Here is a 57,671-nt window from a genome sequence, read left to right as displayed (position 1 = left end):
GGGTCATTCCGGGAAACAGAACCATCCACCACATGCCCGCATAAATATAGTTCTTTCCGATGGAGATCATCATGCCCAGGGAGGGTTGGGTGATGGGCACCCCCACCCCCAGAAAGCTTAAGGTGGATTCCAGCATGATCACCACGGCCAGATCCACGGCCATGAGCACAAACACCGGGGGAAGCACATTGGGCAGAATGTGGCGGAAAAGGATTCTGAAATCCCCTGCCCCCGAGGCGCCTGCCGCCGTGACATAGGCATTTTCCTTGACCTCCAGCACCGAGCCCCGGATGGTCCGGGCGTATTTCACCCATCCGGCAATGCAGATGGCAAATACCACGGTCCAGATATTCCGGCTCTCAAACACCCCCAGCAGCAGGATGGCCAGCAGGGTGGTGGAAAATGAAAAAACCGTATCCGCGCACCGCATGATAAAGGCGTCCAGCACCCCGCCGTAGTATCCGCCCACCATGCCCAGAACAATCCCTGAAATGGAGGAGACGATGACCACGGTAAACCCGACCATAAGGGAGGTGCGCAGTCCGTAGAGGATGGTGGAAAGGATGCCGCGGCCCTGGTCATCGGTGCCCAGGGGAAAGGAGATGCTCCCCCCTTCCATCCAGCCCGGGGGCAGTAAAAAATTGCCAAGGTCAATGGACGTCAGGTCATAGGGGTCCATGGGAGACAGCCAGGGGGCAAAAACGGCACAAAAGGCGAATACCAGGATCAGGGCCGCCCCGAAGAGGGCCGACGGATCCCTTAAAAAGGAATAGATAAATGGATTTTCTTCTAATTGTTTCAGCATTGCCGGCTCTCCTTAATCATATTGAATCCTTGGGTTCAGCCACCCGTAGAGCAGGTCCACCAGGATATTGATGGAAAGAATGATAAAGGCGGCCAGCATGATATAGGTAACGATCACGGGGTGGTCGGTCTCGAAGATGGAAACCAGAAGCAGACTGCCCATGCCCGGCCACTGGAAAATGGATTCCGTGACAATGGAAAAGGCGATGAGTTCCCCGAAGGAGAGGCCGGCAATGGTCACCACGGGAATGAGCACGTTGCGCAGGGCATGCTTGACAATCACCTTAAAGGGGGACAGCCCCTTGGCCCAGGCGGTCTTGATGTATTCTTCGCTGAGGACCTCCCTCATACCGGCCCGGGTCAGTCTCAGCAGCACGGCAAGCTGGTATCCCGAGAGGGTCAGGGCCGGCATGATCAAATGTTTGATCCCGTCCCAGGTGAGGAACCCGGTGCGCCACGGCCCGATCTGCACCGTATCCCCCCGGCCGAAGGGGGGCAGCCATTCCAGATAGACCGCAAAGACCATCACCCAGATGATTCCCATCAAAAAGGTGGGCACGGAAATCCCGCCCAAGGAACCTGCCATGATAAACCGGGAGAGGGCCGAGCCCGGACGCAGTGATACCACCACCCCCAGGGCCACGCCGATGACAAAGGAAAGGGTAATGGCCGACAGGGCCAGTTCAAAGGTGGCGGGAAACCGCTCCAGGATGGTGTCCATGGCATCCACCTGGGAGACATAGGATTTGCCGAAATTCCCCTTAAGGGCATTGCCCAGGAAATTGGCGTACTGGACATAAAAGGGCTTGTCCAGGCCGTAGGCGACCCTGACCTGTTCCCGTTCCTGCTGGGTGGCGTATTTGCCTGCCAGCATAAGCACCGGGTCTCCGGTGAACCTGAAGATGAGAAAGCAGATAAAGGAGACCGCCAGCAGGACCACAACGCCCTGCACCAATCTTTGAAATATATATCTGGCCATGGGTTCATTGGAGGGGCCCCGGCGGTTGCCGGGGGCCCCTCCTATCTGTCCTTAATTATTTTTTAATTTCTTTTACCACAATCCACCGGTCCGGCCGGGGGGTGAACTTCACGCCCGAGGCCTTAAGGGTGGCGTATACATCCTGCTGGTAGTGCAGGGGGATCCAGGCCACATCCTCGACGGATTTTTTATTGACGGCCTGAAGTGCCTTTTCCCGTTCGGCCCGGTCCAGGATGCCGGCGGAAGAGATGATTCCCTGGTCCAGGGCGGCATCGGAGTACATGGCCCCGTTATAGGTGCCCATGCCCTTGTCTGCATCCACGGTATGGAGCAGCATCTGGGCGGAACGGCCGAAGTCGTAGGACCCGTCAAACCAGCCGATGAGATAAAAGCTGTGCTTGTTGGAAGCCAGTTCGTCAAAGAATATGGATTTGGGTTTTACATCCAGGGTGACCTTGAGACCGACCTTGGCCAGATACTTGGCAACGGCTTCGCAGATCTGCTTGTCGTTGATGTACCGGTCATTGGGGCCGGCGATGGTGATCTCAAACCCGTCGGGGTATCCGGCTTCGGCCAGCAGTTTTTTGGCCCCGGCAGGATCGTAGGGCAGACGGGTAAGGGAGGCGTCGTAGCCGATGGTGGCCACGTCGGGCACCTGGGCGGCCGGGGTGGCCTGGCCCCTCATGATGGTTTTGATGATTTCATCCTCATTGATGGCCATGGCAATGGCCTTGCGGACCCGGATGTCGGCATAGGGGGTGTTTTCCTTATTGCCCAAGTCCATGTAGATGCACCGGCGGGAAGGCCGGGAGACCAGGTCGATGGTGGGGGTCTTTTTGATCCGGTCGATCATGGGTACGGGCACCCCGGAGAGGATGTCGGCCTGGCGGGCGGCAATGGCGGCAAACCGGGTGGCGTCCTCGGTAATGGGTTTGATTTCAACGGTTTTGAAATAGGGGGCGCCTTCCCAGTAGTCGGCATTGGCCTCCATGCGGATATAGGAACCTTTCACCCATTCAACGAACTTGTAGGCGCCGGTGCCGATGGCCCGGGTATTGTAGTCGCCGGAGTCCCTTTTTTCCGAACTTTCCTTGTCCACGATAAAATTCTGGTGCATGGTTTCCGCAAACCAGGGGACGGGCTTGTTGGTCTTGAAAATGACGGTGTAGTCGTCGGGGGTCTCAATGGATGCAATTGAGTTGGCAATGTTCAGAAACTTGGAGAACTTTGGGTCCTTCATCCGTTCAAAGGTAAACTTGACGTCGGCGGCGTTGAAGTCGTTTCCGTTGTGGAACTTGACCCCTTTTCTCAGTTTAAACTTCCAGGTCAGGGCGTCCAGCCGGGCCCATTCCGTTGCCAGGGCCGGGGCCAGCTTGCCCGCCGGGGCCGGGCGCTGGAGCAGGCCGTCAAAAAAGTTGGACATATAGGACAGGTTGGCGTCCGAGTTGTAGCTGTGGGGGTTCATGCTCTTGGGCGGGTAATCCACCGCCACGGTGAGGTCGGCACGGGCCAGGGCGTAGGCCGGCAGGGCCAGGACGATGGCCAGCATGATACTGATCAGGGTGCTCCGTTTCATTTTCTCCTCCTTGAATTTTAAGGGGGCCTCTGCCAATGGTCTTTTGGCCCCCTTTTGTATAGTTGTAAATAGGGACATCAGGCATCCCCGTATAAATGACAGGCAGCGCGGTGGCCGGGCCCGAAGGCCTTCATTTCCGGCTCACGTTGTTCACAGATTTCCATGCAGTCGGGACAGCGGGTGTGAAACCGGCACCCCGAAGGCGGGTTGATGGGGCTGGGCACATCCCCCTGAAGGATGATCCTTTCCTTTTTCCGGAAAGGGTCGGGCACGGGGATGGCCGAGAGCAGGGTCCTGGTGTAGGGATGTTTGGGGTCGCTGTACAATGAGGCGAAATCCGCAGATTCCACGATCTTCCCCAGGTACATGACGATGATCCGGTCGCAGAGGTATTCCACCACGGCCAGGTCGTGGGAAATGATGACCAGGGAAAGGTCAAACTTTTTTTTCAGCCGCTTGAGCAGGTTGATGATCTGGGCCTGGATGGAAACGTCCAGGGCGGACACCGGCTCGTCGCCGATGATCAGGCTGGGATCCAGGGCCAGGGCACGGGCAATGCCGATGCGCTGGCGCTGGCCCCCTGAAAACTCATGGGGGTAGCGGTTGCCCTGCTCCGGGGACATGCCCACGGTTTCAAGCAGAAAGGCCAGGCGGTCCGCCCGTTTGCGGCCTGTATACAGGCCGTGGACATCCATGGGGTCGGACAGGATCTGGTTCACGGTCATCCTTGGGTTGAGGCAGGAATAAGGGTCCTGGAAGATGAGCTGCATCTCTTTTCTCAGGGCACGCAATTCCCCACGGCCCATTTCGCCCATATTCCGTCCCTGCCAGAAGACGTTTCCCCCGGTGGGCGGGGTCAGGTGCATGGCCGCCATGCCGGCGGTGGTTTTCCCACAGCCGGATTCCCCCACTATGCCTAAGGTTTCTCCCGTTGCCAGTTCAAAGCTGACCCCGTCCACGGCATGGACATGGCCCACGGTCCGGGCCAATAGCCCCTTTTTAATGGGGAAATGGACTTTCAGGTCCTCAACCTTGAGCAGGGGGGCTGTACTTCCTGTTATCGCGGCCTCAGTCATAGGACGTCCTCCTTTTTAGGGGAGGAGTGAAGCCAGCAGCGGACGTTATGCCCGTCCTCTGCATTGCCCTGCTCCGGCGCCTCAAGCTCCGGTTCCGCCGTCTCACAGATATCCGAGGCATGGGGGCAGCGGTTGGAAAATTTGCACCCTTTAGGCAAATCAAATAGGCTGGGGATCATGCCTTTGATTTCGTTCAATTGGGTATGGGTGCCGGCGGTCCGCCGTCCCAGCACGGGAATGGAATCGAGCAGCCCCAGGGTATAGGGATGGAGCGGGGTCTTAAATAAATCTTTTGTATCCCCGGCTTCCACCACACGGCCGGCATACATGACCACCACCCGGTCGGCCATTTCCGCGATCACGCCCAGATCGTGGGTAATCATCTGTATGGCGGTATCGTTTTCCTCCCTCAGTTCCATCATGAGATCCAGGATCTGGGCCTGGACGGTCACGTCCAGGGCGGTGGTGGGTTCATCGGCAATGAGGACCTCTGGATTGCAGGACAGGGCCATGGCGATCATGGCCCGCTGGCGCATGCCCCCTGATAGCTGGTGGGGATAATCGTGTACACGCTTGTGGGGAGAGGGGATCTGCACCTTTTCCAGCATATCTGCAGCCGCGGCCATGGCCTGTTTTTTCCCGTATCCCTTGTGCAGGACGAACATCTCAGAAATCTGGTCGCCGATGGTGTAGACAGGATTCAGGGAGGTCATGGGCTCCTGGAAAATCATGGAAATCCGGTTGCCCCGGATATGGCGCATTTCATCCCGGGACATGGGAACCAGGTCCTTAGGTGCCATATCTCTTCCATGGAAAACGATCTTTCCCCCCACGATCTTTCCGGGAGGGTCCGGCACCAGATGCATAATGGACTGTGCGGTGACGCTTTTCCCGCATCCGGATTCACCCACCACCCCCAGGACCTGGCCGGCCTCAAGATCGTAGGACACTCCGTTTACCGCCTTGGCAGTCCCCTTTCTGGAAAAAAACCAGGTATTCAAATCCTGAACGGAAAGAAGAGATGACACATTCACTCCCATACTCATGGTTTGGTTAACATCATTGGATATTCATGGACTACCATTGGGTTAACACAACTCTAACATCAATGGCAATTAATTTTTTACATGCGGTTTAAAATAATATTAAACCATCATATAAATTTTCCTAATGAAAGACCAGATCAGGCACATCCATCAGCGGCGAAAGGGCCCTGTCAAATAATTCTCCGACCCCGTGCAGTTCGAACTGGGACCGGATATAACCGGCAAATCCCTCAGGGGTGCTGACGGCCTGGGATTCGTCCATGCCGGCACGGCATTTCTCGACTTCTTTAAAAAAAAGGTCGGTAATTGAAGGGGCATTTGACAGAAAGCCTTCAAGATTCAGCTCCTCCCATTCCTTATGGTAGTAATGGCGGCGGCCTGAAGTAAAGGAAACCTTGGGCTGGCTGCTGTCTGCGTTCTGAATCTGGTACTGAAAATGGGTACACCGCCGCACCACCCGGTGAAGATGGTGATCCGGAAATTTCAAGGTGGCGGAAACGGCATTGGCAAAATACCGGGCATAGAGTCCCACCCGCCCCATATCCTCGGCCTGGGCCCGGGCCCCGATATTCCGGTCCAGGCTATCTTCAAGGCACCCCTTGCACATATAACTCTCATACCGGTATCCCTTGGCGCAGTTTTCAAGGAACAGGCGCTTTCGTTCCGCCACCACATCATGGGTGAAGGCCTTGAAGAACCGGGCCGCCTCGTCGTCGTGTTCCTGGGCGAATTCCTTTTTCAGATAGAGTTCCATGGGAATAAAAATGCCCGAGGGCCGGTTCTTGACGATGATCTTGGTACCGCCGATGTTTTCCAGGGCCGCCATGAGCAATTCAAAATAAATGTAATCGTAATGGGGGAAAATCCGTCCCTCGAATTTACGGCGCAGGTTATTCTTCAGAATGCCCGGGATATCGTGTTCGTTCAGTGGCATATAATCGTATTCAGCCAGTATTTTATTGATATCGAAGATCTTGTAGTTCATGGCCAGAAGTACCGAAGCGATCTTGTCCTTGCCCGGGTGGTTGATTTGTTTGCGGATCAGCTTGTTCAGATAGGTATTGGAAATCCCCGATATTTTGGAAATTTGATTGACGTTCATTTCACTGGATTCGATGATCTGTACAAGGGTGTCCGGGAATTTACGCATTGAGCCGACCTTTGGTTGAATATTTTTTTTAAATCAAAGTTTAAACTTAATCTAAATAAAATTCAACAAAAGGTTCAAAATCTAATCTCCATCCTGCCATGCCGGACAATTCAATACCCAATCTTGACAATCAATAGATTATAACATAGAAATCACCAATGATTCCCAACAAATGTCTTCAATACAGATGATGCACCCGCGGCCGGTTTTCGTGCGGCCCGATTAGAAAACCGGACTAGAGGAAAGGAGAGGAATGGACAGCACGCAGAACGGCAGGGAAAGGCGAAAGCTTCCAAGGGCAGTTTTTTCAGCAGAGGAAAATCTGACCGCCGTTGCCAGTCTGGCGGATGATGATGGCCGGCAAAAAAAATTCAAGGTGATGAATATCAGCCGGGGCGGCCTGGGCCTGGCCATAAACCGAGACGCCATTTATGGAATAGCTGCCGGCGGTAAACTGATTCTGGACCAGATTACCATCGGCATTGCCGGAAAAATAGCGCCCTGCGCCCTGCCCCTGGAGGTGGCCTGGGTGATGGACCATGAATTCCTTGAAAATGTGGGAATGGGCTGCAAGTTTATTGACACCCGCCAGGGCGCCATCGACGATCTCGTCGCCTTTATCAATCAGATCTTTCCAGGCAGGATTAAGTAACAGGCTGCGACCGGCCCCCCGTTGAAGGCGACACCTTTCTGGCCGATACCAGTATCCGGGTGCTCTTTTCCAGCACCGGCGGGGTTGACCTGGCTTCTTTGATCAGCGGCATGGCATGGGCTTGCCCCATTTCATCTATGAGCGCATCACTGTATTGGAGAATTCTTTTATATACCGACAGCTGCCGCTCCTTCCACCCCTTGGTTTCTTCGTATATTTCAATTTCGAATCCGGCATCTTCAAGGTCGGTGACATGGGTTTCAGGCAGAAATGGAATATTTCCGTCCCAGTTGGTAAAAACGAATTTGGCCCCAGGTTTCAGGATGCGGTTCAATTCCCTGAGGGCACGGCCCCTATCCGGTGCCAGCCACAGTGCATCCACGCAGATTGCCCCGTCGCAGCTTGAGGCCGGCAGGCCTGTATGGTAAAAACTGCCGCAGTTGAAAACGGCCCTGGATGCCAGGCCGAAACTCTGAATCCGTTTCCTGGCGGCGTCAACCGCTTCTTCCGAAACATCCACACCGGTCAGGCAGGTGCCTGTTTTACGTGCAATCCACATTCCCGGCCCTCCCCGGCCGCAGGCGATATCCGCCAGACAGGCCCCCGGTTTAAGCGCCAAAAGCCCGGCCATCCGCTTCAAATCGCTCAAGGTCACAAAGCTCATCGGTGCCGCATCTTCAGGCACCTCTTCCCCAAACACATCTTTGATGATTCTTTCAAGCAGGCGGCTATTGTTCTGCCCCCGGTAGATACAATCGTAGGCGGTCCTGTATTGCCATTTGCCATATGACATAAAACAGATCAAAGACATCATCATATTTTTCAATCCCTGGTGCATCGCGGCTCCTTTCATCATTTTGCATTCCTTTAAGGATTGCTCATCAATCATACAGCCCCATCCTAGAGCAATAGATGCCCCTTGTCTTTTCAAAACCTGCGAATCAATTGTCCATTCCTGCTATTTTGCCTTTACCGGGATACAGATATCCACATCAAACACCCTTTGGCCCTCCACCAGTTTTTCGCCCCGGTACCGCTCCAGCATCTCCCGGTTGTCCAGTTCATAGCCGCTCGAAGCAAGCCAGGATTCGAACATCCATTTCCATTCGTTTACAAACTGGCCTGCTTTCAATTGCAGCCGGCATATCCCGTACAGGCCTCCGGAAAGGGTAAACAGGCCAACGGCGTCTGAACGGAGAATGCTTCCGGGCACCGGGATGGCGGCCATGACCCGGAGCTTTCCGCCGGGTGTGATTTCGGGATTATCATGAAAAATATTAAAACGTTGCGGTGCCTCAGTTAAGAAGCCTTTGGGCAGGGCCCAGTGAAAGAGGCGTCTGTAAAGGCCGTCAAACAGTTCCTCATCTTCCTGGTACGGTCCGACATATCTAAGATAGGCGACTTTCAGGGATGGAATCTGCTCAAGGCATACCCTGCGCATCCCATCCTCAAGAGGGAAATTCCACACCGGGGCCCCCCGTGAAAAGTGGATCTGGCAGGATGGATCGTTTTTTTCCAGCCCTTCAGGGAACTGCTTGCTGCAGCGGTCCCGCCACTGGCCGGCGCTGACCTTAAAATGGGACTTAAAGCTTTTGGCAAAGGCGGCTGAAGAGCCAAACCCACACATGAACGCGACATCAGTCACTGACAGTCCCGGTCTTGCGGCCAGCAGTTCAGCGGCTTTCTCCAGCCTCAACCTGCGGATGAACCGGTAGACAGACTCCCCCATAAAGGCCTTGAAAATGCGGCTGAAATGGAACTCTGAAAAACAGGCAATCCGAGAGAGATCCTTTACGGTCAGCTTTGAATCCAGGTTGGCCTGGATGTGATCGACCACCCTGTCAATTTTGTTTTTATGTGCGGCATCCACCATAGAGGGGCACATTAGCATGAAATATCATCGGGGTGAAGGTGCGAAACGTGGTTTACCCCCTCTAGCAGACAGGGGGCTGATTCAAAAAATATTTCACCCGAAACACTTACTTTTTTTCCTTGCTTTTTTTCATGTCCGCATACCAGTCCAGGTCCCCGTATAATTTATCGGAGCACTCAGGGCACATCCCATGGCTGAAAGAGGCATCGGAATGTTTTTCAATATACGCTTCCAGCTGGTTCCAATAGCCTTTGTCATCACGTATTTTTTTGCAATAGGAACAGATGGGTATTAAGCCTTGAAGCTTTTGGATATTTTCAAGTGCATTTTGTAATTCTCCAATCAACTGCTCTCTTTTTTCTTCATCCTTTTTTCGCTCTGTGATATCCCTTACAACTGCTACAATAAGCGGGTTGTCCTTCTCATGGAATATGATTGAATTGATTTCCACCGGGAAGGTCTCACCGGATTTTTTAATGTGGGTGGTTTCAAAAACCAGGCGGCCGGCCCGGAGCAATTTGTTTCGATGCTCGGTTTTTCCATGGGCACTGATATCCGATTCCAATGTGATACTTTTTGCGGAAAGGCCTGAAAATTCTTCACGCGTATAGCCGTAACGCTCACATGCAATATCGTTCACCTCACTGAACCGGGCAAAGCCTTCTTCCACGAAAGGGTGAACAAATATGGCATCATCTATCGAATTGAAAAACTTTGAAATCCGTTCCTTCTGGGCGATTAACTCGTCTCTGACTTTTTTAACGTCCGTAATATCAATTAAAAAACCGACCACTTTCTCAACCTGCCCATCTTTCCAGACAGGTTTTGCAGCGGTCCTGATATGAATCCGTTCACCGGAAGACTGGGTAAATGGGAATTCAAGGTCATAGGCAATGCCACGCCGTGCACACCTCTCAAATGCCCCCATAATGACAGGCCGGTCTTCAGGCGCATAGCATTTAAGGCTGGCGCTAATATGGTCGGCGGAACCGGGTTCGAATTTGGAGGGATCAAATGCATGCAGGTGATAAAGCGCCTGGGTCCAGTACATCTTCTGTTGCCTGACATCCCATTCCCAGCCGCCGGTTTTGGACAACTCCTGTGCATCCGAAAGCAGGGCTTCACTCCTCTTTAGCCGTTCATCTGTCCGTTTGTGGTCGGTTATGTCCGTAACGATGTGAACGGCTTTGACAAAATTCCCATCTCCGTCAAGAATCGGATCCACCACCACTTCAAACCAGCGATTTCCAATGAAAAGTTCCATGGACTCCCGGCTCAGGCTCTTCCGAACCCTCAGCACCGGGCATTGGGGGATAGGGGCATCGGTCCCATGAACAATCTCCCAGCATCGCTTGCCGATTATCTCATCATTTTTCCTATTGAATAGCTTTTCTGTTGTTTTATTGGACCGCAAGATAAAATGATCTTTATCAATTATCCAGACCGCCGCATTCATGGCGTCGAATGTCAGCTGCCATTCGCCTTTGCTTTCAGAAGGGTCAATTGGATTGGAATTCAACAGGGACAGTCTTCGCGCCAGCGAGATAATTTTATGACTCAAAAAGGCAATCCACGATGTCAGCCGGTGTCTAACCATCACGCCACCCCAAAATAAGTCTTAGCTTTCTGGGCTCCTAAATATGTTATTGCGTTGTAAAAAGCAACAAAGGGCCAGGTATCATAACCCGCCAATATCTAAGAGCAAAGTAATTTTCATATAATATCACACTTCTTTAATTCCGCCAAAATTCTGCCCGGATAAAAACAAAAAAACCAGGCAATAAGCATGTGGAAATTTTGCATTATCCCATTTTTTATTGTATCGTGTTATGAATCACTCCCAATGGCAGACACCCAATAAGCAGGAGGCGGTAGGGGATGAATTTACGGATATCCTCAGCGACGATGATCTTGGTTTTACTTGCAGCCTCAATCCCGGCTTTTGCCGGAACGGCAAGGGTTGGCGCCATTTTTTCAAAAACCGGCAAATCGGTACTGGACAATGCCTCGACATTAAACGGCATCCGGCTCGCCATTGACGAGTTAAATCAGAACGGCGGGGTTTTAGGCCGGCAGATTGAATTAATTGAATTTGACAACCAGAGCACAGCCCTGGGATCAAAACGGGCTGCCCGGGAAGCCGTCAAGGCGGGGGTGGTAGCCGTGTTCGGCGCCATATACAGCACCCACTCCCTGGCCATGGCACCGGTTCTCCAGGCGGCGGCAATTCCCATGATTTCGCCCTATTCCACCCATACCGACCTGACCCGCGTCGGAGACTATATTTTCCGCGTCTGCTACACAGACCCCTTCCAGGGAAAAATAATGGCCAACTTCGCTTTCCAGGATATGAAAACAAGAACCGCCGGCATCCTTGTCAATGCCAACCGCAAGTACAGCGAAAGCCTGGCAAAATTCTTTGACCAATCCTACACCCAGCTGGGGGGGAAAATAGTATTCACCGGAAATTATCTGGGTACCACAGTGGATTTCACCCCTCTGCTGGAAAAAATCAAACAATTTATGCCGGAGGTCATCTTCATGCCCGGCTCCTCAAAGGAGGCCGGCCTGCTCATCAGCCAGGCACGGGCCCAGGGGATTCAAATCCCATTTCTCGGCGGTGACGGGTGGAACGATTCAATATATGAAATCATGGGAGATGTCATTGAAGGGAACTATTATTCAAACCACTGGCACCCTGAAAAACAAGGGGAAAAAAGCCGGAAACTGGTCATAAAATACCAGGCAGAATTTGGAAAAATTGATCCGGGGGTCGCCCTGGCCAATGACTGCGTCTATCTTTTTGCCGATGCCGTGCGCAGGGCAGGCAGTTTTGACCCCAAACGCATACGCGACGCCATAGCGGAAACCCGGGATTTCCAAGGGGTCACCGGGGTCATCAGTTTTGATAAAAACGGGGACCCCATAAAACCTGCCGTCATACTGAAATTTGAAAAAGGCACCTCAGTCTATGTTAAAACGGTACGGCCCTGACCATTAACGGGCACAAAGTTTCAGGCCGGATCCCCACGGGGGAAAGGTCCTAACTTTTTATGCGGGGAATACTATGAAATTAAGTCAGCGTATTATTATCATCATTTCTTTGATCATCACGGCCACCTTCAGTCAGGCCGCCGAAACCGTAAAAATCGCCTCCATATTTGCAAAAACCGGTAAAGCCGCGGCGGGCAATCTGAGTGCAATTACAGGGGTAAGATTTGCCGTTCGCCAACTGAACCAGCAGGGCGGGCTCCTGGGCAAAACGGTGGAAATCATCGAATATGACAATCACAGCACCTCGCTCCACTCAAAAAAGGCGGCCCAGAAAGCCGCAGAAGCAGGGGTTGCCGCCGTGTTCGGAGCCAATTGGAGTTCCCATTCAATGGCCATGGCACCGGTGCTACAGGCCGCCCGCATCCCCATGCTGGCCATTTACTCGACCAATCCGGCGGTCACCCGGGCAGGTGATTTTATATTCAGGGTCTGTTTCATCGACTCTTTCCAGGGAAGAATCATGTCCAATTTTGCCTTTCGGGACCTCAAGGCCCGGACCGCTGCGGTACTCATCAATGCCAGCCAGAAGTACAGCGAAGGCCTGGCAGATTTTTTTATCAGGGACTTTCAGGCAAAAGGCGGAAAAATACTATTCAAAGCCGATTATCTTCACGATGCAACGGATTATTCTCCCCCACTCGAAGCCATTGTCACCCTTAAACCGGATGTGGTTTTTGTTCCAGGCAACATTGTGGATTCTGCACTAATCATTAAACAGGCCAGGGATATGGGCCTGGAGATTCCTTTTCTCGGCGGAGACGGGTGGGGCACGTCCATGTATGATCATGCCGGGGCTGCACTTCATGGGGCATATTTTACCGTCCATTGGCATGAAGAAAACCAGGCGCCCCAAAGCCGGCATTTTGTAACAGAGTATTACCGGAATTTCAAAAAGCCGCCTGTGGATTCAGGTACAGCCCTGGCCTTTGATGCGGTTTTCCTTTTTGCCGATGCCGTCAAAAGGGCCGGTTCCATTGAACCGGAAAAGGTCCGCCCAGCCCTTGCAGCCACCCGGGACTTTAACGGGATTACGGGAAAAATCGCTTTTAATGAAGGCCGGGATCCGGTTAAGTCTGCCATAATACTAAAATTTGACGACGGAAAAACCCGTTACGTTAAAACGGTTCAGCCATAATTTCGGAGCGCCCAATGGCTTTTACTTTAAGGCATAAGGTCAACGGGGCAATTATCATCACCTTTGCCCTGATCGCCTTTGTATATACCTTTATTTTTCTGGCCCAGCAAAAACACCGGGGGGACGCCGCCCTCAGAGATGTAGAAACCCTGCTGGAGGCCCTGGTTGAAAGGGATACGGAAGAACTGGCCAATGAGATCTTTGACCACCGGTTTAAGGCCATTGCCATCCGGATCGACGAAATGCGGAAAGTCCGGGGCATTCAAGGCATCAGCATTTTTGATCATACAGGGAAACTGCTGGTATCCAACGGAAACGAACTGATCCGGCAGGATATCGGCCCCAAAGAAAAAACTGAGATTACCAGGGCCCACCTGATCCGGGAAGAGACCTGGCAACAACGGGGCGCACTGCTCTTTTTAAAGGAAATCCGCTTCCTGGGTGAACACTTGGGATATATACGGATCCACTACTCCCTGGAGGAAATGGAAAATGACCGCAGACTCTCCCATTTCCTTTACGCCGGCCTGCTGCTGACCATCTTTTTCCTCATGCTCATCGTACTGAACTGGATTCTTTCAAGGGCCATCCTCCACCCCATCACCTATCTGGAAGATGCCACCCGCAACATCGTCCAGGGGGATCTTGAAAAGACCATCGACATGAAGCGACGGGACGAACTGGGAAACCTGGCCCAGAGCTTTGAAACAATGAGGGATGCCGTCAAGGAAAAAATCTCAGACCTCAAACGGATCACCAGTATCATTGAATCCACCAGCGACCTGGTTTCCATTGCCACCCCGGATAAGGCCATTTTATATATGAACCGGGCGGGCAGGCAGATGATGGGATGGTATTTAAACGTTTCCCTTAAGGACAGGTATCTGATGGATCTTCATCCTGAAGACGCCTTTGGGGAAATTGAAACAAATGGACTGCCCACTGCCGTTGACAGGGGAACCTGGGAGGGGGAGTCCCTGCTGCTCAGGTCCGACGGAACAAAAATCCCGGTATCCCTGGTGCTCATTTCCCACACAGATAACCAGGGCCGCCTTGAATATATTTCCGCCATCATGCGGGATATTTCACAGACCAAGGCGGCGGAAAACGAACTCCGCTATCTTCGCAACTACCTGGGCCATATCATCGACTCCATGCCCTCGATCCTGGTAGGGGTTGACAGGGACGGCCGGGTAACCCAATGGAACCAGGCCGCCCAGAAGGCAACCGGCCTCAGTGCGGCCCAGAGTCTGGGGATGAAGCTGGACAAGGTTCTGCCCGATATGGGCAAGGAGATGGAAAAAGTCATGGAGGCCATTCAGTTCAGATCCCTTCAGTTCAGCGCCAAGGTTCCCAGAAAAACAGGCGACCAGATCCGGTACGAGGATGTAACCATATACCCCCTGGAAAGGGAGGGAATGGAAGGCGCGGTGATCCGCATAGACGATGTCACCGATAAAGTCCATTTTGAAGAGATGATGATCCAGGGGGAAAAGATGCTCTCCGTCGGCGGGCTGGCCGCCGGCATGGCCCATGAGATCAACAACCCCCTGGCAGGCATCATACAGACGGCCAGTGTCATGGGCAACCGCCTGGCCCTAAAAAAATCCATACCCGCCAATATAAAGGCTGCAGAAAATGCGGGGACAACCGTGGATGCCATATCCCGGTACATGGAAGCCAGACAGATCCCAAAATTCCTTGATGCCATTAATGAATCCGGCCTGCGGATTGCTTCCATTGTCGGAAACATGCTCAACTTCTCAAGAAAAAGCGATACCTCTTTCTCAACCCAAGATCCCGTTGATCTCATGGATAAGGTGCTTGAACTGGCCGCCACCGACTTTGACCTGAAAAAACACTTTGACTTTAAATCCATTGAGATTATCAGGCAATATGAAACCGATTTACCCGATGTGATGTGTGAAGGCAGCAAAATCCAGCAGGTGCTACTGAATCTTTTAAGCAACGGCGCCCACGCCATGTCCGCCACACCTGATCCGAAATTCACCATCAGGATCGGACTGGACGCATCAGGGATGCTGAAAATGGAAGTTGAGGATAACGGGCCCGGCATGGAAGAAAACATCCGTAAAAGAATCTTTGAACCCTTTTTCACCACAAAACCGGTGGGGATCGGCACCGGCCTCGGGCTTGCTGTTTCCTATTTTATCATCACCGAACATCATAATGGGAAAATGGAGGTGGTTTCAAAACCCGGAGAAGGGAGCAATTTCATCATACATCTCCCCCTGGAACAAGGATAGAAAAGCACCCAGGCCAGGACCGGCAGAACCTGGCAGAATGCCGGCGTTAGTCCCGGGAACCTGTCGCCAGGGCAGCCCTGCAAATCGAACGGACCCGGTCACAGGCCAGGGGGAAGTCCCACTTGGCCTTGTCCCTCTCCCCGACCCGGTTGGAGGCGGCCCGGATCTCCACCATGGGGACGCCGAAACAAAGGGCACAATGGGCGGCGGCGGCCCCTTCCATGGATTCCATCAAGGGCCGAAACCGGCCGTAAAGCGCTGCGGCACTTTCCCGTCCTTCTGTGATGGCTGAAACCGTCAGAAAAGCACCGGTATCAATCCTGGGGAGAGGAGCCGATTCAAATTCCAGGCTCTCCGCCATCCTTGCCTGCCAGCGCCCGACCCGTTCAGGGTCAAACCCGTAGATGCCCCGGCCCGTCTCCGGATAACCGGGAACCAGTTCAAAGGGAAGGGGGGAGCGTGACAGGGGCTCATTGCCCACACCGGTGTGGATATAGTGTTCCCTGGCGGCAAGGGCAATATCACCGTTTTTCAGGCCCGCCCCTTCAAAGGCCCCTGCGATGCCCGTGTCAAGGATGAGGGCCGGGGTATGATTCTCCAGGTAGCCCCCCAGGCCCAGGGCGGTGTTGAATACGCCGGGACCGGTAACCAGACAGTGCCATTGGGATGTCATGTAAAGGCATCCCCCGGATTTAACCCTTGTCTTTTGGGCGTGGGGAAATTCCTTTAAAAAGGCGGCCACCTCAAATTCAGTAGCGCATAGGATGAGAAGCCCGGGACTCAGCATATCAGGCCCGTGAACCGCCACGTCAATTGCTGAGACGGTGGTGAATGGCCCGCAAGGCCATATGGTAACCGAAATGGCCGAAACCGGTAAGCTGGCCTTCAGCAATATCTGCGATCAGGGATTTGTGGCGGAAGGGCTCCCGCTTGTGGATATTTGAAAGGTGGACCTCAATGATGGGACAGGAGAGTAACAGCAAGGCGTCCCTCAGGGCCACCGACGTATGGGTGAAGGCGCCGGGATTGATGATCACCCCGGCGGGGTCTTGTTCAAAGATTTTGTGGATATGGTCTAAGAGCCTTCCCTCGTGGTTGGATTGAAAGAAACAAAGTTCAATGCCCAGTTCACCGGCCAGTTCACCGAGATCCCGGTTGATATCACCCAGGCTCAGGCTGCCGTAGACCTCAGGTTCCCGTTTACCCAGCATGTTCAGGTTGGGACCGTTGATGACATGGACCAGGGGAAGATTTAGCGTTGTCATATCCGTACTCACCTAATTTTTAAACGTCCCGGCCGGCGAACCGGCCGGGCGACGGTTTATTTAAACGACACTGTTTGCAGCGGCCTCGAACCCCAGTTCAAACGCCTTGAGGTTCATGTCCAGGAAAGCGGGCTTGGTTCTCCGGCGTATGGCTTCGATGACGCTCTCCTTGGAAAAGCCCAGGGCATTGGTCTGGATCAGGGCACCCAAGAGCACGATGTTCACGCTCATGGGGCTGCCCGCTTCCTTGGCCAGTGCCATGGCGTCAATGGCCACCAGGCCGGCGGTCTTCTCTTTCAGGACCCGCTTGATCTCTTCCACCTCTGGATAGGCCCCCTTTCCGATGCCAACGGTAAAGGGCGGCAGGGTGGCCGTGTTGGTAACAACCTTTGTGTCGGCGGAGCATCTGCCGATGGCCCGAAGGGTTTCGGCCGGCTCAAATCCCAGCAGGATATCCGCCTCACCGTCGGAAATAATGGAGCTTGTGGCATTCCCGAATACAATGGCCGATTCCACGACCCCGCCCCGCTGGGCCATGCCGTGGATCTCACTCATCCTTACCTCCACGCCTTCGATGAGGGCGGCTTCGCCCAGGACCTTGGATGCCAGAAGATTGCCCTGTCCGCCCACTGCTACAATAATCAGTCTTGTTGTTTTCATTTAGCTTATCTCCTATTGTTTCAGGGGCCGGATGGCATTGTCGGGGCAGATCTGGGCACAGAGGGCACAGCCCACACAGGTGTTGGCGTCTATCTTCACCCGCCCCGCTTCAATGTAGAAGGAGGGACAGGCAATGCCGTTGATGCATTCCTTGTGGTCCGTACACTTGTCAGTGACTTCAAAAGGACGGACTTTTTTCAGCTTCATGCTCTTGGCCCAGAGGATGCAGGGCTCTTTGGAAATGATGACGGACACCCCGTCAAAGGCCAGGGCTTCTCGGATGGTTTCCATGCTCTTTTTGACCTTAAAGGGCTTGATCACGGAGACATGCTCCACCCCTAGTGCCCGAACCAGCTGTTCAATGTCCACACGGCCGTAGCCGGGCATGCCCATCTGCTCCATGTCCACGCCGGGATGGGGCTGGTGGCCGGTCATGGCCGTGATTCCGTTTTCCAGAATCACCAGGGTGAAATTATGTTTATTGAACACCGCATTGACCAGCCCGGTGATGCCGGAATGGAAGAACGTGGAGTCCCCGATAAAGGAAACCACCTTCTGGTCCGTGGCCCGGCCGAAGCCGCAGGAGGAACTCACCGAAGAGCCCATGCAGATGACAAAATCGCCGGTGGACAGGGGCGGCATGAATCCCAGGGTATAGCAACCGATGTCATTGGGACAGATGATATCCATGCCCTCAGCCGCCTTCTGTACCGCGTAGAAGGTTGCCCGATGGGAACAACCGGAGCAGAGATTCGGGGGGCGGTTGGCGATTTCAGGTATATCAGAGGTGTCAATTTTATTTACCGGGGTATAATCAAAACCGAAAAAGGCAGCGATTTTTTCCCGGACCATGGCCGGGTCATACTCATAAAGCCGGGAAAAAAGGTCCGCGGATTTTCCCTGGATGGGAATGGTGATGCCGGCTTCCTGGGCAAAGGCTTTGACCGCCTCTTCCATAAAGGGTTCCCCCTCTTCAACCACCAATACCTTTTCACAGTCTTTAAGGAAATCCTTGATCAGACCGGCGGGCATGGGATTGGTGAATCCCAGCCTCAGAATCCGGGTTTTATCTTCAATCCCCAGGTCCTTTACGGCATCTTCGGCATAGTGGAAACTCACCCCGTTGGCAATTATTCCTAAGGGCCCGTCGCCCTGGACAAAATTGAAATCCGATTTTTCAGCCAACCCGGTGGCAGAATCCAGCCGTTCAAGGAGCTTGACATGGAGCCCCCGGGAGACGGCGGGCACGGTGACGCAGCGCATGGGATCTTTTTCAAACCGCCCACGGGTCTTTCGTTCCTTCATCTCGCCGAAGGCCACAAAGGCATTGGAGTGGTTGATCCTTGTGGTGGTCCTCAGGATCACCGGCTGTTTCAGGCTTTCGGACAACTCAAAAGCCTCTTTGATCATCTCCTTGGCCTCGGCCACGGATGAGGGCTCCAGCATGGGGAACCCGCCGAATTTGGCATAGTAACGGTTGTCCTGTTCGTTCTGGCTGGAAAACATGGCCGGATCATCGGCGGTGAGGATGACCATGCCGGCGGTGACGCCCACGTAGGAAAGGGTCATCAAAGGATCCGCCGCCACGTTCAGGCCCACATGCTTCATCATGCAAAAGGTTCTCAGACCGGAATTGGCTGCGGCCGCCGCCACTTCAAGGGCCACCTTCTCGTTGGTGCTGTATTCGAAATAGAGATCCGACTCCTTTGACATCTGAAAAAGATTCAGGGAAATTTCAGAGGAAGGGGTGCCCGGATAGGTGGTGGCAAATGCCACGCCGGCTTCTACGGCCCCCCTTGCAATGGCTTCGTTGCCCAGAAGCATGATCTTCTCGCCCGGGCTGTCCTTTAACAATTTATGCATGTGCGCTCCTTATTGGCTGGTCTGCGTTGGGTGTCCCGCAGCTTAGGCGTATAATTTTTCTGCATGGGCCAGGGAAGAGGCATAGCCCCTGAATCCCTCAGTCTCTTCGCATGAATTGACGGAACTGGAAGCAAAAAACCCTTCCACCATGGTTTTGTCCCCCAGGCGGATCAGCCCCATGAACAGCACCGGCACGATGCTGATGCCGTTTTTACCTGCTTCCACGCTGAACTCCAGGGGCGTTTCGGTCTGGTACACGGCATAGAGGTTGTTCTGTACCGGCATGAGCTGGACAATTTCAGGGTGGTCGTGATGATGATGGTGATGTGAATGATCACTGCAATGGTTACACATGATCCTTGCCTTTCAATCTTAATAGTTAAATTTTCTTAATCTTTTAAATTCAAACTCTAAATCTAAAATAAAATCAAAGGGGATTGCAAGAAAAAAGCGGATTAGGCCAGCAAAGTTTCCAACTCGCCTTTGGAGAACCGGTAGACGGAGTTGCAGTGGTGGCACCGGGTTTCAAGGGGGAAGGGGCCGTTCTGACGGATATCTTTCCGGTCATCCTCGGCCAGTCCCTGCAGGTAGCCTTCCATACGCTCCTTATTGCACCGGCAGTAAAATTCCACCCGGTTGCTGTCCAGGAACCGGGGGCCAAGGTCCTTGAACGCCTTTTTTATTACGGATTCCGGTGTCTGTTCCTCGGCAAAGGCCTGGCCCAGTAAATCAACGGACTGAATCAACCGCTCGGCCTCGGCCACCTTGTCCGGATCCACCCCGGGCAGGGCCTGGAGAAAAATTCCCCCGGCGCCGATAACCTTTTCATTCTCATCAAAGGCGATGGAAAGCTTGAATCCCGTGGGGATCTGTTCGGACTGGAGGAAGTATTCTGCCAGGTCTTCGGCAATGGAGCCGTGGACCAGGGCGATCTGGCCCGAATAGGGGACACTGGCATCATCCAGATATTTGGTTACGGTGATAAAGCCCGCACCGTATAGGGATGAAAGACGTTTGACCTGCTCGGGTTTCTTAACTTCAATGGGATTTGCCTTTAGATAGCCACGGACCTCTCCAAAGGTATTGGCTTCAACGTCCAGGCCCTTGACGGGACCGGAGCATTGAATGTTCACAGACACCCGGGAATTGCCCTTCAGGCCGGAACACACCAATATGCCGGCAATATACGCCTGGCCCAGAATCAGGGTTTCAAGGGGGCCGAGTCCGTGGTTGGCCTGCATTTCCCTGACCATACGGGTGGCATGGACCACCGCCCCTTTTATCTGGTCATCGGCCATCATAAACCGGTGAAGCCGGTCCTTGGCGGAAGCTTTGAACTGGGCCTTTACATCATGATCGAATATATCTTTTTTTATCATTTTCTTTCTCAAATTTCGGTTTCTTAAATTTCAGGTGCCGATCTATTATAAGTGCTTAAATCCAAATGTAAACCTTGGGAAGGGCAAAGAATCGGTCCATGAAAATCATCCCGGCGCCTGAAATCATCTTAGTCTTTGCCAGCAGGCCAGAAACCCAAATTCAGATAATGCAGGTACTTGTAAAGCGATCCCTGTTTCACTTTTTTTAATTCTGCAGAGAATTTGTCAACCAAAGTTCGGTTTACACGCGCTTTATTGAAAATGATAAACAGACAATCCGTTTTTATAGGGGGGGATAGAAACGGTATGATTTTGTCATCCAGCCCCAGTGTCCGGGAAATGTAACGCCCGTTCCCCAATTCAGCCACAATAAAATCCACCCGCCCGGCATTTAATTTTCTAAAATTCATCTCATCATTCACGACTTCGTGATAAAGCCCATGCTTTTTGACAAAAGACCAGAATTCAGGGGTATAGCTATATCCCCTTACCACACCAATTCTTTTCCCCATAAAATCGTCAAAGGAGTTGAATTTTAAATGATCTTGCTTCCGGCCCCATACCACCCAGGAGGAACAGATGATGGGCTCCTTGGCATAGAAAGCGAAAGCGGTTCTCTCCATGGTGAAATTGGCTGAAAAAAGGGCATCGGCCCGACTTTTTTCCAGCATGACCATCGCCCGTTTCCAAGGATAGGCGGAAATCGTCCCAATATCGATTTTCATTTCGTCGAAAACCATTTTGACAACTTCTGTGCTGAACCCGGTGACGTGTCCGTTTTCAAGAATCTGATAAGGCGGCCATTCATCGCATATGACCTTTAGGGTTGCGCATTCTCCCATACTCAGAACCATCAGCAGGAAGCAGAGGCACAGGCCGATGCCCTTAAAATAGGCATTGGTGATTTTCTTTTCAGCCACTTGTAATAAAAATGAGGAATGATAGAGCGGCAATCGTCTTTGCTCCTATGGTTCTATTGCTTTAACGGTGTCAGGCTGTTTTTTAAATTGTAATCACCCGTTGCCCAAAAAAGCAACCGTAAAGATTATACCTTCCTGTAAAAGAGGTCACGGCATCCCATCTTTCCGCTCAAAATTCCGATATTGAACCGCTTCCAGAATATGGGCCCTCAGGATCCTGGCCTCGTGGGCCAGGTCTGCAATGGTCCGGGCAACTTTTAATATTGAGGCCCAGGCCCTGGCCGACAGGTTAAGTCGGTCTACGGCCCGGCGCAGGATGGTTTCTGAGTCCGGTTCAAGGCCGCAATATTCCCGTATCTGTTCCGGTCCCATCTGGGCGTTACTGTAACAGGGGGCTGTCCTGTTGAATCTTTTCTGCTGGAGTTCCCTTGCGGCCACCACCCGTTCCCTGATCGCGGCGGAGGATTCTTCAGGGTCCATCCGGGTCAATTCATCATAGGAAAGCCGGGGCACTTCCACCTGGATATCCATCCGGTCCAAAAGGGGGCCGGAGACTTTTGAGCGGTACCTCCGGATCTGGGCCGGGGTGCAGGTACAGGCGGCGGCCGGGTTGGTGAAATTGCCGCAGATACAGGGATTCATTGCGCCGACCAGCATAAACCGGCAGGGATAAGTGGCCTTGGCCTTGGCCCGGGCCAGGGTGATCCGTCCCTCTTCAAGGGGCTGCCGCAGCACCTCCAGGGCGTTGCGCCGGAATTCAGGCAGCTCATCCAGAAAAAGCACCCCGTTGTGGGCCAGGCTGATTTCCCCGGGGACCGGGCCTGTTCCGCCGCCCACAAGCCCCGCATCGGAAATGGAATGGTGGGGAGAGCGGAAAGGCCGCTCCATGAGGGCACGGCCCGGTTCCGCACCGGTGATGGAATAAATCCGGGCGGTTTCCATGGCTTCTTCAAAGGTGGGCAGGGGCAGGATGCCGGGCAGGCATTTGGCCATCATGCTCTTGCCCGATCCGGCAGGGCCGTCCATCAGGATGTGGTGATTGCCTGCGGCGCCCACTTCCAGGGCCCGCTTTACATGGGCCTGGCCCCGGACATGGGCGAAATCCGCTGCCGGACCCTCCCAATGCGCCGGAGATAGACCGCCCGGCTCCGGGACTGCCGGCACGATCGGTGTCCGGCCTGCAAGGAATTCCACCACCTGGGAAAGATGGGATACCCCCATCACCTCAATATCCTTGACCAGGGCGGCTTCAGCTCCGTTTTCCTCGGGCAGGATTATCCCTTTAAACCCGTTGTCCCTTGCCGCCAGTGCAAAGGGGAGGGCCGCCTTCACCGGCTTCAGGCGCCCGTCCAGGGACAGCTCTCCGGCCATGATCCAATTCTCTGAGGCCTGCTGGCTAAAAAGCCCCGAGGCGCAGAGGATGCCCAGGGCCACGGGCAGGTCCAGCCCGGTGCCTTCTTTTTTAACATCCGCGGGGGCCAGGTTGACCACCACACGGTCCATGGGAAAAGAGTATCCCGCATTCTGGACGGCGGATCTCACCCGTTCACGACTCTCCCGCACCGCCGTTTCAGCCAGGCCGACCATCTGGAACACAGGCATGCCAAAGGAGATATCCACCTCCACTTCCACCACAATGGCGTCGATGCCCCGGACGGCGGAGGAATACATTTTTGAGATCATGTTTCACCTAAAAAGGTAGAAGATAACTGCTTTAATCTAAACCGAAACTTATCAGAAATGACTCACTTTTTATCTACCAGAAATTCCTAGCAAACCAAAGATTTTTCTCATTTGTTTTGCGTTGTATATTAAAATCAGATATATATACCCCACTTTTTGAATACGCTTTTGTGGAACAAAAATAAATATAATGACTGAATTTTATAACCAGCGCACCATAGCAACCAATGTGGCCCTCTCCGGCACAGGAGTCCACTCCGGGAAAAAAAACAATCTCACCATTAAACCGGCCCGGGAAAACCACGGCATCAAATTCCGGCGGGTGGACCAGCCCGGTACCCAGGACATTCCGGCATTGTTCAAGCTGGTGGTGGACACCAGCCTGGCAACGGTGCTGGGGACCAGCGACGGTACCATTGTCTCCACCATTGAACACCTCATGGCAAGTTTTGCCGGCCTCGGCATCGACAATGCCCTGGTGGAAATGGACGACTATGAAATGCCCATCATGGACGGATCGGCCTGGGAGTTTACCCAGGCCCTGTCCGCCGCAGGCATTGTGGAGCAATCCCTTCCCAAACATTTCATCATTATAAAAAAGCCCATTGAGGTCACAGACGGCGATAAATTTGTCAAAATCCTTCCAGAGCCCTGTTTTAAGATTTCCTGTTCCATTGATTTCGACCACCCCCTCATCGGTTTTCAGGAGCTGGTATTCGACCGGGCCAAAAATAATTTTGAGGCGGAAATCAGCCGTGCGCGCACATTCGGCTTCATTAAAGACATCGAAATGCTCAAAAGATTCAGCCTGGGCAAGGGGGGAAGTCTTGACAACGCCATTATTATCGACAATGATAAAATTTTGAACGAAGGCGGACTACGGTACCGGGATGAATTTGTCCGGCACAAAATTCTGGACAGCCTGGGTGATTTTTCTCTGCTGGGAATGCCCATCCAGGGACATATCATCACACACAAATCCGGCCACACCCTGAACCACTTGTTCATAAAAAAATTCCTTGATGAAAAAGAGGCCTGGGAAACAGGCCCTGCAAAACGAAGCTGATTATATGACTATGCTAGTGAAGGGCGGGATCAAAAAATACTATATTCTCCTGGTTGCCGTTATCTGCTTCAACATGATGACTCCCGGGCGCATTTTTGCGGACATCAATCCGGTATTGTCCAATATCAAGCTGGCCAACACCCGGGACGATCTGCTGACCTATTTTGAAGTGGAAAACGCCTTCAAGGAAAAAACCGTTGAAGCCGTTAAAAACGGTATTCCCACCACTTTCAATTTCTATGTGAGCCTGTATAAAACAACAAGCTCCCTCTTTGATAAAAAAATTGCAGATGTTCAGATACAGTCCACCGTCAAGTACAACTCGCTGAAAGAGGAATACACCGTAACCCGGCCCTGGAAAAAAGAGGCTCCGCTGATCACCAAATCCTTTGAAGAAGCCAAAACCTGGATGACAGAGGTGGATAACCTCAAGGTCATCCCCCTGGCCCAAATTGTCAAAGGGGATAAATACCAGATCAGAATCAAGGCGGAACTTGAAAAGGTCACCCTGCCCCTCTCCCTTCACTACATTCTATTTTTCGTCTCTTTCTGGGATTTTGAAACCGACTGGTACGTGATCAACTTCACCTATTAACCTGGTTTACCCTATATTACACATATTGCCCAATAATTTCCGGGCCATAATTAGAGCACAACAACCCTAAGCATGATGACCGACCAGGCACAGCAAATAAGACAGGACAAGTCCAAGCGCAAAAAAGAAGGGATCCTTATCCTGGCAATCCTGCTGGTGGTCTGCGCCCTCACTGTGGTGGAGACCCGGATCACCCCCTTCGGGACGGATTTTCCGCTGTCCTCCACCGTGCTGATGTTCACCCTGATCAACATCAACCTGCTTCTGCTGCTGAGCCTGCTGCTTTTGGTCTTCCGGAACCTGGCCAAGCTTTACTATGAAAAGAAAAACAATATCCTGGGCTCCAAGATCAAGACCCGGCTGACCTTTGCCTTCATTGTCCTGGCCCTGCTGCCCACCACCGTGCTCTTTATCTTTTCCATCCAGTTTATTTCCACCTCCATTGCCTTCTGGTTCAATGCCCCGGTGGAAAAAACCCTGGACGCCTCCCTGGCTGTGGGGCAGAAACTCTATGAATATATTGAGGATAAAAACGCCTTCTTTGCCAAACGCGGCGCCTTTCAGATAGATTCCCGGGATCTTCTTGCCCCGGAGAATCAGGAAAAACTGACCCGGTACACCCAGGTAATCCAGCGGGCCTTCAACCGGAACGCCGTTGAGGTCTACACCCCGGACGCAAAACGGGTGAGCCTCTCCCTGGCCAATGAACTGGAGGCCATGTATTTCGGACTGCTCACCACCACGGACCTGACCCGGATTCCGGACGGTAAAACCAGCAGCACGGTATACCAGACCATTGAGGGCGGAGAATTTCTCCGGACGGTATCCGCCATTCCCTTTGGAGCGCCCCCCGCCGAAGCCAAGGGATTCATCGTGATCACCACCCTGGTCTCCCCGGACCTGTCGGAAAACCTCAAGTCCATCCTAAAGGGAGTGGAGGAGTACCAGCAGCTCAAGCTGACCAAGAAACCGGCTCAGATTTCCTACTATATCGCCCTGTCCATTGTGGCCCTCCTGGTGGTGTTCTGCGCCATCTGGTTCGGATTCCAGATTGCAAAATCCATTACCATTCCCATCATGAAATTTGCAGAAGGCACCCAGCGCATCACCGACGGCGACCTGGAATACCAGATTGATTTTAAAACCGATGACGAGATCGGCACCCTCATCCACTCCTTTAACTCCATGACCCGGCAGCTGGCCGCCGGACGTGAACAGATTGCCCTGTCCGGGGAAATGCTCAAGCAACAGAACACAGAGCTGGAAAAAAGCCGGCAATACATTGAAATTGTACTTAAAAATATCTCCGCCGGTGTTATCTCCATTGACAACCGCGGCGTGATCACCACCATCAACAAAGCCGCCGAATCCATGCTGGATGTGGACAGCGCGAACATTCTGAATAAAAATTTCAAGGAGGTTCTTTCCGACGACTACCTTAAGCTGGCGGACAAGATTTACGACCAGGCCTCCCAGGGGGCAAGGGTCATTGAGGTGCCGGTATCGGCCTCGGTATCCGGGGTGCCCAAACACTTTTCCCTCCACTACACCACCCTCATGGACGACGCGGGACACAACCTGGGGGCGGTGATGGTATTCGACGATGTCACCGAACTTGAAAAGGCCCAGCGCATGGTGGCCTGGCGGGAGGTGGCACGGCGCATCGCCCACGAGGTAAAGAACCCGCTGACCCCCATCAAGCTGTCGGCCCAGCGCCTCAAACGCAAATACGGCAAAGAGATCAACGATGAGATATTCACCGGCTGCGCCGATACCATTGTGGAGCATGTGGACCTGATCCGGAACCTGGTCAACCAGTTCTCCGCCTTTGCCAAATTTCCGGACACCAGCTTTGCCTCGGCCCGTATTGACAATATCATTCTGGAAACCATCGCCCTGTACCGGGAGGGGCTGCCCGACGTGGACATCCAGACCCGGTTCGGGGAAGATATCCCCACCCTGAAGCTGGACCACCAGCACATGAAGCAGGCCTTTATCAACCTCATTGACAATGCGGTCTACGCCATGAACAAAAAGGGCTGTATTGTCATAGACCTCTCCTTTGACGGGATCCTCAAAATCGTCCGCATTGAAATAGCCGATACGGGCAAGGGCATTTCGGACAAGGAAAAAACAAAACTATTCGAACCCTATTTTTCAACCAAGAAATCCGGCATGGGACTGGGCCTTGCCATTGTAAATTCCATCATCTCCGACCACAACGGGGTCATCAGGGTTCAGGACAACCAGCCCAGGGGAGCCAAGTTCATCATTGAGCTCCCGGTATAAGCATTATGAAAGGACAAAATTATGTACCCGGCAGTCTTAATCGTTGACGACGAAACCACCATCATCGACTCCCTGGAAGGAATTCTTTCCGATGACGGCTTCGAGGTCATGCATGCCTATAACGGATATGAGGCCCTGAAAAAAATAGAAACCCATTCCCCGGACATCGTGCTTCTGGATATCTGGATGCCGGGCATGGACGGCATCGACACCCTCAAAGAGATCAAAAAAAACTATCCCAACCTGCCCGTGGTCATGATCACCGGCCACGGTTCCATTGAATCCGCCGTGGACGCCACCAAATCCGGGGCATTTGATTTCCTTGAAAAACCCCTGTCCATCGACAAGGTCATGGTCACCATCAACAATGCCCTGAATTTCAGAAAACTGGAAGAAGAGAACACCTACCTGCGCAAAAAGGCCATCGAAAAGAATTCCATCACCGGCACCAGCCCTGCCGTACAGAAGCTTTACGGGGAAGTCATGGCGGCCGCCCCCACCGACGCCTCCATCCTGATTTCCGGGGAAAACGGCACGGGAAAGGAGATGGTGGCCCGGACCATCCACCAGTTCAGCGCCCGGCCCGAAGGGCCTTTTATCATCATCAACTGCGCCGCCATTCCCGAAGAACATCTGGAATCCGAACTTTTCGGCCATGAAAAAGGGGCCTTTGACCAGGCCACCTCAAAAAACAAGGGTAAATTTGAACTGGCCTCCGGCGGCACCCTCTTCCTGGACGAGATTGGGGACATGAACATCAACACCCAGGCAAAAATGCTCCGCGCCCTGGAATCAAAGACCTTCCAGCGCATCGGATCCAGCCGGACCATCAAGATGGATGTCCGGTTGATCACCTCCTCCAACAAAGACCTGGAAGAGGAAATCAAAAGGGGCAGTTTCCGGGAAGACCTCTTTTACCGCCTCAACGTGGTCCCCATCCAGGTGCCGGCCCTGAGGGACCGCAAGGAGGATATCCCCATGCTGGTGGATGTATTCTTAAAAAAGCTGGCAGATAAATCCTCATCCAAACCGAAAAAAATTTCCCAGGGAGCGCTGGAACTGCTGGACCAATACCATTGGCAGGGCAATGTCAGGGAGTTGAAAAACCTCATGGAACGCCTCCACATCATGGTGCAAACCGACACCATTAAAAAAGAGGACATTCCCCAGCCCTACAATCCGGAGGCCACCGGAGGAGGCCAGGCAGAGCGGCGCTGGATGTACACCATGGACAGCCTGGATGAGGCCCGCACCGCCTTTGAGCATGACTACATCCGCCATAAGGTAAAAGAAGAAAAAGGGGATGTGGCGGCAGCGGCCAAACGGATGGGTACCAGCGTGGCTTTCATCAATAAGCGGCTGGACAAATAATGAGAATCATCAGCGGCGACTGCCGGGGCAGAAAGCTGACCCAGATCCAGGGCCGGGACATTCGGCCCACCCCCGACCGGGTCCGGGAAGCCCTGTTCAACATCATCGGTCCCGCCATCCGGGGGCAGCGGGTATTGGACCTCTTTGCAGGCACCGGCGCCTTCGGACTTGAAGCCCTGAGCCGGGGCGCCGAAGCAGCGGTCTTCATAGACGGTGCCCAGTCCTCCTGCGAGGTCATCAAAAAAAATATCCAACTCTGCCGGATGGAAGAGCGGTCGACCCTTCTCTGCCACGACCTTTCGGCCCGCCCCCTGCCAGCCGGCCTGGACGCCTTTGACCTGATTTTCATGGATCCCCCATACAATAAGGGCCTGCCCGAACAGGTGCTGGCCAAGGAAGGCTTCATAAACCTGCTGGCCCCCAGCGGTATTGTCATCGTTGAACAGGATTTTAAGGAAAGCCTCGCCCTTCCCCTGAAGTCCCTTGACATTTACCGCCAAAAAAAATACTCAAAGACACTTGTTTCATTTTTGCGGGAATCCGACAACTAACCCAAGAGGATGCACATGGCTGAAAAAAAACAGAGAATTGCAATCTATCCCGGCTCCTTTGACCCCCTGACCAACGGCCATCTTGACGTGCTGAAACGCGCCCAGGACATCTTTGACCTTGTGATCATCGCCGTGCTCCACAACCCGGGGAAAAAATCACTATTTTCCAAAGAAGAGCGGGTAACTATGATACGGGAGAGCCTCAACGGAAATCCCCAGGTCCAGGTAGACACCTTTGACGGCCTGCTGGTGGAATACGCCAGGATGAAAAATGCCGTGGCCGTGATCCGTGGCATGCGGGCCATCTCCGATTTCGAAAGTGAATTCCAGATGGCCCTGATGAACCGGAAGCTGAACAAGGATGTCCAGTCGGTATTCCTCATGACAGGCTTGCGGTGGATATTTACCTCATCTTCCATCATCAAGGAAGCGGCCCAGTTCGGCGGAGACATTTCAGACATGGTGCCGGAACCGGTGAAGCTCAAACTCATGGAAAAATTCCCCAAGCTGAGACCGGACAATTAAGTCCCCGCACCTAATTCTATATTTATAAGGATCTTTGACCGCCCATGGATTTATGGCAGCTTCACATATTTGTATCCGTCGTTGAAAACAAAAGTTTTTCCAAGGCCTCCGAGGCCATCAACCTTTCCCAGCCAACGGTGTCCACCCACATCAAAGAACTGGAAGAACATTTCCAGTGCCGGCTGCTGGACCGGCTGGGAAAGGTGACAGAACCCACCCGGGCCGGACTGATCCTCTACGACTACGCCAAACGGCTGCTTGACCTGCGGGAAGAGACCCAGTCGGCCATGCTGGATTTTTTGGGGCAGACCAAGGGCAAACTCATCATGGGCGGCTCCACCATTCCGGCGGGATATATTTTCCCAAGGCTGATGGGGGCATTCAAACAGCTATATCCGGATGTATCCATTTCCCTGACGGCCGGAGACACCGGCCAGATCACCCGGGCCGTCAAACAGGGGGAACTGGAACTGGGCATTGTCGGTGCAAAGACCCAGGACCCTGGCCTGGAACAGGAAAAGCTGATTCAGGACGAGATGAAGCTCATTGTGCCGGCGGGCCATAAATGGGCCGGCAGGGAATCCGTGCCCTGTTCAGATCTCCTCAGCCAGCCTTTCATCGCCAGGGAAAGGGGCTCCGGCACCTGGAAATCCATTCTTAAAAGCCTTGGGGATGCCGGATTCGATGCCAAGGCACTGGTCCCCAATGTGACCATGGGCAATTCCGTTTCCGTAATCCAGGGAATCATCAGCGGGGTGGGGATTTCCATTCTTTCCACCATTGCCGTGGCAGAGGAGCTGCGGACCGGCCGCCTCTTTTCCCTCAGCGTTGAAGGCCTGGACCTGACCCGGTATTTTTACCTGACCCTGTCCAAAAAGCGGAGCCGCTCGCCCATCTGCCAGAAATTTATTGAATTCGCAAAGAAGACGATTTAGTCGGCAACAAATAAATTCAAGGTATCGATGAACTCGGGGTCTTCTTCATCGATAATCCGAATCAGTTCTTTGTGGATCCGCGTTTTTAATTCCCTGAAAATCCCCCTCTTTTTAGTAAAGCTGGCGGCATAGGCCAGGGCATCTGCCATCAGTTCTTCCTGATTCTCGCAGGCCTTGACAAGTACATTGGAGACCTCAAGGTCCGGTGCGGTCATGCGCTGGCCTGACAGCAGCATCTGGTTGAACCGGTATTCGGGAATGGCCTTGCGGACAAACCCGATCATCCCCGGCAGAAAGGGAATGCTCACATCCACTTCGGGAAAGCAAAAAAATCCGCGATCCTTTTTCATAAACCTGAAATCGCAGGCACAGGAGAGAATGGCGCCGTTGCCGAAGGCATGGCCGTTAATGGCGGCGATCACCGGCACAGGAAAAAGCAGAAGCCGCTTAAACACGCCGTTCATGCCGTACATGAAGCGCTTCACCGCCTCATTCTCCCCGGCGGCCAGCTTGCCGCCGATCCATTCCACATCAATGCCCTGGGAGAAGTTCTTTTCATCGGTTGAGGTCAGCACCGCCGCCTGGATGTCGGCGTCGCCTTCCACCTGGTCCAGGCAAAGGGTCATGGCCTCGGCAAAGGCCCGGTTCATGCGGTTGGCACCGTTGCACATCTCGATGACGGCGATATTGTCCTGCTTTCTCCATCTTACCACTGACATAATTCTCTCCTGATATTGGATTACAATTTATGCAAGTTAACAACGTTATCGAACGATAAATGAAATCCACCTCCATTTCAAGGGCTAAAACTTCATTGACAACAGGTTTGTTTTCTGACAAGCTCCCCCTTATTATAGATACCCTGGTATCACTTGATTTCAAATTTGCATTCAGACCGGATTGCAGACCCGGCGGACTCTCATGAGGGATGACTGGAGCCGGGTTCAATCATTATGCCAAGGAAGACGCCATGATTTTAGGATTAGATGTCGGCGGCACCCACACGGATGCTGTTCTCCTCAGCAGCTCAGGGATTCAAGAACGCGTAAAAGTACCCACTGATCCTGACGACCTCTTCAAAAGCGTCCTTTCAGGATTTTCTGCGCTTCTGAAGCACACGGACCCGGAACAGGTCCGGCGGGTGGTCATATCCACCACCCTGACCACCAATGCCATCGTCCAGAAAACCATGGCGCCGGTGGGCATGATCGTGTCCGCAGGTCCGGGTATTGACCCGGAACACTTCAGGACCGGGAGGCATTACTATGCCGTGGGCGGCTCCATCAATCACCGGGGGCGTGAAAAGGCACCGGTGAATGAAATGGAAATCCAGGATATCGCCAGGGTCATGCAAAAGGCCGGCATCGAATACGTGGGCGTGGTCAGCAAATTCTGTGTACGAAACCCCTCCCACGAAATCCTGATCAAACGGATTCTGAACAAATATTTTAAAAAAGTCTTCCTGGGCCATCATGTGTCGGGCAATCTCAACTTCCCCCGGCGCATTGCGACCACCCACCTGAATGCATCGGTTTTTTCCCTGCACAAGAATTTTTTCCAGGCCGTAGAAAAATCTTTGGAAGAAATGGGCATCACCGTGCCCATCCAGATCCTCAAGGCAGACGGGGGAACCATGACCCTGTCCGCCTCAATGATTTTCCCGGCCCAGACCGTTCTGTCGGGACCGGCCGCCTCCATCATGGGGGCCATTCCCCATGCCCCGGCCGGGCAGGACGCCATTGTCCTGGACATCGGCGGCACCACCACGGATATTGCCTTTCTTGTGGACAAAACCCCGCTGCTGGAGCCCGTGGGCATCCGGCGGGGGCAGTATAAAAGTTTGATCCGCTCCCTCAGGACCGATTCCAAGGGCATCGGCGGGGATTCAGCCCTGCGGGTAAATGACGGGAAGCTGACCATCGGCCCCGACCGCCTGGGACCGGCCATGGCCTTCGGCGGCCCCGGCCCCACCCCCACGGATGCCCTGGTGGTCCTGGGACTCATGGATGAGGGGGACAAGGACAAGGCCCGCGAAGGAATCCGTCAGATCGCTGCCCAATTGTCCATGGACGACAGGGAAGCAGCCGACCACATCTTTAGATCCTGCTGCAATATCATTTTGAAAAAAACCTTTGAAATGATCGACCGGCTCAATTCCAAACCCGTGTACACGGTCCACGACTTTTTGGAGGGTTACAAGCTGAGCCCGGCAAAAATACTGCTTCTGGGCGGACCGGCCCGTTTTTTTGCAGAAAAAATCGAAGATATGTACAAAATAGACACACTGGCCGTACCCGAATCCTCGGTGGCCAATGCCATTGGTGCGGCCCTGGCCCGGACCACCTGCGAAGTGTCACTCAACGCCGACACGGAACAGGGCATTGTCACGGCCCATGAAGAAGATTTTGCAGAGCCCATTTCCAAAACCTTTTCCGAGGACGAACTTGTGGAGACCGCCTATACCCTGCTCAAGGAAAAGGCGGAAAACGCCGGTGCCGACCCGGATAATATCGACGAGGTGGAAGTGGTGGAATTCCAGGAGTTCAACATTGTCCGGAATTTCTCCCCCAGAGGAAAGATATTCAGGACAAAAATGCAGTTGAAACCCGGCCTGATCAAGGGCTATGAATCGGTACTCAGCACAAACGGCTGATACAAGACAACGAGGCGACCATGCTAAAATCATCTCACAAAACCGGGCTTGTATTTTTTCCTGCATTTGACTGGGCCATCGACCCCACCCATCCGGAACGGGAGGAGCGCCTGCTGTATACCCAGGACCAGGTCACCGAAGAAGGGATTTTCGACATCCAGGGCATTGTGGAATACAAGCCCGATCTGGTGACCCCGGAGGACATCCAGCGCACCCATTTTTGTGTGCCCGACGAACGGACCGTGACCACGGAGTCCCACCTTATTTCAGCCGGTGGCGCCAAGGCCATTGCCAATGCCGTGATGAACAAGGAAGTTAAAAACGGATTTGCCCTGGTCCGCCCCCCCGGACACCACTCCATGCGGGTCTCCCATGGCGGACGGGGGTTCTGCCACATCAATATTGAGGCGGTGATGGTGGAGTACATCCGGTCCAAATTCGGACTCAAGCGCATCGCCGTAGTTGATACGGACTGCCACCACGGTGACGGCACCAATGATATTTTCTGGCATGACCCGGATGTGCTGTTCATCTCCCTGCACCAGGACGGCCGGACCATGTATCCGGGCACGGGTTTCCCGGGCGAACTGGGCGGCCCCAATGCCAAGGGCTCAAACCTGAACATCCCCCTGCCCCCGGGCACCTCCACCGAAGGCTACCTCTATGTGATTAAAAACTGTGTCCTTCCGGTGCTGGAGGAATTCAAGCCCGATATTATCGTCAATTCCGCCGGACAGGACAACCATTACACCGACCCTTTAACCAACATGAATTTTTCCGCCCAGGGCTATGCCCAGCTCACCTCCATGCTCAAGCCGGACATTGCCGTACTGGAAGGGGGCTATTCCATTGAAGGCGCCCTGCCCTACGTCAACCTTGGAATCATTCTGGCCATGGCCGGCCTGGACTATTCAGGCGTAATAGAACCCGATTACAACCCCGACCGCCTTAAGCAGTCCGTGAGCCTCACCGACAAGATCAAAAAAACCACGGACCAGATCATGGGCTACTGGAACCAGCGGGATCAGATGCGGGAAGCCGCCGGAACCCCGGGCGACATCCTCATCCGCCACCGGGAGGTATTCTACGACACCGACAACATCTTTGAACGGCAAAAGGAGAAAATCCGGATCTGCAGGGATTGCGGCGGCAGTTTTGAGGTGGATTCCAAGGCCACCCCGGGCCACCACATCCTGGGGGTCCATATCCCCATCAACGCCTGTGACGCCTGCAAGGAAAAGGCCTATGAGTTCTACGACAAGGCCGATAAAACCAAATACCACAAAATCTACCTCCAGGACCGGCCAAAGGATTATTATGAGGTGAAGCAATAGGGGCTATCGGTAAAACCAAATAAACACCGGGGCGGGCAGGCCGGAAGGCGGCTGTCACTTTTTTATAGAGGGCCGAATTCCGCTGCACGAAAATCCGTTAAACTCGTCCTTCGTCCTCAGACAAGACGGATTTTTTCGTTCCGCTCCATAAGGCCCCCTAAGAAAAAAGCAACCCAATGCCGCTTTCCGGCCTGTCCGCCCCTCAGTGCTGAATTTCTGCAATTGATATCAATATTTTTTTGCGAAACCCAAGGCGGTGGTGCCACCGCTCAGGCGGGACCGGGCTGTCCGAGCCATCAGATTGCAAATTTAGTTGCAAATTTAGAGCCGGTAAAAAATTGATTAATCAGGCCACCCGTCATATACATGGAAACCAAGCATTATATGAACCATATAGCAATAAAATTAAAAAATCTAAAAACACGCTCCCTTGTGCTTCATTATACAAGGGATTTTTTCATGTCCAACGGCTATCTGGAGGTGGAAACCCCTATCCGGTGTCCCTCGGTCATCCCCGAAGGCCATATTGATCCTTTGATGTCGGAAGGCTTTTTTCTCCAGGCATCGCCGGAGTTGTGCATGAAGCGCCTCCTGGCCGCCGGGGCCGATAAAATTTTCCAGATCTGCAAATGTTTCAGAAAAGGGGAACGGGGGGAACGCCACCTGCCGGAACTGACCATGCTGGAATGGTACGCGGCAGGGGACACCTATGAAGACCTTATGGACCAGTGCCAGGGGCTGATCCGGCATATTGCCCAGGCCTTAGACATGGGCAATAAACTTGATTACCAGGGCCGGCAGATCCGGCTGGATTGCCCCTTTGAGAAACTCTCCGTCCACCAGGCCTTTGAAACCCACGCCGGGATATCTGCGGACAAGGCCCTGGAAACCGGCCGCTTTGATGAAATCATCAGCTTTGACATCGAACCCCACCTGGGTAACGAGCGCCCCTGCATCCTATACGATTATCCCGCGCCCCTGGCCTCCCTGGCCCGGCTCCACCCGGGCAACCCCAATCTGGCCCAGCGGTTCGAGCTTTATGTGGCCGGCATTGAATTGGCCAACGGATTCACCGAACTGACAACCCCCGAGATACAAAGAAAGCGGTTTAAAGAAGAGAACCGTACCCGGACCCGGGCGGGGCACCCTGCCCTGCCCATGCCTGAAAAATTTTTGGCCGACCTGGACCGCATGCCCGATGCCGCCGGCATTGCCCTGGGGATGGACCGGCTGGCCATGTTATTCTGCAATGCCCACGCCATTGACGAGGTCACCGCCTTCACCCCTGAAAACCTGTAGAAAAGCATTGACCTTCCTCCTAGGGGAAAGGTTATGATCCTGCCTTGCTGATATTGACCCGTTGAAAGGAGTAAAAAGGGTGAGTGAAAAAGGCATGGCAGACCGGTTTCTCAGATATGTCATTCCGTCTATGATGTCCATGGTCCTGGTGGGCATGTACAGCATCGCAGACGGCTATTTTTTATGCCAGGCCATGGGGGACGACGGCCTCACCGCCATCAACCTGGCCTGGCCCCTGCTGGCGCTGATGACAGCCATCGGCACGGGCATCGGAACCGGGGGCGCCATCATCATGTCCATCAGAGACGGCGCCGGGGACGGCAAAGGGGCCCTTGGAGCAAAGTCAGCCACCCTTACGCTGCTGTTTCTGGCCTCCCTCATCCTCATGCCCCTCTACTATTTCCTCATTGACGATATACTCCCCTTGCTGGGGGCCCGGGGCAATATCTACGACTATTGCTACAACTACATGCGGGTCATCACCCTGGGGACATTTTTCCAGGTCCTTGGGGCCGGGGTCATCCCCCTGATCAAAAACATCGGCATGCCTGTATATTCCATGGTCATGATGACAACGGGCATGGTGCTCAATATCATTCTGGACGCCTGGTTCATGCTGGGGCTGGGCATGGGTCTTGAAGGCCTTGCCCTGGCCACCTGCATTGCCCAGACCCTGGTAGCGGCCATGGCCGTGGTCCCTCTGTACCGATCACGCATGGCCTGGCATGCCATGGACAGAAGAACCAGCCTGGAAATCACCAAAATCGGTCTTTCCCCCTTCGGGTTGACCATTGCCCCGGCCCTGGTTCAGATGTTCACCAACTTCCAATGCCTCCACTACGGTGGGAATTCGGCAGTGGCCGTCTATACGGTCATGGCATACGCCGCCTATTTTGTATACAGTATCATGCAGGGGCTTGCCGACGGGATCCAGCCCCTGGTGTCCCACTGCACCGGTGCAAAAGACAGGGCAAGTGTTGACATGGTTTTGAAAAAGGCTTTCGCCCTGGGCCTGGGCCTCAGCGCCCTTTTCGCCGCCGCCTTTTACCTGGCCCGTTATGAATTCCCCATTTTCTACGGCATGTCCCATGAAGGAGCGGAAAAATGCATCAACGCCATGGTGGCCGTGGCAATCTCCGCCCCTTTTGTGGTGGTGGCCCGGGTCATGTCGGCCTATTTCTACGCCATGGACGATGGAAAAAATGCATCCATTCTGGTATACGCCGATCCCTTTGTGTTCACCCCCCTCTTTCTGGTTGCCCTGCCCCTGGGCATGGGCATCGAGGGGATATGGGCCGCTTACCCCGCCACCCAGATGACCTTGTCCCTATTGGCACTGGGCCTTAAAAAAAGACGGGCCAACAAGTTGAAAATGGGCATCAGCCATGTGCCGGCTTAACCGGAAAAATACTGCCATGTCGCAATCCACACCGGCATGATAAGGATACAGGCCAAATATTGAAGCAGCATCATGGTGCTGACGGTCTGAACATCCCCTCCGTAATTTTTCACGATGAGGATAAGATTGGTGGCCGGCGGCGAAGCCCCCTGCACCATTAGCATGCTGCAGGCCAAGGGCATGGACAGGTCCAGGCCGGACCAGTAGAGTACGGCAAACACAACGCCGGGCACCAGGATAAATTTCACCAGAAATACAACCATAATATCACCGGCCGGCGGCCATTGTTTCATGGAAATGGCCCCCATGGTGGCTCCCAGGACAAAGACGGCCACCGGCACTGTGGCCTGGCCCAGAAGATCCACGGCCGAAATCACCGGGCCGGGAATATGGCCGGCCAGGCCGGAAAAAACCAGGGCCACTGAAATAAATATGGCCGCCAGGGGCGGTGAAAAGAAATCACCCATCCGGATCCGGCTCTCCCGGCCGCCGGAGAGCATCACCTTTCCCAGGCTCCACATCAGGGGATTCAACCCCAATACAAGCAAAAAACAATAGAGGGCAAACTGGTCAAACTGCTCCGGAAACAGAATCTGGCCGATGGGCAGGGGGATATAGATGCCGTTCTGCATGGAGGACAGCACCATCAGCGGCCGTTTTTGGGGTTTGAACCGAAAAAACCATCCGCTGAAAAAAAGGCCGGCCAGAATCATGCCCACCCCGGCCAGGGGCAGTATCCACCAGTTTTCAAATTGTTCAGGATGGAATCCGGCCACTGTCTTGGCTATAATCAGGCTAGGCAGAAACACGTTGACCGTCACACCGGAAAGGGCCTGGACCTGGAGCGGGGAGATCATCTGGCGCCGGATCATGATCCCTGCGGCCAGTGAAATCAAAAACAATTGAAATACGGCGCTGAACACCGTCATACCGGTTTGTATAAACATGCTTGCCCTGCCTTGGAATTTGAGGTATCTGCGTCGGCTCTTTTCTATACCATGCCCCCCGCCAAAGCGCATCAATTTATTCCCGGACAGACTAAATCAAAATTAATTAGCTAATTATTATTTTTCACTTGACAACCATTCAAACAAAACATATGTCTGTTTGACAGTTTGAAATGCCGTTTACAAGAAACCAGCAATTCTTCCCAGCGGAGCGGTGCAGCGGGAAAAAATAATGTCGGCAAATGGGCATAGGCCCGTGAATGTATCAGTGCAAGTTAATCTCAAACAGGAGGAGACATTGATGAGGACATGGTTTAGACACACGTTGTTGGTGGGACTGTTCCTGGGGCTGGCAGCCCCTGCCTTTGCGGGCGGTATTGATAACAAACAGAATTTCTCTGCGGCTTACGCCGGCAGCCTGAGCCGCAACGCCGCCACGGACGGTGCTGATGTGGCTGCATACAACCCGGCCGGCATGATGCTGCTTGAAAACGGCTTTCATGTCGAGGTGGACCTCCAACCGTTTGCCTTTGATTACGATCACACATATGGAGGCAGCGACCACTCAGCAGATTTTAAAAGCGTTGTTCCCACAGCATTTGGTATATATAAAAAAGATAGATGGGCAATCTGGGGTGCATTTACAATTAATGGCGGTGGCGGTGAAATTGAATATTCAAACGGGAACATCATTACCCAGGAGATCGGCGCCCTCGCTACGAGTGGCATTTTAGCAGGACTGTTCAACCCAGCCAGCCCTATTTATAACTCGGGCACTCCCAATCCTGGACAAATTCTTCTCCCAGGGGGAACCATGTCCAATGAATATGCCTATGCGGAAAGCTATGATTATACTTTCACAACGGGGCTGGCATACAAAATCAATTCCATGTTCTCAGTTGCCGCGGGTTTGAGATACATAATCACAGACAAAAACGTGGATATCCACGGGACATATAACAGCCAGCTTGTTATCGGTGCATATGAGCAGGAAGCAGACGGATTCGGAGGAATTTTCGGTCTGAACATCCACCCAAACGACAAACTGAATATCGGTATCCGTTATGAAACCAGAGTGAACCTTGATTGGGACACGACTGTGAAAGATGAAAGCCGCGGAACCGTGGGCGAAAATATTCTATTTATTAACGGCAGAGTACACGGGCAGAGTTCTGCCAGAGATCTACCGGCAGTTTTTGCTGTTGGTCTTGAATGGAAGTTCATGCCCAAATTAACCTTAAAGCCGTCGTTCACCTACTTTTTTGAAGATGATGCCGACTGGGGTACCCAGAACTATGCCGTGGACGGGGATTCCTATGAAATTGGCCTGGCCCTCCAGTACGATATAAATGACGCATGGAGTGTCAGTACCGGGTATCTGTATATTGATGTAGATATGAAACCTGAAAATTTCGGAATCATCGAAAAAATGAGCCCGGCACTGGATTGTCATGCCGTTTCTTTGGGCGCTAAATATAAAATGAGTGAACGGCTCGCACTCACCTTCGGCCTTGCCGGTTATTTTTACGTAGACGATACGGCCCCGGCAACCTATCTTCCTGCTTTAGTAGGTGGCGGAGAACGCACTCCGGAAGTCACCTATGACAAAGTTTTCTACCAGGCCGGAATCGGCATCCAGTACAGATTCTTCTAAATCACCCGTGCGGCCCGGTGCATGCGCCGGGCCTTTTTTTATTATTCCTTGACATCCACTGGCCCAGAAAATAATCTGGGCCGACGGAATATAACGATTGGGGAATATGGCGGATCCAGAAAAAAGAAAAGAGATTCTAAAGGCGGCTGCCCATTGTTTCGCCCATTTCGGGTTTGCAAAAACCACCATGGACGATATTGGCGCTATGGTGGGGCTGAACAAGGCCTCACTTTACTACTATTATAAAAACAAAGAAGCCATTTTCTGCGAAATCATTGAGGATGAAGGCCAAAGCGTTCTCCGGTCCCTGGAGGAAAAAATACAGCCTCTGCCCGGCTGGAGCGATAAAATCCAGGCGTATTTCATTGAACGCCAGCAATATTTAAAGCAGACGGCCAATCTCCACAGCCTTTCAGTCCACACCGCACACCAGTTGAAATTCCAGCCCATGTTCAACAAGCTGGCATCCCGGTTTTCAAACAGAGAAAAAAATCTTATCAAGGAAATTCTGGATAAGGGCATCTCGGCCGGGGAGGTCCGGCCGGTGGATACCCAAAAAACCGCTGCGGTTATTCTTTCCGTTGCCAATAATTTCAAACGGGAACGGATGGAAAATCAGAATATGGGACTGGAAATGGAGGATTCAGATTACACGGCCCTGATGGAAGATACCCGGTTCGCCCTGGATCTGATCCTGGGCGGCCTTAAAAAATCCGAACCCGCAGCCATCGACACAAAAAAGCACCTCTCTGACAAGGCTGAATGATTACTCCTGCCAGCCGTGCTCCCCAATCAGCTTGACAAACCGGCACCCCCCCAGATTAGTGGTTTTAATACCGGTCTTGGTTTTTTCCAGCCGGATCAGTTCCTGGGAATGAAGTCCGCCCACAGGCATAACCAGGCGGCCGCCCAGGGCAAGCTGATCCACCAGAGGTGCCGGGATCTGGTTGCCGCCGGCCGTGACCATAACGGCATCAAATGGGCTTTCCGCCTTCCACCCCTGGGTGCCGTCGGAATAGCGGGTAACGATATTATGATACCGCAGACGGTCAAAAAGGCGGCGGGTCTGAAGATAAAGGGTGTTATTCCGCTCAATGGTGTACACTTTATAGACGATTCTGGACAGGACCGCTGCCTGGTATCCTGAGCCGGTCCCAATTTCCAGCACCCGTTCGTTTCCGGTCAGCCCCAGGCTCTGGGTCATCTCTGCAATGATAAAGGGCTGTGAAATGGTCTGTCCCTCGCCGATGGGTAGGGGGAAATCCCCGTAGGCGCTGTCCACAAGCGCCTCACTCACAAACAGATGTCTGGGCACATGATTCATGGCCTTGAGTACCAGCGGGTCGGTAATCCCCCGAGCCATAATCTGGTTCTCAACCATATCCCGGCGCCACCGGGAAAATTTTTTAGGTTCGTCATTCATGCCCCCCTTAATACCAGCAACCACCAGGGCCGTCAAGCAGAACGGCTGGCACACCTTATTTTAGGGGATCAAGGGCGGCCGGCCTGGTTTATGGAATTAAAATCATCCCTTCCGGCGGGCCATCTTTGCCTTGCATTTTAACGGCAGGACAGCTAATTATACCTGTCATGAACAAAATTTTGAAAATGGAAATGGCAGTACTGACGGCGGCGTTCATTTTTGTGTTCGGCACCCTGGGATATATGTTTATTGAAAATTGGGATGTCCTGGACTCCGCCTATATGACCGCCATCACCCTGAGCACGGTGGGATTTATGGAAATCCATGAACAAAGCGCCGGCGGACGGGTGTTTACCATTTTCCTCATATTCACCGGGGTGGGCTACTTTCTCTACCTGGGCGGTGTTGTCATCGGCTCAGTGGTGGAAGGCGAGATAAAGACTTTGCTGGGGAGGCAGCGGTTGGACAAAAAAATCAGTAAGCTAAAAGACCATTATATCGTATGCGGCTACGGCAGGATAGGCCGGGTGCTCTGCAATTTCATCCGGGAAGATACCCAGGACATCGTGGTGGTGGAGCAAAATGAGAAATTAACAGCCACCCTGGATCGGGATAAGATTCACTACCTCATCGGAGATGCCTCGGATGAGGAAATTTTAGAAAAGGCCGGCATCGGAAGGGCAAAAGCCATGGTGGCGGCTCTTGCCACGGATACGGCCAATGTATTCCTGGTCCTCACCGCCCGGCAGCTCAATCCCGATATCTATATTCTGGCCAGGGCCTCCAGCCCGGAAGTCCAGAAAAAACTCATGGTGGCCGGCGCCAACCGTGTGGAGTCCCCCTACGACATCGGTGCCGTGTCCATGGGCCTGAAACTGCTGAGGCCCACGGTTTCCAATTTCCTGGACACCGCCGTCTCCAGAAAAAGCGATGCCATCCAGATTGAAGAAGCCTTTGTCCCGCCCACCTCAGATTACGCCGGCAAAGCCCTTAAAGATTCGGGCATCCGCCAGGATTTCAACCTCATTATTATCGCCATCAAGGATGCTGCCGAACACATGGATTTCGCCCCCCACTTTGAAACCCTGATCCAGGCCGGAGATACCTTGATTGTCATGGGCAAAACCGAAGACCTGAGCGCTTTCCGAAAAGCCCTCCTGTCCTAAAATAAAAAAACGGGATAATAAAAAACCGGATGTCCATGCCTGAACTGGCAGGTAGACATCCGGCTCTGTATTCCAGACATTCCGGACCATAACGCTGACGGGCAAATTCTAAATTTTATAAATCACCCGTGAATCCGTAATAATAATATCCACGGTAAATTTTCTGGATTCCATCTGGATCTGGTCCACAATCTGATCTTCATAGGACAGGGAAACCTTGCGACAGGTCTCAGGAAGCTTTGTGATCAGTTTGGAATAATAATTGTTGCCGAACCCCACACGGCCCCCCTTGTCGTCAAAGGCCAGGCCCGGGATGAAGGCAATATCAATATCTTCCAGGGCAATTTTCTTGCAGCGCTCGGGGTTGGGTTCAAGGACATCATCGGCGTTGCGCACAAGGTCCTTGTCATAATCACTGATTTTATACAATGAAAAGGTATTTTTTGAATCGGTGAATACCGGAAGGATTACGCTTTTTTCAATTTCCAGGGTCTTCCGGATAATGGCTTCAGTGGGGATTTCCGTGCTCACCGGGGTGTACATGAATACCTGCTGGGCCTCAAGAAAATTGGCAAATTCAAACAGCTTGCTTTCGATGGTCTGGTATTTTTCTTCCAGAGCCTCGGGGCTCATGGCATCCATCCGGGCTGCCACCTGGGCCAGAACACTGCTTTTTCCGTTTTTCATCTCATCCATAATTGTTATTCCTTTGGGTTAAACAAACTTGTCTATATATAAGTGTCAAAAAATATTATACACTGGAACCTGATTGTCAACCGGCAATAATCATTGACTGTTTACACCGGCCCATGTTATCTCAATACAATTGTGGAAAATCATAAACCCATCGATATTTCAACCCATTAATCAGGCAGGACAGAGACCAAAATGCTGGATATCAAATTGATTAAAAATGATTTGGACCTCGTTAAAAAAGGAATGGAAAAACGGGGCGCCAATATTGATTTTTCCGATTTCCTGGAAAATGAGAAAAAAAGAAAAGCCCTATTGCTTGAAATTGAAGAACTGCGGCATCAGCGCAACACCGTATCCGACGAAATTGCCAAGATGAAAAAATCCGGGCAGGACGCCCAGCCCAGCATTGACAAAATGAGGAGTGTCTCGGACCGGATTAAAACCCTGGACAAGGGGCTGGGAGAGGCTGAGTCTGCCATCCAGTCCTTTCTCATTGCCCTGCCCAACCTGCCCCATGATGACGTGCCCAAGGGAAAGGATGATACCGAAAACCGTCTGGAAAAAACCTGGGGCACCCCCAGGGAATTTGATTTCAAGATCAAGGACCATGCCGACATTGGTGAAGACCTGGGCATTCTGGATCTGGGACGGGCCACCAAGCTGGCCGGTTCTAGATTCCCCCTCTACCTCGGCGCCGGCGCCCGCCTGGAACGGGCCCTGATCAATTTCATGCTGGATATCCATACAGGGGAACACGGATACAAGGAGGCGCTTCCCCCCTTCATCGTCAACCGGACCACCATGACCGGCACGGGGCAGTTGCCCAAATTTGAAGAAGACCTCTTTAAATTGGACGGCTGGGACTACTACCTGATTCCCACCTCCGAGGTCCCCATCACCAATATTTATTCCAAAGAAATCCTGGACGAATCCCAACTGCCCCAGAAATTCACGGCCTACACCCCCTGCTTCAGATCCGAGGCCGGCTCCTACGGCCGGGATACCAAAGGACTCATCCGCCAGCACCAGTTCAACAAGGTTGAAATGGTCAAGATCACCTCTCCGGACACCTCCTTTGACGAGCTGGAATCCCTGCTGGCCAATGCAGAAACCATTCTCCAGCGCCTGGAGCTGCCCTACCAGGTGGTCACCCTGTGCACCGGAGACCTGGGTTTTTCCGCCACCAAGACCTATGACATTGAAGTATGGATGCCGGGCCAGGACAAATACCGGGAAATTTCATCCTGCTCCAACTGCCTGGATTTCCAGGCGCGCCGGGCCAATATCAAATTCAAGCGCAAAGGCGCCAAAAAACCTGAGTTCTGTCATACCCTGAACGGATCGGGCCTGGCCGTGGGCAGGACCTTCGCCGCCATTCTTGAAAACTACCAGCAGGCAGACGGCAGCGTAAAAGTGCCCGAAGCCCTTGTACCTTATATGGGAGGCCGGACGGTAATTGAAAATGAATCCTAACCTTTTTCCAGAGGATATCCGATCCCATATCATCCCCGAGCCCGGGGGGGAACTTTTTTACAAATGCCTGGGGTGCGGCGCTGAATACGGCATAGAAGAACTGCTCTATGTCTGTCCCGAGTGCAACCACGTGCTCCTCATCCATGACCGCCTTAAAGACCGGCTCAAGGAGATCGACGGTGCCACCTGGCAGCGGATATTCGACTACCGCAAAATGCTTAAGATCCCGGCCCTGAAAGGAATTTACAGATACCACGAATTCATCGGCCCCTCCATCCCCCTTGAATCTATTTTATACCTGGGCGAGGGCCATACCCCTGTGGTTGAGGCCAACATCCGGCTACAGGAAGCGGCCGGAGTAAAATTCTACTACAAAAACGACGGCCAGAATCCCAGCGCATCGTTCAAGGACCGGGGCATGGCCTCGGCCCTGTCCAGCATAAAATTCCTGCTGGACAAAGGGTTGGTATCCGATGTGATTTCCATCTGCGCCTCCACCGGGGACACCTCGGCGGCTGCCGCATTGTATGCCGCCTATCTGGGTCCGCTGGTTAAATCGGCAGTGCTCCTGCCCCATAAAAAGGTGACCTCGGCCCAGCTGGCCCAGCCCCTGGGCAGTGGCGCCAAAGTATTTGAGATCCCAGGGGTGTTTGACGACTGCATGAAAGTGGTGGAACACTTGTCAGGCAAATATCCGGTGGTATTGCTGAACTCTAAAAACGCCTGGCGGATTCTGGGCCAGGAATCATACTCCTATGAGATTGCCCAGGATTTTGACTGGGATATGAAAAATAAAGTGGTGGTGGTCCCCATCGGCAATGCCGGCAATATTTCGGCCGTAATGAACGGATTCCTCAAATTCTATGAGACCGGCATCATTGACTGCCTGCCAAAAATCATCGGGGTCCAGTCGGAACACGCGGACCCGGTGTACCGGTATTACCTGGAACCGGAAGACGCCAAACGGAAGTTCCAGCCAGTGGATACCCGGCCCAGCGTGGCCCAGGCCGCCATGATCGGGAATCCGGTCTCCATGCCCAGAGTGGTCAAAATCGCCCGGGAATACGACGCCGCAGCCGGCGCCAGAAAAGTATTTGTGGTCCAGGTCAAAGAACAGGAGATCATGGACTGGCAGCTCACCGCCAACAGAAACGGACATATCACCTGCACCCAGGGGGGTGAGTGCCTGGCAGGCATCGTCCGGGCCAAAGACATGGGTCTCATTGGCAGCAATGAGACCGCAGTCCTTGACGCCACGGCCCATGCCATCAAATTCTCCGGATTTCAGGATCTCTACTTTAAAAAAGAAATACCCGAGACATACGGGATAGAACCGGCAGACCGATTTATCAATTTGCCTGAACTGATCGCACCGGATGATCCCGAACTTATCCCATCCCAGGAAAAACGGCTGGATGCAGAAGCCTTCGACCGCTTTGTGGGGGCCGTGTCCGGAAAAATCGCAACGCAATTGGACCTGATTGCTAAATGAAACCCGTAACTGCAGTCATACTTGCCGGGCTAACCTGGGGGGCAATCTCTCTGGGGCAGCCCGGGCAAGCCCACTCAGAAGGGGTCAAAACCCATTTTAAACAATACACTATATTCACCTACGATCATAAGGACTATCTGTGCGAACCCTATAAGGTGAAAAAAAATGATTGGCTCTATAAGATTTTTCGTCAAAAAGGCGAAATTTCCGCTTCTGATTTCCCCAGATTCCTGAGAATATTCAGGAAGCTGAATCCCCAGCTATCCAATATAGATGCCATTGCCCCGGGCAACCGGATCATGATCCCTTTGAAGGAGGTTGACAAGGCCACATACGTTCAAAAAAAAGAAGGCATTGTTGAAGTGCCTGTACTAGAATTCTCCCTCAAGCTCACTAAAAAAGAAGTAGACGCATATATCCATTCCCATGTCGTTAAAAGCGGCGATACCGTATCCGCCCTTCTGGGAAAAGAATTCCTCAAAAAAGGAGGGGCCGTATCCGAGGTGGGTAAAAAAACCTTTACCAGCCTAAATCCGGAAATCAAGGACATCAACCGGATATATGCAGGTTCCCACGTATTGATACCCGAAGCGGACATCTTGTCGCAGCCCTGGCTTGAAACCCTTCTGGAAACCGGTTATCGAAATATCGATTCAGTCCGCCCATCGCCGCCTGCCAAACAGAAAAGGGTGACCAGCAGGGAGCAGGAGACGCCGCCCCGGGCCATCCTCAGCCCCGGAGATATCAGCCGCCTAAAACGATATGCCCAGCTGATCCAGGGAACCGTCATGAATAAGGGAAAGGTATTTTTCCCAGGCAAAGACGGGGAGCCGGCCCAAATTCTGGATCTGTCCAAAACTCCGGTGCTTGAAGCGCCGTCGGGTCAAAAAACCCTGATTCTTCCCAATGAGAGCAAGGCAGAAACCCTGGACAGAGATCTTGTAACGGCAATGAAGGACTATTGGAAAGGCATCCGGCTTAGGCAACTCAACCAGGCCATTTCCGGGCATCCGATTCAGGAAAAAAATCCCATGGAACTGCGGCCGGTATCCTTTGATAAATTGATTGAAGCCCTTTTGGGGGTAACACCTTACACATACGGAGGAAAGGCCCAGTTTCCCATCACCCTGAAGCACATTGAAATGAATGTCTCCCTGGGCCGTATCACCCATGATGCCAAACCCGATATCCTGGTGAACACAGGCAACGTTTACGGCAAAGCCCTTGATATCCTCATGGAACAGGGCTACGAGATATTGGATCTTTCCAATGCCGGTACCGTTAACCAGGCTGTTCTCCTGCTTTTTTCAAAGCTCGGCTATGAAACCTGGAAAAATCCGTCCTTCTACACCGGCGGCCGGGTGGAAGATATCCAGGGGGTCTATGTCAGCAAAGGCTCTGAAAGAACCTTTATCACTGCTACCACACCCCAGGATAATGCCAATACCTTTTTAAGGGAAGAAGGCATAAAACTGCTGAAACTCGACAGGAATGAGGGCCTATGAAAAAAGAACTCTGCTGTATAGTAACGTCATCCCTATTATGCGCCTGCGTCAGTGCAACGGATACAGGAACAAAAATAAAAGTGGCCCAGGCCTACAAAAAAGAGGGGGATGTTTTCCAGACCCAGGGAAATTACACCGCAGCCCTTGCCAAATTCCTTGAAGCCGAAAAAACAATCCCCAACGATCCCTATCTCCAGAACAGCCTCGGTTTGGCCTATATGGGCAAAAAGCGATATGACCTGGCTGTTGACTCCTTTACCAGGGCGCTGACCTATAAAAAAGATTATACCGATGCCCTGAACAATCTGGGGGTAGCCTATCTGCGCCAGGAAAAATGGGACAAAGCCATCATCCAATTCAACCGGGTGCTTGAGGATCTTATTTATCCGACCCCCCATTTTGCCCTGGCCAATATCGGATGGGCCTACATGGGCAAGGCCCACTACCCCAACGCACAGACCTATTTTTTAAAGGCCTTGGAGGAAAAGTCCGGCTTCATCACAGCCACCCACGGGCTGGTCCAGGTTTACCTTCGCACCGGGCAGACGGACCGGGCTGTCCGCTACCTGCACAGAACACTCAGGCGGACACCAGATGCCGCGATTCTCCATGCCGACCTGGCCGAAGCCTATGAAAAAGAAGGCCTGCAAAAGCAGGCCTTAAAAGAGTGGCGTCTAATCCTCAAGCTGGTGAACCAAGATACAGCCCTGGCCAAAAAGGCCGAGAGCCGTATCCTTATTTTAAGCAACTAATTTCACCAAAATTTTATCAATTGGCCGCCGAAGCCGGTGATGTATTGCGTCTTTGCTCCAACTGAACAATGGACGGGGTAAGGAATATCAGCAATTCATTCCTGTTATCCTCCTTCGACTGCTTTGAAAACAACAGCCCGAACACAGGAATTCCGGTCAGGAAAGGCAGTCCGTCATCATCCTTTCGAACGGTGCTTTTTACCACCCCGCCGATGACAATGGTATCCTGGTTGTTCACCAGAAGCTCGGTTTCCGCCTCATTGGTATTGAGGATGGGCACCCCGGTGGAGGTCAGGCTGGCCACGTCGTTCTTGGTCAGCCTCACGGTCATGGAGATCCTTTTATCCGGCGTCACATGGGGGGTCACTTCAAGCAGCAGATCGATATCCTTGAATTTAACCGAGGAGCCGCCGGCGTCGTCCCGCTCCAGGTAAGCGTATTCCTGGCCCTGCTTGATCATGGCCTTTTTGTTGTCCAGTGTCATGATCCGGGGGGAGGACACAATTTTCACGTCGCCCAGTTCCTCGGATGCTTCCAGCTTGGCATTCAATGCGTTCATTGAAGAGCCGAACAGCCTGAAAAATGAAAAATCTCCGGAAAGCCCGATGGTCGTTCCCACATTGACCGCGGCATTGAAATCATCCACAAAACCGCTAGTGACAGCGGAGGCATTGGACATGTTCCAACTCATGCCCAGGCTTCTGGAAAACTCTTTGGTTACCTCGACCACCTTGGCCTCGATCATGATCTGGGGGGTCACCTTATCCAGCCTATAAATCAAATCATTTGCCTGGTCAATCTTTTTCTGGGTGTCGGTGATGATGATCATATTGGTCCGCTGGTCCACGGAGATACTTCCCCGCTCCGGGGTCAGAATCTTGGTGACGTGGGGCTCTATATCCGCCTTGGCATCGGAGTAGTTGATGGGGATATACTCAGTGAACAGGGGCTCCAGGGCTTTTTTCTGTTCAATGGATTTTTTCCGTGCGGCAATGGCATCCTGTAACATTTTTTCTTCATTCTGGAGGGTCTCAGCAGTGGCGATGCGGACCACATTCCCTTCCATTTTCTTGCCCAAACCGTTCATTTTCAATACCAGATCCAGCACCTGATCCCAGGGCACGGCTTCGCCCAGGCTCAGGGTTACCTTACCCTGGACATCCTGGTCTATGGCAAAATTAAGTCCGCTGACACTTCTCAGTATCCTGAATACATTCTTGATATCCGTATCGAAAAAATCCAGCTTGATTTTTTCACCGGAATAGGGGCCGTTACCGATCCCCAGCACCGGATCGGACTGGGAGGCCAGGATCTGTGCTTCAGGCGCCCGGGTTGTATCTGCTTTACCTGCGGGGTTGGATAGCAGAACATCCTGAGATTTGATGGTTTGGGTGCCGGATGCAAGATCCGTTCTGGCTTTGGTGAATTCAGGAGGCACGACATCGGAAGACTCAAATGTGACATAAATTCCCCCTTTATTCTGAACCACCCTGAACGGCACCTGTTCCCTGACCTTGATATCAATGCAGGTGTCACCCTTTTTCCCGGGGTAGGGCCTGGGGTCCACTCTCTCCACGGCGGAGTTGAAATACCGGGTCAGCAGGGGCCGCTGGTGGTGTACCGGTATTTTGGTATTGTAGAGAATAAGATGGATGGTATCGGCACCAGCCTGCCGGGTATCATAGCGGACCGGATGGCTGGTTTGGATACGGATGTCTGATTGCCCCGACGCATTGGTGTCAAATTCAATGTTCGTAAGTTGAGCAGAGGTTTCCGGAATAACAAGGTCTTCAGCCTGATGCATCTGGGGCGGAGCCGGCGTTTCCGTGTCTACCGCGATATCATTTCCGTCCGGCGTGTCATTGCCCTGGAGGATAATTCCAAGGCGCCCCTCTTCTTCAACCACGGTATAGGGCATATCACGGGTCAACAGTATATCGACTTTTGTTGTTGTCTGTTCTTCATCGGCATATCCGGCTTTAATCCCGCCGACCCGGCTGTCTGTGAACGATTGCTGTTGAAAGCCGCCGGCAAGTGAGGTATCGGGAAGATATACGCTGACGGCAAATGGGAATGACTGCTTGATGGAGGTGTACTCAAGGGCCCTGTTTGCCTGAATCCAGACCTTTACCTTATCGGCCTCACCGCGGACGGTAATGCCTTCCACCACCCGCGATGAATCCATTGCTGCGGCGGTCTGCTGGGCAGGCGGCGTTTCCTGCAGCGCGTTGTCCTTGGGCGCCTGTTTTTCTGCTTGCCTGGCAACACACCCTGTCACCAGGAAAAGGGCCAGAATCCCGGAGATCAATGTCATCCCATATTGCTTAACAGCAGACTGATAATACTCCATTTTATTCTCCACCTTCATCTTTATGAAATTTGATTTCCTGAATCCGCTCCCTGCGGTTTCCTTTAAAATCTTTGACATACTCTTTGACCGAAATGCCGTCCCTGGTAATGGCCGATACCCGGCCCTCGTTCCGTCCCATATACGTTCCAATCTCAACTTCATACCCTTTTCCGCTGGCCTCTTCCACCATGGCCACGGTGCGGCCTTTCATTTCAACCACAGCCACCAGCTTAATCTGGCTTAATTCCATCTTTTCCAGAGGGGTTAAAATACGTTTAGGCTTTTTTTCCTCAGATTTGCCCGCTGCCGGCTCTTCCTTTTTCTCACTGAGTAAAGGAATGAAAGGATCCACACGGCCCTTGGTATCATACTTTTTGATGACAAGCGAATTTATCATTGATGATGAAACCGCAGCCAGTTCTGTTTTCATCTGGGGTTCGGTCACCGCGCCAGGCTGAACGGACGCCGGTGAAGCGATCTTTGCTGCTGAGGTGGTTTCCAGCCCGGATTTTTCCAATTCAGGCTTGGACGATACCGGCGCTTTAGCTCCTGTGACCTCAACCTGGGGCGCTTTAATTTTTACAGGTTTGCCGGCGTCGGCTGAAACCTGTTTTTTAACGGGCTGGACGCTTGTTTTTTGGTGGGAGGCAGTCTTTTGGGACATCCCCTCCCTTTTTGTCATGTCAATTGATTTTTTTACGACATTCACCTGTGGTTTCGGTTTCACGGGTTCCTGTTTCTGCTCACAGGAAAACAGACAAAGCATCAGTATTCCCAGCCCTGTCATACAAAATATGTTAATGAATTTTGCCATAACAGATGCCCATTACCCTCTTTTTTTCTTTCTTTTACTTTTTTTGCCCGAGTCCGCCTTGGGTTCTGTAAACATATAGGTGACGGCCGAGCATTTCATCTGGACCGCGCCCGTTTCCTTGCCATCCTTTTTCATGGAAATATTCTGCACATTGACGATGCGGTTCAAATTAGCCACCTGGAAAAAGAAATCCGCTATCTGGTGGTATGCCCCGCTGACATCCATGGAGATGGGGATTTCCTTATAAAATTCCTTGTTCACAACCGTTGCCGGCTCAAAGAGGCGGAACTCTAGCCCAGCCCGCATTCCTGCCTCGGAAATACTGGTTAGCAGGGCGGGTAGTTCCTTTTTGTCCGGGAGCGCTTTCATGGCGACATTGAACCGCTCACGGGCTTCGGCCATCTGCTTCTCGAATTTAGGCAGGACCCTGGCTTTTGCCTTGAAGGTGGCCAACCGGTCTTCCTGGCGTGTCAATTCCTCCCTGGCGGCATTCAAATTCTCCCACCGGGGCGCAAAAATAAAATAATAATATCCACCGCCGATCAGCAAAATCGCACCGACGCAGATCAGCAGGCGCTGAATTTTAGTCAGTTTCCCAATCCCGGCAAAAATCCGGTCCATCTGGCCGCGTAATTTACCCGCAGAGGATTCTTTTTTATCAGCCATTATTTTTTACCCTTTTCTTCGGGCGGCTCCTCGGGGGCTGCCTGTTTTTTATAGCACACAAGCTCAAAGGCTTTGAGCTGGACCCCGCCCTGGAAATCCCGAAGCCTTGACCGCCTGAGATCCACGTTTTGGAATAAAGGTGATTTCTCAAGGTGCCTCATAAAATCTGCAATGGTGGGATTGTCGTATGCCACTCCGGTTACCACGACACTCTTTCCATCGGCGTTCATACTTTCGATCCACATCCTGTCCTTGACGATGCGGTCAGCCATCTCCTCCAGAAGCACCTGCTGTTCATCCCTTTTACTTTTAAGGGAAGAGACAACCTTGAGTTTTTCGTTGAGTATCTTGAGTTTCTTCTTAATCTCTGTGACCCGTTTGGCTTTTGCCTGATATTTCTTGGTTTCCGCCTGGACCGCTGCAATCCTGTTCTGAATCGTATTAATCTGTGTATCAACGGTCCGGGTCAGCCAAAAAAGAGCAACCCCTATCAGCAAAAGTGAAAGCAGAAAAATTGACACCTGGCGCCGGATATTTTCTTTTTTCCGGGCGAGCCTGAACGGCAGAAGGTTGATTCGTATCATTTGTCATCCACCCGTCTCATGGCAAGTCCCAAAGCGATGGGGGCCTGGAGTTTATATCCATCCAGATTGCCGAATTGTTTGGAATTGATCGTTAGCCCCCCGAAGGGGTCGATGTTGGATACCTGGACATTAAGCTCTGCCCTCAGCCGCTGAGCCAGATTATCCATAAATCCGCCGCCGCCGCTGAGTACCACCTGTTCCAGCCGAAGTTCATTGGTCCCCGATTCAAAGGTGTGGACCACCTCGCAGATTTCCGCACACCATCCATTGGTGATGGAGGCGCATATTTCCTCTACAACCGCTGGATCACCGGGCGGTTCTGCTTCCCCCTGAACCACAGCGGCAGCTGTCGCATAATCGATTTCCAGACTGTCCCTCACGGCTTCGACAATCTGACTGCCTCCGGTCATCATGTCCCGCATCATCATTGAGCTATTGTCCTTGACAATATTCAGGGAGGTTTTCGAAGCCCCGACATCGGCCAGCAGAGTGACGAGGGAACTGTCCTGATCCGGCAGGGTTTCAAAAATATTCTGAAGGGCGAAAGTATCCACATCAATGATACTGGGCACCAGCCCTGCCATGCGGGTGAGTTCCATATACTCGGCCACCAGGTCCTTTTTTACCGCCACCAGGAGGACATTCATCTGGTCGGGAGAATACTCACTTTCCCCCAGAATCTGGTAATCGATATTCACATCATCAATATCGTAAGGGATATACTGCTCCGCTTCGGCCCTGATGGTCTGGCCCAATTGTTTCTCCGTGGCTGTGGGGGTGCTGATCGTTTTAATCACCACAGAATGACCGCCGGTGGAAATCGCGACTTTCTTTTCTTTGATTTTCTGGGACTTAAATAATGTCCGGATGATCTCGGCCAGAACATCCATATTTGATATTCTGCCTTCGGTGATAACCCCTTCCGGCACCGGGGCCATGCCGAATTTTTTGAGAGAATTGCCTTTTTTAGATATTTTTAGCTCAGCCACTTTAACAAAGGCAGATCCAATATCCAGACCCACAAGGTGATCTTTTTTTCCCAATACCATACGCCTTCATCCTCAATTACAGGCTGTCATGCTTTAAATTTAAACAGATTATGCAATTGTATTTTGTATTGCTATGTCGTATTAATACCACTATATTTGATACGATATTTGTTGAAAGTCAAGTATAATCCTCATTTTGAGGAATTAAACAGTAAATTTTTAAGGAATTTGTCAGGCTAAAATCCGTCAGACGACATAGAAAGACCCGTTTATAATCTGAAAATTAAAGTGAAAAAAACACCTCCCAAACCCAACACCACACCCGGCACCCGCCCCTTTATCCTTGTAAAGGCATTTACCGTATCAAGCCTGATCGTCATGCTCACGGCCACCATCGTCATCGCGGCCCTCAATGCCCACTGGGTGAGGGCCATCCTTCTGGAAAAAAGCAAAGAGTACAACCGGCTTCTGGTGGAAAATCTCAACCATCAGATATTCCTACGGTTTGTCGCACCGGTGGTATATAAACACGGAGAAGTCAAATTAAGGGAAAAAAAACAACACAGCCTCCTAGATGCCGTCGTAAAATCCACCCTCCACAGTTTCCACGTTGAGATGGTGAATATCTATGGAACGGACAATATCATCGGCTACAGTTTCGACGACAGCGATATCGGAAAAGAAAACGCAGGCGGTGTCTATTATGAAAAAGCCATGAAGGGGGAAGCCACCTCCAAACTTGTTCAAAAGGGAAGCTTCCTGGAATTAATGTTCTGGTTTCCCAAGGAGACAAAAATAGTCACCTTTGCCCCGCTGGTTCAGGAAGTGCAGCTGGCACGCACCAGGGACCGGATGATCATCGGCGTCATTGAAATCGTCAGGGATGTTTCCGATGAGTACCAGCAGGTATTCAAACTCCAGGGCCTCATCGTGACAAGCTGCGCCGGCATCATGGGCATCCTTTTTTTAGTCCTGCGCTTTGTTGTCAAACACGGAGAACGAATTATTGAGCACCGGGCGGAAGAACGCCTGAAACTTGAGGAAAAACTGAGAAGGGCGGAACACCTCTCAGCCATAGGGGAGATGACCGCCGGCGTATCCCATGAGATACGAAATCCCCTGGGCATTATTAAAAGCAGTGCCCAGCTCATGAAAAAGAAAATGGCGCGCCTGGATCCCACCAGCCAAATCCCGGATATCATAGTTGAGGAATCCTCCCGGCTGGATCATATTATTAAGGATTTTCTAGACTTTGCAAAGCCCAAAGTGGCGGATCTGCGCCCCTGCGCCGTGGAGGAGGTGATAGAAAAGAACCTGGCATTTCTCGCCCAAAAAGCCAAGGAAGAAAACATCAGAATCATCAAGGATTTCCAGAACAGCCTCCCCGGCATCGCCGCCGACCCGGCCATGCTCTACCAGGCCTTCCTCAATATTTTTCTCAACGCCTTCCAGGCCATGGACGATTGCGGCGAACTCACCATTTCAACCCGTCATGAAAACGGGCTGGTCCGCATCAGTTTCACCGATACCGGCGAGGGCATTGATGAGGAAATTCTAAAAAAAATATGGACGCCTTTTTTCACCACCAAGGAAACAGGCACCGGGCTTGGCCTCGGTATCATTAAAAACATCATAGAGGCCCACCTGGGCACCATCGAAATCGTTAATGTATCCCCCAACGGCACCCGTGTGGAAATTGTACTGCCCGCCCATGAAGTTCCCCCCAAGGAGTTGAGATAATGGAAAATATACTCATCGTGGATGATGAAAAGCACTACCCTATGATTATCGGTGAAGTGCTCGCGGAAGAAGGATACCGCGCCTTTACGGCCTCCAGCGGTATGGAGGCGCTGGATATACTGAATACCCAATTCATTGACCTGGTGCTCTCCGATGTAAAAATGCCGGGCATGTCCGGCATTGAACTGCTGGAAAAAATAAAGGCTCTGAAACCGGACCTGCCGGTGATCATCATGACGGCCTTCGGCAGCGTGGAAAAGGCCGTGGAAGCCATGCACAAGGGCGCCTATACTTTTATCCTGAAGCCCTTTGAAAATGAGGCACTGATCGCACATATCGCCAAAGCCCTTTCCGTTTATAAAATCGTCCAGGAAAACACCCTGCTCAAGGACGCCATCCGGTCCAGGTATCAGTTTAACAATATCATCGGAAAGAGCAAACCCATGCAGGAACTCTATGAAGTTATCCAGAAGGTGGCGCCAACCAACGCCTCAATCCTTATTGAAGGGGAAAGCGGTACCGGTAAAGAACTGGTGTCCAAGGCCATCCATTACAACAGCCTTCGAAAGGATGAGAACCTTGTGGCGGTGAACTGCTCGGCCTTTGCAGAGTCCCTTCTGGAGAGCGAACTTTTCGGCCATGAAAAAGGGGCATTTACAGGGGCCGCCAATATGAAAAAAGGACGGTTCGAACTGGCGGACAAGGGCACCTTGTTCCTTGACGAAATCGGTGAGCTGCCCATGCCGCTGCAGGTCAAACTGCTCAGGGTCCTCCAGGAACGGACAGTGGAACGGGTGGGGGGAACGGCTCCCATCCCCGTGGATTTCAGGCTCATCGCAGCAACCAACAAGACCCTTGAAGAAGAGGTTCAGAAAGGAAATTTCAGGGAAGATCTCTATTACCGCCTCAATGTGGTCAAGGCGGTGATACCGCCCTTGAGGGACCGCCGGGAGGATATTCCCCTGCTTATCAAGCACTTTATTGAAAAATATACCCAGGGACCTGAATCCCCGGATACAGTGACGGGCATTGATAAAGATGCGGCCCAGGTACTCTGCGACTATGGGTGGAAGGGGAATGTGCGGGAGCTTGAAAACGTCATTGAACGGGCTGCCATCCTCTGCAGTACAAGCAATATATCTGTCTCGGATCTGCCGCCCCATATCCGCAGTCCCAGAACCAACACCCTCCAGCTGGATGGCATTCCCGAAGGCGTAGGGCTGTCCGAAACCCTTGCCGCCGTTGAAAAACGTATGATCCAGCGGGCCATGGAGATGTCCGGCAACGTCCAGACCAAGGCCGCCAAAATCCTTGGCATCGGAAAAAGCGGATTAAACCAGAAATTGAAAAAATTCAACCTGGATAAAGAATTAAAACTTGGCAGGTAAAAAAGTTCAAAATTTTGAACCCGTCCCAACGCCTTAAAATTAAGGGGTTGGGACGGGTTTATTTTTTACACCTATTTTTAGAGTTCAAAATTTTGAACTCAGAATATGGTTTCGCCGTATTTTTTTGAGTACTATTCAGGTCCCGCCAAATAAAAAATAGTTTATTATTAAGCGGTTACAAGATTTTTTGTTTTTTGGGAAAAATTCTGAGAGGCAGGCACAGGCTTTGCAGTTTGTATTTACCACTAACCAACGGTTAGTTTTTTCATCTTTTTTTCCTTTTCTAAAAAAGGCTGCCCAAAGGCAGCCTTTTTTAGTTTAAAAGCCTTTTTCCCGACATGAAGACAATGAAAACGATCCTACCCCTTCTCCCCGTTTATCCGGGACTGGGCAATGGCTTTGTAAATGGAATTTTCGTTTTCCTTCACGATCTTTTCATACATCTTAAGGCTGGCGGCCATATCATTCTCCGCCTCATAGATCAGTGCCAGGGCAAACCGGGCCTCATCCTTCAGCAGGTTTGATGCCCCATTTTCGATACGAAGGTAATAGGATTTTGCCTTTTCCCTATCCTTCTTCAACTGGGACAGGTTCCCCAGTGCTGAAAGGAAAAAATTTTCCATACCGGCATCG

51 protein-coding genes (2 of these 51 running past the window's edge) are annotated in these 57,671 nt (G+C 52.4%); 24 read left to right on the top strand and 27 right to left on the bottom strand.

What is annotated here, in order from left to right:
* The 6 genes from HUN04_21550 to HUN04_21525 form a co-directional block, all read right to left on the bottom strand.
* On the bottom strand, positions 1–805 hold the 5' portion of the coding sequence (locus tag HUN04_21550; protein ID WDP92162.1) for an ABC transporter permease. 83 nt of this gene lie to the left of the window's left edge; the window shows 805 of its 888 coding nt (coding positions 1–805); its start codon is at positions 803–805; its stop codon lies beyond the left edge, outside the window.
* Positions 806–817: 12 nt separating this feature from the next.
* The gene (locus HUN04_21545) at positions 818–1,783 is read right to left on the bottom strand and encodes an ABC transporter permease (protein ID WDP92161.1); all 966 of its coding nucleotides are present in this window, start codon (positions 1,781–1,783) and stop codon (positions 818–820) included.
* 55 nt (positions 1,784–1,838) lie between these two features.
* Positions 1,839–3,359 carry an ABC transporter substrate-binding protein gene (locus HUN04_21540; GenBank protein ID WDP92160.1) on the bottom strand — a complete coding sequence of 507 codons (1,521 nt, stop codon included), beginning with the start codon at positions 3,357–3,359 and terminating at the stop codon, positions 1,839–1,841.
* 77 nt (positions 3,360–3,436) lie between these two features.
* Complete coding sequence (locus HUN04_21535) at positions 3,437–4,435, bottom strand: ATP-binding cassette domain-containing protein (GenBank protein WDP92159.1); 999 nt, start codon at positions 4,433–4,435, stop codon at positions 3,437–3,439.
* Positions 4,432–5,481: an ABC transporter ATP-binding protein gene (locus HUN04_21530; GenBank protein ID WDP92158.1), complete on the bottom strand. Its 1,050-nt coding sequence runs from the start codon at positions 5,479–5,481 to the stop codon at positions 4,432–4,434. Before HUN04_21530 ends, HUN04_21535 begins: the two co-directional genes overlap by 4 nt.
* Before the next feature lie 121 nt (positions 5,482–5,602).
* Complete coding sequence (locus tag HUN04_21525; GenBank protein WDP92157.1) at positions 5,603–6,631, bottom strand: hypothetical protein; 1,029 nt, start codon at positions 6,629–6,631, stop codon at positions 5,603–5,605.
* Between the two features lie 253 nt (positions 6,632–6,884).
* Here HUN04_21525 and HUN04_21520 point away from each other — a divergent pair, with 253 nt between their 5' ends.
* Positions 6,885–7,283: a PilZ domain-containing protein gene (locus HUN04_21520; GenBank protein WDP92156.1), complete on the top strand. Its 399-nt coding sequence runs from the start codon at positions 6,885–6,887 to the stop codon at positions 7,281–7,283.
* Here HUN04_21520 and HUN04_21515 read toward each other — a convergent pair.
* The 3 genes from HUN04_21515 to HUN04_21505 form a co-directional block, all read right to left on the bottom strand.
* Positions 7,276–8,139, bottom strand: coding sequence for a methyltransferase domain-containing protein (locus HUN04_21515; GenBank protein ID WDP92155.1), 864 nt, complete (start codon positions 8,137–8,139; stop codon positions 7,276–7,278). The two genes, HUN04_21520 and HUN04_21515, sit on opposite strands and share 8 nt — an antisense overlap.
* 102 nt (positions 8,140–8,241) lie before the next feature.
* Positions 8,242–9,168, bottom strand: a complete 927-nt coding sequence (locus HUN04_21510; protein ID WDP92154.1) for an AraC family transcriptional regulator — start codon at positions 9,166–9,168, stop codon at positions 8,242–8,244.
* Between the two features lie 94 nt (positions 9,169–9,262).
* Positions 9,263–10,717, bottom strand: a complete 1,455-nt coding sequence (locus tag HUN04_21505) for a PAS domain S-box protein (GenBank protein WDP92153.1) — start codon at positions 10,715–10,717, stop codon at positions 9,263–9,265.
* Positions 10,718–11,034: 317 nt separating this feature from the next.
* On the opposite strand from HUN04_21505, the gene HUN04_21500 reads away from it, so the two are divergent.
* The 3 genes from HUN04_21500 (at position 11,035) to HUN04_21490 (ending at position 15,612) form a co-directional block, all read left to right on the top strand.
* Complete coding sequence (locus HUN04_21500; protein WDP92152.1) at positions 11,035–12,150, top strand: ABC transporter substrate-binding protein; 1,116 nt, start codon at positions 11,035–11,037, stop codon at positions 12,148–12,150.
* Positions 12,151–12,223: 73 nt separating this feature from the next.
* Positions 12,224–13,345 (top strand): ABC transporter substrate-binding protein, encoded by a 1,122-nt coding sequence (locus tag HUN04_21495; protein WDP92151.1) that lies wholly within the window; start codon positions 12,224–12,226, stop codon positions 13,343–13,345.
* A 14-nt stretch (positions 13,346–13,359) separates the two neighbouring features.
* Positions 13,360–15,612, top strand: a complete 2,253-nt coding sequence (locus HUN04_21490; GenBank protein WDP92150.1) for a PAS domain S-box protein — start codon at positions 13,360–13,362, stop codon at positions 15,610–15,612.
* Between the two features lie 46 nt (positions 15,613–15,658).
* On the opposite strand, the gene mqnB is transcribed toward HUN04_21490, so the two are convergent.
* The 8 genes from mqnB to HUN04_21450 all read right to left on the bottom strand — a co-directional run bounded on the left by mqnB (position 15,659) and on the right by HUN04_21450 (position 23,382).
* Entirely contained in the window at positions 15,659–16,399 is a 741-nt protein-coding gene (gene mqnB / locus HUN04_21485) for a futalosine hydrolase (GenBank protein ID WDP92149.1), read from the bottom strand.
* A gap of 22 nt (positions 16,400–16,421) precedes the next feature.
* The gene (gene aroQ, locus HUN04_21480; GenBank protein ID WDP92148.1) at positions 16,422–16,877 is read right to left on the bottom strand and encodes a type II 3-dehydroquinate dehydratase; all 456 of its coding nucleotides are present in this window, start codon (positions 16,875–16,877) and stop codon (positions 16,422–16,424) included.
* A 60-nt stretch (positions 16,878–16,937) separates the two neighbouring features.
* On the bottom strand, positions 16,938–17,537 hold the full coding sequence (locus HUN04_21475) for an indolepyruvate oxidoreductase subunit beta (GenBank protein ID WDP92147.1): 600 nt from the start codon (positions 17,535–17,537) through the stop codon (positions 16,938–16,940).
* A gap of 12 nt (positions 17,538–17,549) precedes the next feature.
* Positions 17,550–19,400, bottom strand: coding sequence for an indolepyruvate ferredoxin oxidoreductase subunit alpha (iorA, locus tag HUN04_21470; protein WDP92146.1), 1,851 nt, complete (start codon positions 19,398–19,400; stop codon positions 17,550–17,552).
* A 42-nt stretch (positions 19,401–19,442) separates the two neighbouring features.
* Complete coding sequence (locus HUN04_21465) at positions 19,443–19,754, bottom strand: hypothetical protein (protein ID WDP92145.1); 312 nt, start codon at positions 19,752–19,754, stop codon at positions 19,443–19,445.
* Positions 19,755–19,855: 101 nt separating this feature from the next.
* Positions 19,856–20,779 (bottom strand): Hsp33 family molecular chaperone HslO, encoded by a 924-nt coding sequence (locus HUN04_21460; protein WDP92144.1) that lies wholly within the window; start codon positions 20,777–20,779, stop codon positions 19,856–19,858.
* Positions 20,780–20,907: 128 nt separating this feature from the next.
* Positions 20,908–21,732, bottom strand: a complete 825-nt coding sequence (locus HUN04_21455) for a transporter substrate-binding domain-containing protein (GenBank protein ID WDP92143.1) — start codon at positions 21,730–21,732, stop codon at positions 20,908–20,910.
* A gap of 114 nt (positions 21,733–21,846) precedes the next feature.
* Positions 21,847–23,382, bottom strand: coding sequence for a YifB family Mg chelatase-like AAA ATPase (locus tag HUN04_21450; protein ID WDP92142.1), 1,536 nt, complete (start codon positions 23,380–23,382; stop codon positions 21,847–21,849).
* Between the two features lie 190 nt (positions 23,383–23,572).
* Here HUN04_21450 and HUN04_21445 point away from each other — a divergent pair, with 190 nt between their 5' ends.
* From HUN04_21445 to HUN04_21415, 7 genes are all read left to right on the top strand, one after another.
* Positions 23,573–24,448, top strand: coding sequence for a UDP-3-O-acyl-N-acetylglucosamine deacetylase (locus HUN04_21445; GenBank protein ID WDP92141.1), 876 nt, complete (start codon positions 23,573–23,575; stop codon positions 24,446–24,448).
* Complete coding sequence (locus tag HUN04_21440) at positions 24,405–25,043, top strand: DUF4390 domain-containing protein (protein WDP92140.1); 639 nt, start codon at positions 24,405–24,407, stop codon at positions 25,041–25,043. Before HUN04_21445 ends, HUN04_21440 begins: the two co-directional genes overlap by 44 nt.
* A 75-nt stretch (positions 25,044–25,118) precedes the next feature.
* Complete coding sequence (locus HUN04_21435) at positions 25,119–27,332, top strand: HAMP domain-containing protein (GenBank protein ID WDP93366.1); 2,214 nt, start codon at positions 25,119–25,121, stop codon at positions 27,330–27,332.
* A 21-nt stretch (positions 27,333–27,353) separates the two neighbouring features.
* A complete protein-coding gene (locus HUN04_21430) occupies positions 27,354–28,703 on the top strand; it encodes a sigma-54-dependent Fis family transcriptional regulator (GenBank protein WDP92139.1) in 1,350 nt (449 codons plus the stop codon).
* On the top strand, positions 28,703–29,254 hold the full coding sequence (rsmD, locus tag HUN04_21425) for a 16S rRNA (guanine(966)-N(2))-methyltransferase RsmD (protein WDP92138.1): 552 nt from the start codon (positions 28,703–28,705) through the stop codon (positions 29,252–29,254). Before HUN04_21430 ends, rsmD begins: the two co-directional genes overlap by 1 nt.
* Positions 29,255–29,269: 15 nt before the next feature.
* Positions 29,270–29,779 (top strand): pantetheine-phosphate adenylyltransferase, encoded by a 510-nt coding sequence (gene coaD, locus HUN04_21420; protein ID WDP92137.1) that lies wholly within the window; start codon positions 29,270–29,272, stop codon positions 29,777–29,779.
* Positions 29,780–29,823: 44 nt separating this feature from the next.
* Positions 29,824–30,714 carry a LysR family transcriptional regulator gene (locus HUN04_21415; protein WDP92136.1) on the top strand — a complete coding sequence of 297 codons (891 nt, stop codon included), beginning with the start codon at positions 29,824–29,826 and terminating at the stop codon, positions 30,712–30,714.
* Here the strand turns inward: HUN04_21415 and HUN04_21410 are convergent.
* Positions 30,711–31,433 carry an enoyl-CoA hydratase/isomerase family protein gene (locus tag HUN04_21410; protein WDP92135.1) on the bottom strand — a complete coding sequence of 241 codons (723 nt, stop codon included), beginning with the start codon at positions 31,431–31,433 and terminating at the stop codon, positions 30,711–30,713. The two genes, HUN04_21415 and HUN04_21410, sit on opposite strands and share 4 nt — an antisense overlap.
* Positions 31,434–31,684: 251 nt before the next feature.
* Between HUN04_21410 and HUN04_21405 the strand changes: the two genes are divergently transcribed.
* From HUN04_21405 to HUN04_21390, 4 genes are all read left to right on the top strand, one after another.
* Positions 31,685–33,367, top strand: coding sequence for a hydantoinase/oxoprolinase family protein (locus tag HUN04_21405; GenBank protein ID WDP92134.1), 1,683 nt, complete (start codon positions 31,685–31,687; stop codon positions 33,365–33,367).
* A 20-nt stretch (positions 33,368–33,387) separates the two neighbouring features.
* Positions 33,388–34,701 (top strand): histone deacetylase, encoded by a 1,314-nt coding sequence (locus HUN04_21400; protein WDP92133.1) that lies wholly within the window; start codon positions 33,388–33,390, stop codon positions 34,699–34,701.
* A gap of 384 nt (positions 34,702–35,085) precedes the next feature.
* The gene (gene genX, locus HUN04_21395; protein ID WDP92132.1) at positions 35,086–36,000 is read left to right on the top strand and encodes an EF-P lysine aminoacylase GenX; all 915 of its coding nucleotides are present in this window, start codon (positions 35,086–35,088) and stop codon (positions 35,998–36,000) included.
* A 79-nt stretch (positions 36,001–36,079) separates the two neighbouring features.
* Positions 36,080–37,399 (top strand): hypothetical protein, encoded by a 1,320-nt coding sequence (locus HUN04_21390; GenBank protein ID WDP92131.1) that lies wholly within the window; start codon positions 36,080–36,082, stop codon positions 37,397–37,399.
* Here HUN04_21390 and HUN04_21385 read toward each other — a convergent pair.
* Positions 37,396–38,346: an AEC family transporter gene (locus HUN04_21385; GenBank protein WDP92130.1), complete on the bottom strand. Its 951-nt coding sequence runs from the start codon at positions 38,344–38,346 to the stop codon at positions 37,396–37,398. The genes HUN04_21390 and HUN04_21385 overlap by 4 nt on opposite strands.
* A 301-nt stretch (positions 38,347–38,647) precedes the next feature.
* Here HUN04_21385 and HUN04_21380 point away from each other — a divergent pair, with 301 nt between their 5' ends.
* Entirely contained in the window at positions 38,648–40,000 is a 1,353-nt protein-coding gene (locus HUN04_21380) for an outer membrane protein transport protein (GenBank protein ID WDP92129.1), read from the top strand.
* Between the two features lie 106 nt (positions 40,001–40,106).
* Entirely contained in the window at positions 40,107–40,766 is a 660-nt protein-coding gene (locus tag HUN04_21375; protein WDP92128.1) for a TetR/AcrR family transcriptional regulator, read from the top strand.
* Here HUN04_21375 and HUN04_21370 read toward each other — a convergent pair whose 3' ends face one another.
* A complete protein-coding gene (locus HUN04_21370) occupies positions 40,767–41,423 on the bottom strand; it encodes a protein-L-isoaspartate(D-aspartate) O-methyltransferase (protein WDP92127.1) in 657 nt (218 codons plus the stop codon). It lies immediately after the preceding gene.
* Between the two features lie 167 nt (positions 41,424–41,590).
* On the opposite strand from HUN04_21370, the gene HUN04_21365 reads away from it, so the two are divergent.
* Positions 41,591–42,589, top strand: a complete 999-nt coding sequence (locus HUN04_21365) for a potassium channel protein (protein WDP92126.1) — start codon at positions 41,591–41,593, stop codon at positions 42,587–42,589.
* A 108-nt stretch (positions 42,590–42,697) separates the two neighbouring features.
* Here HUN04_21365 and HUN04_21360 read toward each other — a convergent pair whose 3' ends face one another.
* A complete protein-coding gene (locus tag HUN04_21360; protein ID WDP92125.1) occupies positions 42,698–43,285 on the bottom strand; it encodes a 5-formyltetrahydrofolate cyclo-ligase in 588 nt (195 codons plus the stop codon).
* 192 nt (positions 43,286–43,477) lie between these two features.
* On the opposite strand from HUN04_21360, the gene serS reads away from it, so the two are divergent.
* The 4 genes from serS to HUN04_21340 are packed head-to-tail and all read left to right on the top strand — an operon-like array spanning position 43,478 to position 48,507.
* Positions 43,478–44,758, top strand: coding sequence for a serine--tRNA ligase (gene serS / locus HUN04_21355; protein ID WDP92124.1), 1,281 nt, complete (start codon positions 43,478–43,480; stop codon positions 44,756–44,758).
* Positions 44,748–46,250: a threonine synthase gene (gene thrC, locus HUN04_21350; protein ID WDP92123.1), complete on the top strand. Its 1,503-nt coding sequence runs from the start codon at positions 44,748–44,750 to the stop codon at positions 46,248–46,250. Before serS ends, thrC begins: the two co-directional genes overlap by 11 nt.
* Positions 46,247–47,755 (top strand): LysM peptidoglycan-binding domain-containing protein, encoded by a 1,509-nt coding sequence (locus HUN04_21345; GenBank protein WDP92122.1) that lies wholly within the window; start codon positions 46,247–46,249, stop codon positions 47,753–47,755. The genes thrC and HUN04_21345 overlap by 4 nt, the downstream gene beginning before the upstream one ends.
* The gene (locus HUN04_21340) at positions 47,752–48,507 is read left to right on the top strand and encodes a tetratricopeptide repeat protein (GenBank protein ID WDP92121.1); all 756 of its coding nucleotides are present in this window, start codon (positions 47,752–47,754) and stop codon (positions 48,505–48,507) included. Before HUN04_21345 ends, HUN04_21340 begins: the two co-directional genes overlap by 4 nt.
* Before the next feature lie 16 nt (positions 48,508–48,523).
* Here HUN04_21340 and pilQ read toward each other — a convergent pair whose 3' ends face one another.
* The 5 genes from pilQ to pilM all read right to left on the bottom strand — a co-directional run bounded on the left by pilQ (position 48,524) and on the right by pilM (position 53,970).
* Positions 48,524–50,869 carry a type IV pilus secretin PilQ gene (pilQ, locus tag HUN04_21335; GenBank protein ID WDP93365.1) on the bottom strand — a complete coding sequence of 782 codons (2,346 nt, stop codon included), beginning with the start codon at positions 50,867–50,869 and terminating at the stop codon, positions 48,524–48,526.
* Positions 50,859–51,521, bottom strand: a complete 663-nt coding sequence (locus HUN04_21330) for a pilus assembly protein PilP (GenBank protein ID WDP92120.1) — start codon at positions 51,519–51,521, stop codon at positions 50,859–50,861. Before HUN04_21330 ends, pilQ begins: the two co-directional genes overlap by 11 nt.
* A gap of 162 nt (positions 51,522–51,683) precedes the next feature.
* Positions 51,684–52,337, bottom strand: coding sequence for a type 4a pilus biogenesis protein PilO (locus HUN04_21325; GenBank protein ID WDP92119.1), 654 nt, complete (start codon positions 52,335–52,337; stop codon positions 51,684–51,686).
* The gene (locus HUN04_21320) at positions 52,337–52,921 is read right to left on the bottom strand and encodes a PilN domain-containing protein (GenBank protein WDP92118.1); all 585 of its coding nucleotides are present in this window, start codon (positions 52,919–52,921) and stop codon (positions 52,337–52,339) included. Before HUN04_21320 ends, HUN04_21325 begins: the two co-directional genes overlap by 1 nt.
* Entirely contained in the window at positions 52,918–53,970 is a 1,053-nt protein-coding gene (pilM, locus tag HUN04_21315) for a type IV pilus assembly protein PilM (protein ID WDP92117.1), read from the bottom strand. Before pilM ends, HUN04_21320 begins: the two co-directional genes overlap by 4 nt.
* Before the next feature lie 318 nt (positions 53,971–54,288).
* Here pilM and HUN04_21310 point away from each other — a divergent pair, with 318 nt between their 5' ends.
* Complete coding sequence (locus tag HUN04_21310) at positions 54,289–55,650, top strand: two-component sensor histidine kinase (protein ID WDP93364.1); 1,362 nt, start codon at positions 54,289–54,291, stop codon at positions 55,648–55,650.
* Positions 55,650–57,038 (top strand): sigma-54-dependent Fis family transcriptional regulator, encoded by a 1,389-nt coding sequence (locus HUN04_21305; protein ID WDP92116.1) that lies wholly within the window; start codon positions 55,650–55,652, stop codon positions 57,036–57,038. The genes HUN04_21310 and HUN04_21305 overlap by 1 nt, the downstream gene beginning before the upstream one ends.
* Before the next feature lie 359 nt (positions 57,039–57,397).
* Here HUN04_21305 and HUN04_21300 read toward each other — a convergent pair whose 3' ends face one another.
* On the bottom strand, positions 57,398–57,671 hold the final stretch of the coding sequence (locus tag HUN04_21300) for a tetratricopeptide repeat protein (protein ID WDP92115.1). Its footprint extends 431 nt past the window's final position; only the last 274 of its 705 coding nucleotides appear in the window; the start codon falls outside the window, past its right edge; its stop codon occupies positions 57,398–57,400.

This window comes from Desulfobacter sp. (genome assembly GCA_028768525.1).
Classification (GTDB): domain Bacteria; phylum Desulfobacterota; class Desulfobacteria; order Desulfobacterales; family Desulfobacteraceae; genus Desulfobacter.
This window is presented reverse-complemented; position numbering and strand designations above follow the sequence as displayed.

Excerpts from the sequence above, each read along its gene's own strand:
- HUN04_21405 (WDP92134.1), top strand. The coding sequence starts at position 31,685 with ATGATTTTAGGATTAGATGTCGGCGGCACCCACACGGATGCTGTTCTC.
- HUN04_21400 (WDP92133.1), top strand. The coding sequence starts at position 33,388 with ATGCTAAAATCATCTCACAAAACCGGGCTTGTATTTTTTCCTGCATTT.
- HUN04_21465 (WDP92145.1), bottom strand. The coding sequence starts at position 19,754 with ATGTGTAACCATTGCAGTGATCATTCACATCACCATCATCATCACGAC.
- HUN04_21525 (WDP92157.1), bottom strand. The coding sequence starts at position 6,631 with ATGCGTAAATTCCCGGACACCCTTGTACAGATCATCGAATCCAGTGAA.
- HUN04_21430 (WDP92139.1), top strand. The coding sequence starts at position 27,354 with ATGTACCCGGCAGTCTTAATCGTTGACGACGAAACCACCATCATCGAC.
- HUN04_21410 (WDP92135.1), bottom strand. The coding sequence starts at position 31,433 with ATGTCAGTGGTAAGATGGAGAAAGCAGGACAATATCGCCGTCATCGAG.
- HUN04_21490 (WDP92150.1), top strand. The coding sequence starts at position 13,360 with ATGGCTTTTACTTTAAGGCATAAGGTCAACGGGGCAATTATCATCACC.
- HUN04_21535 (WDP92159.1), bottom strand. The coding sequence starts at position 4,435 with ATGACTGAGGCCGCGATAACAGGAAGTACAGCCCCCCTGCTCAAGGTT.
- HUN04_21415 (WDP92136.1), top strand. The coding sequence starts at position 29,824 with ATGGATTTATGGCAGCTTCACATATTTGTATCCGTCGTTGAAAACAAA.
- HUN04_21500 (WDP92152.1), top strand. The coding sequence starts at position 11,035 with ATGAATTTACGGATATCCTCAGCGACGATGATCTTGGTTTTACTTGCA.
- HUN04_21475 (WDP92147.1), bottom strand. The coding sequence starts at position 17,537 with ATGAAAACAACAAGACTGATTATTGTAGCAGTGGGCGGACAGGGCAAT.
- HUN04_21330 (WDP92120.1), bottom strand. The coding sequence starts at position 51,521 with ATGTCCCAAAAGACTGCCTCCCACCAAAAAACAAGCGTCCAGCCCGTT.
- HUN04_21370 (WDP92127.1), bottom strand. The coding sequence starts at position 41,423 with ATGAATGACGAACCTAAAAAATTTTCCCGGTGGCGCCGGGATATGGTT.
- HUN04_21305 (WDP92116.1), top strand. The coding sequence starts at position 55,650 with ATGGAAAATATACTCATCGTGGATGATGAAAAGCACTACCCTATGATT.
- HUN04_21375 (WDP92128.1), top strand. The coding sequence starts at position 40,107 with ATGGCGGATCCAGAAAAAAGAAAAGAGATTCTAAAGGCGGCTGCCCAT.
- HUN04_21445 (WDP92141.1), top strand. The coding sequence starts at position 23,573 with ATGACTGAATTTTATAACCAGCGCACCATAGCAACCAATGTGGCCCTC.
- aroQ (WDP92148.1), bottom strand. The coding sequence starts at position 16,877 with ATGACAACGCTAAATCTTCCCCTGGTCCATGTCATCAACGGTCCCAAC.
- HUN04_21365 (WDP92126.1), top strand. The coding sequence starts at position 41,591 with ATGAACAAAATTTTGAAAATGGAAATGGCAGTACTGACGGCGGCGTTC.
- HUN04_21360 (WDP92125.1), bottom strand. The coding sequence starts at position 43,285 with ATGGATGAGATGAAAAACGGAAAAAGCAGTGTTCTGGCCCAGGTGGCA.
- HUN04_21440 (WDP92140.1), top strand. The coding sequence starts at position 24,405 with ATGAAAAAGAGGCCTGGGAAACAGGCCCTGCAAAACGAAGCTGATTAT.
- mqnB (WDP92149.1), bottom strand. The coding sequence starts at position 16,399 with ATGCTGAGTCCCGGGCTTCTCATCCTATGCGCTACTGAATTTGAGGTG.
- HUN04_21380 (WDP92129.1), top strand. The coding sequence starts at position 38,648 with ATGAGGACATGGTTTAGACACACGTTGTTGGTGGGACTGTTCCTGGGG.
- HUN04_21545 (WDP92161.1), bottom strand. The coding sequence starts at position 1,783 with ATGGCCAGATATATATTTCAAAGATTGGTGCAGGGCGTTGTGGTCCTG.
- HUN04_21515 (WDP92155.1), bottom strand. The coding sequence starts at position 8,139 with ATGATGAAAGGAGCCGCGATGCACCAGGGATTGAAAAATATGATGATG.
- HUN04_21310 (WDP93364.1), top strand. The coding sequence starts at position 54,289 with ATGCTCACGGCCACCATCGTCATCGCGGCCCTCAATGCCCACTGGGTG.
- HUN04_21460 (WDP92144.1), bottom strand. The coding sequence starts at position 20,779 with ATGATAAAAAAAGATATATTCGATCATGATGTAAAGGCCCAGTTCAAA.
- HUN04_21325 (WDP92119.1), bottom strand. The coding sequence starts at position 52,337 with ATGGCTGATAAAAAAGAATCCTCTGCGGGTAAATTACGCGGCCAGATG.
- HUN04_21530 (WDP92158.1), bottom strand. The coding sequence starts at position 5,481 with ATGAGTATGGGAGTGAATGTGTCATCTCTTCTTTCCGTTCAGGATTTG.
- serS (WDP92124.1), top strand. The coding sequence starts at position 43,478 with ATGCTGGATATCAAATTGATTAAAAATGATTTGGACCTCGTTAAAAAA.
- iorA (WDP92146.1), bottom strand. The coding sequence starts at position 19,400 with ATGCATAAATTGTTAAAGGACAGCCCGGGCGAGAAGATCATGCTTCTG.
- thrC (WDP92123.1), top strand. The coding sequence starts at position 44,748 with ATGAATCCTAACCTTTTTCCAGAGGATATCCGATCCCATATCATCCCC.
- HUN04_21340 (WDP92121.1), top strand. The coding sequence starts at position 47,752 with ATGAAAAAAGAACTCTGCTGTATAGTAACGTCATCCCTATTATGCGCC.
- HUN04_21345 (WDP92122.1), top strand. The coding sequence starts at position 46,247 with ATGAAACCCGTAACTGCAGTCATACTTGCCGGGCTAACCTGGGGGGCA.
- HUN04_21435 (WDP93366.1), top strand. The coding sequence starts at position 25,119 with ATGACCGACCAGGCACAGCAAATAAGACAGGACAAGTCCAAGCGCAAA.
- pilM (WDP92117.1), bottom strand. The coding sequence starts at position 53,970 with ATGGTATTGGGAAAAAAAGATCACCTTGTGGGTCTGGATATTGGATCT.
- HUN04_21510 (WDP92154.1), bottom strand. The coding sequence starts at position 9,168 with ATGTGCCCCTCTATGGTGGATGCCGCACATAAAAACAAAATTGACAGG.
- coaD (WDP92137.1), top strand. The coding sequence starts at position 29,270 with ATGGCTGAAAAAAAACAGAGAATTGCAATCTATCCCGGCTCCTTTGAC.
- HUN04_21540 (WDP92160.1), bottom strand. The coding sequence starts at position 3,359 with ATGAAACGGAGCACCCTGATCAGTATCATGCTGGCCATCGTCCTGGCC.
- rsmD (WDP92138.1), top strand. The coding sequence starts at position 28,703 with ATGAGAATCATCAGCGGCGACTGCCGGGGCAGAAAGCTGACCCAGATC.
- HUN04_21385 (WDP92130.1), bottom strand. The coding sequence starts at position 38,346 with ATGTTTATACAAACCGGTATGACGGTGTTCAGCGCCGTATTTCAATTG.
- HUN04_21520 (WDP92156.1), top strand. The coding sequence starts at position 6,885 with ATGGACAGCACGCAGAACGGCAGGGAAAGGCGAAAGCTTCCAAGGGCA.
- HUN04_21450 (WDP92142.1), bottom strand. The coding sequence starts at position 23,382 with ATGATCTCAAAAATGTATTCCTCCGCCGTCCGGGGCATCGACGCCATT.
- HUN04_21495 (WDP92151.1), top strand. The coding sequence starts at position 12,224 with ATGAAATTAAGTCAGCGTATTATTATCATCATTTCTTTGATCATCACG.
- HUN04_21320 (WDP92118.1), bottom strand. The coding sequence starts at position 52,921 with ATGATACGAATCAACCTTCTGCCGTTCAGGCTCGCCCGGAAAAAAGAA.
- genX (WDP92132.1), top strand. The coding sequence starts at position 35,086 with ATGAACCATATAGCAATAAAATTAAAAAATCTAAAAACACGCTCCCTT.